At 69.9% G+C, this 56,272-nt stretch carries 49 protein-coding genes and 3 pseudogenes (1 of these 52 cut by a window edge); 24 read left to right on the top strand and 28 right to left on the bottom strand.

Annotation, left to right across the window (positions count from 1 at the left end):
• A pseudogene (locus H590_RS0109615) lies at positions 1-220 on the bottom strand (ISL3 family transposase); the annotation flags it as partial.
• A 98-nt stretch (positions 221-318) separates the two neighbouring features.
• Positions 319-867 (bottom strand): RHS repeat-associated core domain-containing protein, encoded by a 549-nt coding sequence (locus H590_RS15995; RefSeq protein ID WP_161626018.1) that lies wholly within the window; start codon positions 865-867, stop codon positions 319-321.
• Positions 868-1,077: 210 nt separating this feature from the next.
• Here H590_RS15995 and H590_RS19155 point away from each other — a divergent pair, with 210 nt between their 5' ends.
• Together H590_RS19155 and H590_RS16005 are read left to right on the top strand one after the other, a co-directional pair.
• The gene (locus H590_RS19155; RefSeq protein ID WP_197720488.1) at positions 1,078-1,203 is read left to right on the top strand and encodes a ribbon-helix-helix protein, CopG family; all 126 of its coding nucleotides are present in this window, start codon (positions 1,078-1,080) and stop codon (positions 1,201-1,203) included.
• A 10-nt stretch (positions 1,204-1,213) separates the two neighbouring features.
• Entirely contained in the window at positions 1,214-1,402 is a 189-nt protein-coding gene (locus H590_RS16005) for a hypothetical protein (protein WP_051238446.1), read from the top strand.
• Between the two features lie 153 nt (positions 1,403-1,555).
• Here H590_RS16005 and recO read toward each other — a convergent pair whose 3' ends face one another.
• Positions 1,556-2,302 carry a DNA repair protein RecO gene (recO, locus tag H590_RS0109635; RefSeq protein WP_028703384.1) on the bottom strand — a complete coding sequence of 249 codons (747 nt, stop codon included), beginning with the start codon at positions 2,300-2,302 and terminating at the stop codon, positions 1,556-1,558.
• 238 nt (positions 2,303-2,540) lie between these two features.
• Here recO and H590_RS0109640 point away from each other — a divergent pair, with 238 nt between their 5' ends.
• The 3 genes from H590_RS0109640 (at position 2,541) to H590_RS0109650 (ending at position 7,392) form a co-directional block, all read left to right on the top strand.
• Complete coding sequence (locus tag H590_RS0109640; RefSeq protein WP_051238448.1) at positions 2,541-5,315, top strand: S8 family peptidase; 2,775 nt, start codon at positions 2,541-2,543, stop codon at positions 5,313-5,315.
• Between the two features lie 27 nt (positions 5,316-5,342).
• On the top strand, positions 5,343-6,557 hold the full coding sequence (locus H590_RS0109645; protein ID WP_028703386.1) for a cation:proton antiporter: 1,215 nt from the start codon (positions 5,343-5,345) through the stop codon (positions 6,555-6,557).
• A gap of 127 nt (positions 6,558-6,684) precedes the next feature.
• The gene (locus H590_RS0109650) at positions 6,685-7,392 is read left to right on the top strand and encodes an isoprenyl transferase (protein WP_028703387.1); all 708 of its coding nucleotides are present in this window, start codon (positions 6,685-6,687) and stop codon (positions 7,390-7,392) included.
• Positions 7,393-7,420: 28 nt separating this feature from the next.
• Here the strand turns inward: H590_RS0109650 and H590_RS17365 are convergent, their stop codons facing one another.
• Complete coding sequence (locus H590_RS17365) at positions 7,421-8,236, bottom strand: class II glutamine amidotransferase (protein WP_051238450.1); 816 nt, start codon at positions 8,234-8,236, stop codon at positions 7,421-7,423.
• 123 nt (positions 8,237-8,359) lie between these two features.
• On the bottom strand, positions 8,360-10,123 hold the full coding sequence (gene leuA / locus H590_RS0109660) for a 2-isopropylmalate synthase (protein ID WP_028703388.1): 1,764 nt from the start codon (positions 10,121-10,123) through the stop codon (positions 8,360-8,362).
• Between the two features lie 189 nt (positions 10,124-10,312).
• Here leuA and H590_RS0109665 point away from each other — a divergent pair, with 189 nt between their 5' ends.
• The gene (locus tag H590_RS0109665; RefSeq protein WP_036981933.1) at positions 10,313-11,812 is read left to right on the top strand and encodes an amidohydrolase; all 1,500 of its coding nucleotides are present in this window, start codon (positions 10,313-10,315) and stop codon (positions 11,810-11,812) included.
• A 100-nt stretch (positions 11,813-11,912) separates the two neighbouring features.
• On the opposite strand, the gene era is transcribed toward H590_RS0109665, so the two are convergent.
• The 4 genes from era to H590_RS0109685 all read right to left on the bottom strand — a co-directional run bounded on the left by era (position 11,913) and on the right by H590_RS0109685 (position 15,769).
• Entirely contained in the window at positions 11,913-12,896 is a 984-nt protein-coding gene (gene era, locus H590_RS0109670) for a GTPase Era (protein ID WP_051238472.1), read from the bottom strand.
• A gap of 139 nt (positions 12,897-13,035) precedes the next feature.
• Positions 13,036-14,334 carry a hemolysin family protein gene (locus H590_RS0109675; RefSeq protein WP_028703391.1) on the bottom strand — a complete coding sequence of 433 codons (1,299 nt, stop codon included), beginning with the start codon at positions 14,332-14,334 and terminating at the stop codon, positions 13,036-13,038.
• Positions 14,331-14,798 (bottom strand): rRNA maturation RNase YbeY, encoded by a 468-nt coding sequence (gene ybeY, locus H590_RS0109680; protein WP_028703392.1) that lies wholly within the window; start codon positions 14,796-14,798, stop codon positions 14,331-14,333. Before ybeY ends, H590_RS0109675 begins: the two co-directional genes overlap by 4 nt.
• Complete coding sequence (locus tag H590_RS0109685) at positions 14,798-15,769, bottom strand: PhoH family protein (RefSeq protein ID WP_028703393.1); 972 nt, start codon at positions 15,767-15,769, stop codon at positions 14,798-14,800. Before H590_RS0109685 ends, ybeY begins: the two co-directional genes overlap by 1 nt.
• A gap of 169 nt (positions 15,770-15,938) precedes the next feature.
• Between H590_RS0109685 and H590_RS16015 the strand changes: the two genes are divergently transcribed.
• Positions 15,939-17,084 carry a hypothetical protein gene (locus H590_RS16015; protein ID WP_051238453.1) on the top strand — a complete coding sequence of 382 codons (1,146 nt, stop codon included), beginning with the start codon at positions 15,939-15,941 and terminating at the stop codon, positions 17,082-17,084.
• On the opposite strand, the gene pip is transcribed toward H590_RS16015, so the two are convergent.
• On the bottom strand, positions 17,068-18,081 hold the full coding sequence (gene pip, locus H590_RS0109695; protein ID WP_028703394.1) for a prolyl aminopeptidase: 1,014 nt from the start codon (positions 18,079-18,081) through the stop codon (positions 17,068-17,070). The genes H590_RS16015 and pip overlap by 17 nt on opposite strands.
• Before the next feature lie 35 nt (positions 18,082-18,116).
• Between pip and H590_RS0109700 the strand changes: the two genes are divergently transcribed.
• Positions 18,117-18,839 carry a queuosine precursor transporter gene (locus H590_RS0109700; RefSeq protein WP_028703395.1) on the top strand — a complete coding sequence of 241 codons (723 nt, stop codon included), beginning with the start codon at positions 18,117-18,119 and terminating at the stop codon, positions 18,837-18,839.
• A 4-nt stretch (positions 18,840-18,843) separates the two neighbouring features.
• Here H590_RS0109700 and H590_RS0109705 read toward each other — a convergent pair whose 3' ends face one another.
• From H590_RS0109705 to tgt, 5 genes and pseudogenes are all read right to left on the bottom strand, one after another.
• Positions 18,844-20,067, bottom strand: a complete 1,224-nt coding sequence (locus tag H590_RS0109705) for an ABC transporter permease (RefSeq protein WP_028703396.1) — start codon at positions 20,065-20,067, stop codon at positions 18,844-18,846.
• Positions 20,064-20,981, bottom strand: coding sequence for an ABC transporter ATP-binding protein (locus H590_RS0109710; RefSeq protein WP_028703397.1), 918 nt, complete (start codon positions 20,979-20,981; stop codon positions 20,064-20,066). Before H590_RS0109710 ends, H590_RS0109705 begins: the two co-directional genes overlap by 4 nt.
• Before the next feature lie 52 nt (positions 20,982-21,033).
• Complete coding sequence (locus tag H590_RS0109715) at positions 21,034-21,729, bottom strand: response regulator transcription factor (protein WP_028703398.1); 696 nt, start codon at positions 21,727-21,729, stop codon at positions 21,034-21,036.
• Entirely contained in the window at positions 21,726-23,117 is a 1,392-nt protein-coding gene (locus H590_RS0109720) for a sensor histidine kinase (protein ID WP_028703399.1), read from the bottom strand. The genes H590_RS0109715 and H590_RS0109720 overlap by 4 nt, the downstream gene beginning before the upstream one ends.
• A 108-nt stretch (positions 23,118-23,225) precedes the next feature.
• Positions 23,226-24,452 (bottom strand): annotated as a pseudogene (gene tgt, locus H590_RS16020) (tRNA guanosine(34) transglycosylase Tgt); the annotation flags it as partial.
• A 36-nt stretch (positions 24,453-24,488) separates the two neighbouring features.
• Here tgt and H590_RS0109730 point away from each other — a divergent pair.
• The 4 genes from H590_RS0109730 (at position 24,489) to H590_RS0109745 (ending at position 29,333) form a co-directional block, all read left to right on the top strand.
• Entirely contained in the window at positions 24,489-25,346 is an 858-nt protein-coding gene (locus tag H590_RS0109730; protein WP_036981904.1) for an EamA family transporter, read from the top strand.
• Between the two features lie 32 nt (positions 25,347-25,378).
• Entirely contained in the window at positions 25,379-26,581 is a 1,203-nt protein-coding gene (locus H590_RS0109735; protein WP_028703401.1) for a UDP-N-acetylglucosamine pyrophosphorylase, read from the top strand.
• A gap of 66 nt (positions 26,582-26,647) precedes the next feature.
• Complete coding sequence (locus tag H590_RS0109740) at positions 26,648-28,783, top strand: RecQ family ATP-dependent DNA helicase (RefSeq protein WP_028703402.1); 2,136 nt, start codon at positions 26,648-26,650, stop codon at positions 28,781-28,783.
• A gap of 145 nt (positions 28,784-28,928) precedes the next feature.
• Positions 28,929-29,333 carry a DoxX family membrane protein gene (locus H590_RS0109745; protein ID WP_028703403.1) on the top strand — a complete coding sequence of 135 codons (405 nt, stop codon included), beginning with the start codon at positions 28,929-28,931 and terminating at the stop codon, positions 29,331-29,333.
• Positions 29,334-29,351: 18 nt separating this feature from the next.
• Here H590_RS0109745 and H590_RS0109750 read toward each other — a convergent pair whose 3' ends face one another.
• Genes H590_RS0109750 through hrcA form a run of 3 tightly spaced genes read right to left on the bottom strand, consistent with a single transcriptional unit; the run spans position 29,352 to position 32,293 of the window.
• Positions 29,352-30,080, bottom strand: coding sequence for a 16S rRNA (uracil(1498)-N(3))-methyltransferase (locus tag H590_RS0109750; protein ID WP_028703404.1), 729 nt, complete (start codon positions 30,078-30,080; stop codon positions 29,352-29,354).
• Positions 30,077-31,264 (bottom strand): molecular chaperone DnaJ, encoded by a 1,188-nt coding sequence (gene dnaJ, locus H590_RS0109755; protein WP_028703405.1) that lies wholly within the window; start codon positions 31,262-31,264, stop codon positions 30,077-30,079. Before dnaJ ends, H590_RS0109750 begins: the two co-directional genes overlap by 4 nt.
• A gap of 9 nt (positions 31,265-31,273) precedes the next feature.
• On the bottom strand, positions 31,274-32,293 hold the full coding sequence (hrcA, locus tag H590_RS0109760) for a heat-inducible transcriptional repressor HrcA (protein ID WP_028703406.1): 1,020 nt from the start codon (positions 32,291-32,293) through the stop codon (positions 31,274-31,276).
• Positions 32,294-32,407: 114 nt separating this feature from the next.
• On the opposite strand from hrcA, the pseudogene H590_RS0109765 reads away from it, so the two are divergent.
• Together H590_RS0109765 and H590_RS18930 are read left to right on the top strand one after the other, a co-directional pair.
• Positions 32,408-33,025, top strand: a pseudogene (locus H590_RS0109765) (MBL fold metallo-hydrolase); the annotation flags it as partial.
• A gap of 442 nt (positions 33,026-33,467) precedes the next feature.
• A complete protein-coding gene (locus H590_RS18930) occupies positions 33,468-33,674 on the top strand; it encodes a hypothetical protein (protein WP_154655319.1) in 207 nt (68 codons plus the stop codon).
• Positions 33,675-33,684: 10 nt separating this feature from the next.
• Here H590_RS18930 and H590_RS0109775 read toward each other — a convergent pair whose 3' ends face one another.
• From H590_RS0109775 to hemW, 4 genes are all read right to left on the bottom strand, one after another.
• Positions 33,685-34,920 (bottom strand): chymotrypsin family serine protease, encoded by a 1,236-nt coding sequence (locus tag H590_RS0109775; protein ID WP_028703409.1) that lies wholly within the window; start codon positions 34,918-34,920, stop codon positions 33,685-33,687.
• Between the two features lie 78 nt (positions 34,921-34,998).
• Positions 34,999-35,808, bottom strand: a complete 810-nt coding sequence (locus H590_RS0109780) for an inositol monophosphatase family protein (protein WP_015070130.1) — start codon at positions 35,806-35,808, stop codon at positions 34,999-35,001.
• On the bottom strand, positions 35,805-36,662 hold the full coding sequence (locus H590_RS0109785) for a DUF3097 domain-containing protein (protein ID WP_028703410.1): 858 nt from the start codon (positions 36,660-36,662) through the stop codon (positions 35,805-35,807). Before H590_RS0109785 ends, H590_RS0109780 begins: the two co-directional genes overlap by 4 nt.
• A gap of 70 nt (positions 36,663-36,732) precedes the next feature.
• Positions 36,733-37,932: a radical SAM family heme chaperone HemW gene (hemW, locus tag H590_RS0109790; protein ID WP_051238455.1), complete on the bottom strand. Its 1,200-nt coding sequence runs from the start codon at positions 37,930-37,932 to the stop codon at positions 36,733-36,735.
• Between the two features lie 24 nt (positions 37,933-37,956).
• Here hemW and H590_RS0109795 point away from each other — a divergent pair, with 24 nt between their 5' ends.
• From H590_RS0109795 to H590_RS0109805, 3 genes are read left to right on the top strand one after another with little or no spacing between them, the layout of a single operon-like run.
• The gene (locus H590_RS0109795; protein WP_028703412.1) at positions 37,957-39,252 is read left to right on the top strand and encodes an ABC transporter substrate-binding protein; all 1,296 of its coding nucleotides are present in this window, start codon (positions 37,957-37,959) and stop codon (positions 39,250-39,252) included.
• Positions 39,249-40,214 carry a carbohydrate ABC transporter permease gene (locus H590_RS0109800; protein WP_232020971.1) on the top strand — a complete coding sequence of 322 codons (966 nt, stop codon included), beginning with the start codon at positions 39,249-39,251 and terminating at the stop codon, positions 40,212-40,214. The genes H590_RS0109795 and H590_RS0109800 overlap by 4 nt, the downstream gene beginning before the upstream one ends.
• Complete coding sequence (locus H590_RS0109805; RefSeq protein ID WP_084149427.1) at positions 40,211-41,071, top strand: carbohydrate ABC transporter permease; 861 nt, start codon at positions 40,211-40,213, stop codon at positions 41,069-41,071. The genes H590_RS0109800 and H590_RS0109805 overlap by 4 nt, the downstream gene beginning before the upstream one ends.
• A gap of 50 nt (positions 41,072-41,121) precedes the next feature.
• Here the strand turns inward: H590_RS0109805 and H590_RS0109810 are convergent, their stop codons facing one another.
• Positions 41,122-41,694: a dihydrofolate reductase family protein gene (locus H590_RS0109810; protein WP_028703415.1), complete on the bottom strand. Its 573-nt coding sequence runs from the start codon at positions 41,692-41,694 to the stop codon at positions 41,122-41,124.
• Between the two features lie 131 nt (positions 41,695-41,825).
• Between H590_RS0109810 and H590_RS17370 the strand changes: the two genes are divergently transcribed.
• From H590_RS17370 to H590_RS16030, 3 genes are read left to right on the top strand one after another with little or no spacing between them, the layout of a single operon-like run.
• A complete protein-coding gene (locus tag H590_RS17370) occupies positions 41,826-42,476 on the top strand; it encodes a TetR/AcrR family transcriptional regulator (protein WP_051238457.1) in 651 nt (216 codons plus the stop codon).
• Complete coding sequence (locus tag H590_RS0109820; RefSeq protein ID WP_028703416.1) at positions 42,473-43,378, top strand: ABC transporter ATP-binding protein; 906 nt, start codon at positions 42,473-42,475, stop codon at positions 43,376-43,378. The genes H590_RS17370 and H590_RS0109820 overlap by 4 nt, the downstream gene beginning before the upstream one ends.
• Positions 43,375-44,982: an ABC transporter permease gene (locus H590_RS16030; RefSeq protein WP_051238460.1), complete on the top strand. Its 1,608-nt coding sequence runs from the start codon at positions 43,375-43,377 to the stop codon at positions 44,980-44,982. The genes H590_RS0109820 and H590_RS16030 overlap by 4 nt, the downstream gene beginning before the upstream one ends.
• 7 nt (positions 44,983-44,989) lie before the next feature.
• On the opposite strand, the gene acs (H590_RS0109830) is transcribed toward H590_RS16030, so the two are convergent.
• Positions 44,990-46,879: an acetate--CoA ligase gene (gene acs / locus H590_RS0109830; protein ID WP_028703417.1), complete on the bottom strand. Its 1,890-nt coding sequence runs from the start codon at positions 46,877-46,879 to the stop codon at positions 44,990-44,992.
• Between the two features lie 119 nt (positions 46,880-46,998).
• A complete protein-coding gene (acs, locus tag H590_RS0109835; protein WP_028703418.1) occupies positions 46,999-48,891 on the bottom strand; it encodes an acetate--CoA ligase in 1,893 nt (630 codons plus the stop codon).
• A 229-nt stretch (positions 48,892-49,120) separates the two neighbouring features.
• Between acs (H590_RS0109835) and H590_RS16035 the strand changes: the two genes are divergently transcribed.
• Positions 49,121-49,675: a rhomboid family intramembrane serine protease gene (locus H590_RS16035; RefSeq protein WP_051238461.1), complete on the top strand. Its 555-nt coding sequence runs from the start codon at positions 49,121-49,123 to the stop codon at positions 49,673-49,675.
• A complete protein-coding gene (locus H590_RS0109845; RefSeq protein ID WP_036981908.1) occupies positions 49,672-50,661 on the top strand; it encodes a 1,4-dihydroxy-2-naphthoyl-CoA synthase in 990 nt (329 codons plus the stop codon). The genes H590_RS16035 and H590_RS0109845 overlap by 4 nt, the downstream gene beginning before the upstream one ends.
• Positions 50,662-50,707: 46 nt before the next feature.
• On the opposite strand, the gene H590_RS16040 is transcribed toward H590_RS0109845, so the two are convergent.
• On the bottom strand, positions 50,708-51,010 hold the full coding sequence (locus tag H590_RS16040) for a hypothetical protein (RefSeq protein WP_051238463.1): 303 nt from the start codon (positions 51,008-51,010) through the stop codon (positions 50,708-50,710).
• A 31-nt stretch (positions 51,011-51,041) separates the two neighbouring features.
• On the opposite strand from H590_RS16040, the gene H590_RS0109855 reads away from it, so the two are divergent.
• Positions 51,042-52,247, top strand: a complete 1,206-nt coding sequence (locus H590_RS0109855; protein ID WP_036981911.1) for an AMP-binding protein — start codon at positions 51,042-51,044, stop codon at positions 52,245-52,247.
• Between the two features lie 40 nt (positions 52,248-52,287).
• On the top strand, positions 52,288-53,496 hold the full coding sequence (locus tag H590_RS0109860; RefSeq protein ID WP_028703421.1) for an isochorismate synthase: 1,209 nt from the start codon (positions 52,288-52,290) through the stop codon (positions 53,494-53,496).
• 81 nt (positions 53,497-53,577) lie between these two features.
• Here the strand turns inward: H590_RS0109860 and H590_RS0109865 are convergent, their stop codons facing one another.
• Together H590_RS0109865 and menD are read right to left on the bottom strand one after the other, a co-directional pair.
• Positions 53,578-55,224: an ABC-F family ATP-binding cassette domain-containing protein gene (locus tag H590_RS0109865; protein WP_028703422.1), complete on the bottom strand. Its 1,647-nt coding sequence runs from the start codon at positions 55,222-55,224 to the stop codon at positions 53,578-53,580.
• A gap of 162 nt (positions 55,225-55,386) precedes the next feature.
• Positions 55,387-56,272, bottom strand: the 3' portion of a protein-coding gene (gene menD, locus H590_RS0109870; protein ID WP_084149429.1) for a 2-succinyl-5-enolpyruvyl-6-hydroxy-3-cyclohexene-1-carboxylic-acid synthase. Its footprint extends 806 nt past the window's final position; only the last 886 of its 1,692 coding nucleotides appear in the window; its start codon lies off the right edge, out of view; its stop codon occupies positions 55,387-55,389.

The raw sequence follows: 56,272 nt of genomic DNA on the forward strand, positions 1-56,272 counted from the left end.
CGTGGGCAAGCCGTCGGACCACGGTGTCACGTGGTCTCCCTTCGCAGCCGCAGCGCCGGCACCACTGGTCGGGCTCGACCACCTGGCAGGCCAATACGGCACGATCCGGCTCGAGTCGCTGCCCGGTGACAACGAGGCCGAGTTCGTCGAGGCGGCAGAAGGCAGTCAGGTCGGGGCTGGCGAACGCATCAGCGCGCCCGCCGACGGTAGCGTCGTGCACGTCGAGGTCTTTCGGGCTGAGTGTGTAGGAGCTCTCATCCTCGGGAGACCTCGACCTCTATCCGGCCACCGACGCGCCGGCCCGCCGCGCGACGTGCGCTACACCCTCATCTGGGAAGAGCCCAGAAGACTGGCCGCGTAGCCGGCTGCCGCACTGACCATGCCCACGGCAACCAGACAGGCCGGGCAGGCAGCAGTCAGAATCACGTCGACGGCCAGCTCGACCGCTGTTCCCACCGCCCCTGAGACGACCGCTTTGGGGATGTTGACTTTCTTTTTCGCGGGGCTGGCACTGGAGTGTTTGCCCGAGTGGGCTGGCGTGCGGTAGAGACTTCGGGCCGGGGTCCAGTACTGGGTCTTGTAGTGGGCGTCGTTGTCCTTTTTGTGGGCTGCCTTGTTGTAGGGGATCCGCGAGTTGGACTCGTGAATCTGGTAGGCGGCGTCCTTGCCCTGGCACGTGTCGGCACAGTAGATGGGGCTACCCGGCATCAGACCATCGGGGTCGGGGCGGTCCACCGGGTTGTTGGCCCCGTAGGCATGCGCATTCCACTGGGTCGGATCGGACGGATCAAGAATCGGGTCGGGCTGGGTGAACCTCCCCGTCACCGGGTCGTAATCCCGGGCCCCCAACCGCAGGGTTCCGGTCACGGTGTCGACGATGCCGTTGGCCGTCCCCCGGTCCCCGGCCCATCCCAACGGACTGGCTCACCGTCGAGGACCCGGGCAGACGAGGTGAGATAGCCGGTCTTGACGGTGTCCCAGACCCATTCGGCGCGCAGGTTCCCCCAGCTGTCTGATCGCGCATGGAGGTCCGACGCCCCGACGCGGCCGTCCCCCGTCGGGGACGGCCCGGGCTCGGTGGTTCCGGTACGCCTGGACGCGGCCACCATCGCCGCCCTGGACGCGAAGGCCGCAGCCGGGGGAATAACCACCCGTTCCGAGGCGATCCGCGCCGCGATCCGAGAGTGGACGAGCATTGCCTGAACTGCATCACTTGGACCGCAAACACTATGCCCGAGACAGCCTGGACGACTCCTCGGTGCTGTACGCCGCCGCTCAGGTCCTGACCTGCTGGGCCCTCGATGACGAGGACGACCCTCGTCGGTGGCTCATGATCAGGACCGACCCCGCAGGACTGACACTTCTCGGGCCCCTCGTGGCGCCCCGGTGGGGGCAGCTGTGATGATCACGTCGAGTTGATCTCGAAGGTCCCGTCGGGCGGCCAAGGAGGCTCCCCTTGACTGGGTGAAGACGTTCCCGCGGGAACGCTTCAGCGGGCCGAGGACGTGCTCGCAGGACCGCGACGGCGTCACCGAAGCGCGTCGCCACGCACGCCTCAGTCCTGGCGATCCATCAGGGGAAGGGATCGCAGCCCGCGCTCCATGTGCCAGGAGACGAAGGCCGAGACGAGACCGGCCGCCTCCCGGACCCGCACCGGTGCCACGGTCCGGGTGGCCGTCCAGTCGCCGGACAGCAGGGCTCCCATGTACTCGATGGTCTCCGGATTGGGGTGCGGGGTGCCCGGCGGCTGGCAGTCGGCGCAGACCACACCGCCCAGGCTCGGGGAGAAGCCCGCGCGGGCCCCGGGCTTCCCGCACTTGACGCAGTCGTCCAGATCCGGGGCGTAGCCGGCCATCGACAGGGACCGCAGGAGGTAGGAGTCCAGCACCATGGTCGCCGGTCGCGGCCCGTCGGGAGTGCCCTCCCCCAGGGTGCGCAGCGCACCCGCCAGCAGCCGGTACTGAGTCGGGGCGGGCTCCTTCTCGATGGGGACGAGGTGGTCGGCGGTCTCGACCATCACCTCGGCCGCGGTGAACAGAGAGTAGTTCGTCCGCAACGGGGCGGAGTAGGAGCGCAGCGTCTCCACCTGGGCGACGACGTCCAGACTGCGTCCGACCACCAGCTGGATGTCGACCCGGTTGAAGGGGTCCAGACGACCGCCGAACTTGCTGGAGGTGCGCCGGATGCCGCGCGCCACCGCCCGCACCTTCCCATGGTCGCGGGTGAGCATGCTGATGATCCGGTCGGCCTCACCGAGCTTGTAGGTCCGCAGCACCACGGCGCGGTCTCGGTAGGTCGGCATGGGTCCCATTGTTCCTCGCGAGTACGACACACCTCGCACGGGAGACGTCGACCACTCCGCGGAGTGAGACCTCCCCCCAGGCCAGCCGCCAGCAGGCACGACGCTGCCCCCTCTTCGGAGCGACACCACCCCCCGGCAGCACCGTATCCACTAGTCAGGGGATCGAGCCGAGGACCGACGCCAGCCATGCCCATGAGAGGGCTTAAGGTCATCCCAGAAACCACTGAGAGGCAGATGCATGTTCTTCAGGATGATGCCGCGTCCGGGCACCCGCACCACGCGCCTGTGTCTGGCGACGCTGGTCGCGGCGACGGCCTCGGCGGTGGCCCTTCCGTCGGCCGTCGCAGCCCCCGGCACCGATTCCTCGGGCACCACCTCCTCCGGCTTCCACCGGGCCCCCTCGAAGGGCCGGATCGACACCGACGCCACGGCCCGGATGAGCGACCCGGACGCCAGGGTGAGCGTCATCGTCCAGCTGAGCGGCGACCCTGTCGCGGTGGCTCAGGCGAAGGCCGGCGGTGATCTGTCGAGCACGAAGGTGAACCAGATCCAGTCCGCCCTGTCGACCGAGCAGAGCCCCGTCGCCGGCTTCGTCCGCTCCCACGGCGGCCACGTCGTCTCCCAGATGCGTTCGGCCTACAACGGCCTCCACGTCCAGATCGCCAGCAAGGACATCGACCGGCTCGCCGACCTGCCCGGCGTGGAGGCCGTCCACCCGGTGCCCTCCCGCACCGCCGCCAACTCCTCCACCTCCTCCAGGTCCGCGGCCGCCTCGGGTTCCTCCCTGGGGATCCCCCAGCTGTGGCAGCGCACCGGACTCACCGGCAGGCGGATTCGGGTCGCGGTGATCGACACCGGCCTGGACTACACCCACGCCGACTTCGCCGGCCCGGGAACCCCGGCCGCCTATGACGCCGCGCGGGCGCGCTCCGCCGCCACCCCGAGTGCCTCCCTGGTCGGCCCCCGGGCCCCGCGGGTGAAGGGCGGTCGCGACTTCGCCGGTGACTCCTACGACTCCTCGGGCACCGGCTCGGCGCTGGTCCCGCGCCCCGACTCCAACCCGCTGGACTGCAACGGCCACGGCACCCACGTCGCCGGCACCCTGGCCGGCTCGGGGGTCACCACGGCGGGACGCACCTACACCGGCCCCTACAACGCGTCCGCCAGGTCGTTCCTGGTGAGCCCCGGGATCGCCCCCCAGGTCGACCTCTACCCGCTGAAGGTCTTCGGCTGCTCCGGCACCAGCGACCTCACCACCGAAGCCATCGACTGGGCGGTCGCCCACCGCATGAATGTCATCAACATCTCCCTCGGCAGCGTCCACGGCCGCCCCGGGGATCCCGACGCCGTCGCCGCCAGCAATGCGGTGGCCGCCGGCGCGGTCGTCGTCTCGGCCGCCGGCAACCAGGGGCAGAACCCCTACCTCACCGGGGCGCCGGCCGCCGGCCGCGGCGTCATCTCGGTGGCGGCCGTCAACAACCAGGCCTCCCTGCCCGGGTACCGCAGCTATGCGCCGTTCAGCTCCTCGGGACCGGCCAGCGGCGACTCCAGCCTGCCCACCGGCGTCGCCGCCCCGGGCATCGCCATCTCCTCGGCGGCCCTCGGCACCGGACGTGCTGCGGTGGCGATGTCGGGCACCTCCTCGGCCTCTCCCCAGGTCGCCGGGGTGGCGGCCCTGGCCGTCCAGGCCCATCGCGGCTGGAGCGCCAGCCAGATCGGCGCGGCGCTGTCCAGCACCGCCTCCTCCTCGCGGGTGGTGGGCTACGACCCCGTTCTGGGCGGCGGGCTGGTCGACCCCGCCCGGGCACTGGCCACCTCCTCCTTCGCCGAGGGCGACCACTACCGGGTGGCCTCCGGGACGCTGACCACCGGCACCCTGAGCTTCGGTCTGGTCGAGTCCCGCTCGACCATCCAGCGGACCCGCCCCCTGGTCCTGGTCAACAAGGGCTCCCGCCCGATCACCTACACGGTGGCCGCTCGGGCCTCGGCCGGTTCGCGACCGGCCACCGTCTCCCTCAGCACCCGGCGGGTGACCCTGAGGCCGCACTCCAGCGCGAGGATCATGGTGACGCTGAGGGCCCCGGCCTCCCGGGTCGGCAGCTCCCTGGACAACCGCACCGGCTTCCACCAGATCTCGGGGGACGTGGTGCTCAGCGCCGGGCGCAGCACCCAGATCCTGCGGGTGCCCTACCTGATGGTTCCGCGAGCCCAGACCAACGCGTCGGCGGTGCTGCGCACCACCCGTCCCGGGGTCCGGACCGCCCACACCGCGGCGATCGCGCGGGGCGTCCGGCCCGGCACGACGAACCTCACCGTGACCAACTCCCGCGGCGCGATGGCCGCCCGCTCGGCGGTGTTCACCTGGGGGCTGTCCGACCGGCGTCGCGACCCCACCATCACCGGGGGCTCCGGCTACGACCTGCGGGCGGCCGGGGTCCAGACGCGCACGGTCGGCGGCCAGAAGCTGCTGGTCTTCGCCATCAACACCTGGGACCGCTGGTCGAGCGCCTCGGCCAACGAGTACGACGTCGCCGTCGACGCCAACGGGGACGGGGTCCCCGACCGCATCGTCTTCGCCACCGACTCCGGGGTGATCCGCCGCGGCGAGCCGGACGGCGTCACCGAGGTGTTCATCCAGGACATCCGGACCGGCGCCGTCACGTCGTCGGGATACCTGGCGCTGGCCCCCACCGACTCCAGCACGATCGAACTGCCGGTGACCGCCTCCGCCCTGGGGCTCCGCTCCTCCTCGGGATCCTTCTCATACACGGTCGCCGGCTACGGCGTCGACTCCGGTGAGGACACCTTCGGATCCCAGTGGGCGCGCTACAACCCGTGGCAACGCGCCATCGGCGACGGCGCCGGCCTCACCGTGGCCGTCAACCGCTCGGCGAGGGCGTCTCTGGCCACCACGGCTGCGGAGATCAGCCGCCAGAAGCCCCGCGGGGTGATGGTCGTCACCCCCGACAACCCGTCGGGCAGCGGCCAGGCCGCTCTGCTGTCGATCCACTGAGGAGACGACGGGTCCTAGGCTGAGCCCATGACCCCGTCGCTCGCCGGCGTGCTGCTGGTGCCCCTGGCCGCCATGGTCGCGCCGCTGCTGGGGGCCGCGCTGAAACCCGTGCTGCGCGTCCCGCTGATCGTCTTCGAGATCCTGCTCGGAGTGCTGCTGGGCCCCAGCATCCTGGGATGGGTGCACCCCGACGCCGTCACCGGGGTGCTGTCCAGCTTCGGCGTCGCGATGCTGTTCTTCCTCGCCGGCAACGAGATCGACTTCCAGGGGATCCGGGGCCGCCCGATGCGCCGGGCGATCGGCGGCTGGCTGATCTCCCTGGCCCTCGGGGTGTGCATCGGGATCGTGCTGGCCCCCTCCCTCACCACCGCCGTCTTCATCGGTGTCGCACTGACCTCCACGGCGCTGGGCACCCTGATGCCGGTGCTGCGCGACGAGGGGGACCTGCACTCGGAGTTCGGGAGGGCCGCCACCGCGACCGGGGCGGCCGGGGAGTTCGGCCCGCTGCTGGCCATCTCGATCTTCCTGGGCGGCCGCAGCCCGGTGTCCGGGGCGCTGGTCCTGGCCGCCTTCGCGGTCATCACCGGGGTGGCGATCTTGCTGGCCTCCCGCGGCCCCTACCCGGCCTTCAACCGCCTGGTGGCGGCCACCCTGCGCACCAGCGGCCAGTTCGGCGTGCGCACCGTCATCCTCGTGCTGGCGGCGCTGTCGGTGCTCAGCCAGCTGCTGGGACTGGACATGCTGCTCGGCGCCTTCGCCGCCGGGGTGCTGTCGAAGGTGCTGCTGGCCAGCGCCCGTCCGCCCGACCGCGAGATGGTCGAGGCGAAGCTGGAGGCGGTGGGCTTCGGGTTCCTGGTTCCGGTGTTCTTCGTCATGACCGGCGTCACCTTCGACCTGTCCGCGCTCGTCTCCTCGCCGCGACTGCTCCTCCTGATGGCGGGGGCCCTGGTGCTGCTCCTGGTGATCCGCGGCATCCCCTGCCTGCTGGCGGCCCCGAAAGGTTCGACGAGGACGGACCGCGCCTCCCTGCTGCTGCTCGGCGCCACCGGGCTGCCGATCATCGTGGCGGTGACCGGCATCGGGGTCGAGCGCCACGAGCTGGGGTCGGGGATCGCGTCGGCCCTGGTGGGGGCCGGAATGCTGTCGGTGCTGGTGTTCCCCGCCCTCGCGCTGTCGCTGAGATGCCGTTCGGCGGGCGGGCGGCTCACCCCCGATCCCGAGGACGTCCCCATCCAGGGCTAGTAGCGTGTCGGCCATGGTCTCCAGCACCCGTCCGCGTCCCGCCAAGCGCGGCCCACTCCCCCACCCCTCGGGCGCCCGTCCGCCCCAGCTGCCCGCAGAGCTGCTGCCCCGTCACGTCGCGATCGTGATGGACGGCAACGGACGCTGGGCCAAGGAGCGCGGCCTGCGGCGCACCGAGGGCCACGCCCGCGGCGAGGACGCCCTCTTCGATGTCATCGAGGGGGCCATCGAGATGGGCATCCCCTACCTGTCTGCCTACGCCTTCTCCACCGAGAACTGGCGCCGGTCCCCCGACGAGGTGCACTGGCTGATGGGGTTCAACCGCGATGTCATCCACCGACGCCGCGACCAGCTCGACGCCCTCGGGGTGCGCGTCCGATGGGCGGGACGCCGTCCCAAGCTCTGGCGCTCGGTGATCCGCGAGCTCGAGGAGGCTGAGGCCCAGAGCGATGACAACACCGTCCTCACCCTGCAGTTCTGCGTCAACTACGGGGGGCGGGCCGAGATCGTCGACGCCGTCCGCGACATCGCCCGTCTGGCCGCCGAGGGGCGGCTGGACCCCGACCACATCACCGAGAAGACCTTCCGCACCCACCTCGACGAGCCGGAGATCCCCGATGTGGACCTGTTCTGGCGCTCCTCCGGGGAGCAGCGGACCTCCAACTTCCTGCTGTGGCAGTCGGCCTACGCCGAGATGGTCTTCTCCGACGTGCTGTGGCCCGATGTGGACCGGCGCAACCTGTGGGACGCCGTGATGGAGTACGCCCGCCGCGACCGGCGGTTCGGCGGTGCGGTGCCCAACGAGACCCCCACCACCGACGCCGGGGCCCGCTGAGGCCCCGACCGGAGGGTTCGGGCGCCGATCACGGGTAGGAGCGCTGGGCGGCGAACTCCTGGTGGCTGCGGGCCCTGTGCGCCGAACGGCGCCACGGGGTGGTCGACAGGGCGAGGCTGCCCCGCTCGATCCGCAGCACGGTGCGCTGGGTGAGCAGGGTCCAGCGCGGCGACTCCGGGCCCTGTGAGGAGATCCGCAGGGAGCGGCCCTCGGCGTCGGTGCTGGCCAGGAAGTGCAGGTCGTAGTACCCCTCGGGTCGGTCGGGAACCAGCTCGGGGAAGGCCAGGCTGAAGGCGTAGAGCGCCTCCTCGGTGCCCAGCATGCAGTCCAGGGCCCACACCTGACCGGCCGGCACCAGCGCGAGGATGGTGCGGGCGGCGTCCAGGATCGCCTCGGGCCAGGCCAGCCCGCGGGAGTGGTTGCGCAGGATCAGCGCGAAGTAGAGCTCCGAGTCGGTCGTCCCGCGCGGCTTGTAGTCGCAGCTGTCGACGACCTCGGCGAGGATCTCGGGAGTCTTGGAGAACTGCCCGTTGTGGGCGAAGCAGACATTGCCGTCGATGAAGGGGTGGCAGTTCTCCTCCCGGACCGCCAGCCCCTCGGTGGCCAGCCGCAGATGGAAGATCGACTGATCGGTGGTCAGTGCGTCGACCAACGGCCAGAACGACGCCGACTCCATCACGGGCTCGGGGTCGTGATGGACCCGGGCCCGCTGACCGTCCCAGGAGGCGATCCCCCAGCCGTCGTGATGGATCCGCCCCAGGTCGTGAAAGGTCTGCAGGTCATGGCCCGCCGCCTCGGCGACCGACCTGGGGCGATCGGTGAGGAATCCGAACATCCGGCACATCTGTCAGGTGATCCTCTCGCCGATTTCAGTGGTCCAGATCTCGTCGAGGCGGCTGACCACCCGCGACTGACTCATCCCGATAATGGCACAGATCTGCCCGAGGACGGTCCGGGAACACCGCTGTCAGGCCTGTCGGGAACCGACCCGCTCCCCGACCTGCACCCTTGCGCCGGACCGGTTGACGGCCCCGATGACCGCCTTGAGGGAGGCCTCGGTGATGTCGGAGTCGATGCCGACACCCCACAGGATCTGGCTGGACTCCCCGTCGCCGACCTCGCACTCCACATAGGCGGCGGCCTTCGCGGTGCCGCCTGCGGTCATCGCGTGCTCGGAGTAGTCCAGCACGTGGACGACCACGCCGAGCGAGTCCAGGGCGTCGACGAAGGCCGAGACAGCGCCGTTGCCCTCACCGGAGATGGTGCGCTGGGCGCCGTCGACCCCGATCGTCGCGGTGATCTCGTGACTGCCCCCGCGGGTGGCGGACTCGCGGGAGACCAGCTGGATCCCGTCGGTGTGCAGGTACTCCCGGGAGAACAGGTCCCAGATCTCGTCGTGGCTGATCTCGCGGGCCTCCTGGTCGGTGAGGAACTGCACCGACTTGGAGAACTCGATCTGCAGACGCCGGGGCAGGTCCACCTGGTGCTCGGTCTTCATCAGGTAGGCCATTCCGCCCTTGCCGGACTGGCTGTTGACGCGGATGACGGCCTCGTAGGTGCGACCGATGTCGTGCGGGTCGACGGCCAGGTAGGGGGCCTGCCAGGTCACCTTCCGCTCGTCGACGCCCTGCTCGTCGGCGACCCTCTGCAGGTCCTCCAGGCCCTTCTTGATGGCGTCCTGGTGGGAGCCGGAGAAGGCGGTGAAGACCAGGTCTCCGGAGTAGGGCTGGCGGGCCGGCACCGGCAGCCCGGTGCAGTACTCGACGGTGCGGCGGATCTGGGGCATGTCGGAGAAGTCGATCTTCGGGTCGACGCCCTGGCTGAACAGGTTCATCCCCAGGGTGACCAGGTCGACATTGCCGGTTCTCTCGCCGTGGCCGAAGAGGCATCCCTCGACCCGGTCGGCGCCGGCCATCTGGGCGAACTCGGCGGCCGCGACGCCGGTACCCCGGTCGTTGTGGGGGTGCACCGAGACGCACACGTGCTGGCGGTCGCGGATGTTGCGGCAGAAGTACTCGATCTGGTCGCCGAAGGTGTTCGGGGTGCTCATCTCCACGGTGGCGGGCAGGTTGAGGATGATCTCGCGGCCCTCGGCGGGCTGCCAGACGTCCATCACCGACTCGCACACCTCCAGGGCGAAGTCGGTCGGGGTCTGGGTGAAGATCTCCGGGGAGTACTCGTAACCGAACTCGACGTCGTCCAGGTACTCCTCGGCGTACTTGACGACCCATTCGGTGCCCTGGTGGGCCAGGTCGATGCACTGCTGCTCGTTGACGTGGAAGACCACCCGGCGGAACAGCTCGGCGGTCGCGTTGTACATGTGGATGGTGGCGCGGTGGGCGCCGACCAGGCTCTGCGCGGTGCGGCGGATGAGGTCCTCGCGGGCCTGGGTCAGCACCGAGATCGTGACGTCGTCGGGAACGACGTCCTCCTCGATCAGCTTGCGCACGAAGTCGTACTCGGTCTGGGAGGCCGAGGGGAAGCCGATCTCGATCTCCTTGTAGCCCATCTCGATGAGCAGGTTGAACATCCGCATCTTGCGCGAGACGGTCATCGGGTCGATCAGGGCCTGGTTGCCGTCGCGCAGATCGGTCGACAGCCATCGGGGTGCCTTGTCGAGGGTCTTGTCGGGCCAGGTGCGATCGGGCAGCGACTGCGGGATGAAGGGCTTGTAGCGGTCGACCGGCATCGGTGAGGTCAACTGGCAGGGTGAGGACTGTGGGCGGGTCATTGCGATCTCCTGGGGGGTGGCTGAGCTTCAATGGGCAGCCGAAGTACCCGCAGCGGAGGGGCTACCCGTCAGCGGGCCCCGCTGCGGCACATAAGCAGGAGAACGCGTGCCACAAGCGGCATGGTAGCACCCGCAGTGTGAGCCGTGCTCCACGGTGGGTTCGGACGTGACAGGATCGGGGCCGTGACGATGCTCCTTCACCGCGCCCGCCTGCTCGATCTGCGCACCGGACGCCCCGGCGATCCGTGCGACATTCTGCTGAGTGGGGGCCGGATCGACTCGATCCGCCCCTCCCTGCCCCGGCCCTCGACCGTCCAGGCCCCGGTGATCGATCTCGACGGCCGTCTGGTGATCCCCGGCCTGTGGGACGAGCACGTCCACACCGAGCAGTGGGCGCTGGCATCGCGCCGGGTGGAGGTCTCCCAGACGGCCTCCCCCGCCGAGATCCTGAGAACCATCGCCGACCACCTGGCGACCCTCACCGGTCCCGCCGACGGGGAGATCATCCAGGGGTTCGGGCTGCGCGCCTCCCGCTGGCCCGCCAATCCCAGCGCCGCCGACCTGGACGCCGTCTCGGGCCGCTGGCCGGTGGCGATCGTCTCGGCCGACCTGCACTCCACCTGGTGCAACACCGCGGCCCTCCAGCGACTCGGGATCCCCGACCGTCCCGGATTCCTCACCGAGGCCGACTCCTTTGCCGCCCAGATCAAGCTCGCCCAGGTGCCGACCCGGTCCCTGGACATGTGGCTCGACGAGTGCTGCCGCCGGGTCGCCGCCCGCGGGGTGGTGGGAATCGGCGACATGGAGTTCTCCAGCGATGTGGATGTCTGGCTGGCCCGCGAGCAGGCCGGCCGCTGCCCGATGAGGGTCCAGGTGGCGGTCTACCCGGACCGGCTCGACGAGGCGATCGGCCGCGGACTGGCCACCGGGCAGTGCGCCGCCGAGGAGCCCGGGTCGGGGCCGGAGTCTCTGGTGGCGATAGGCCCGCTCAAGATCATCTCCGACGGCTCGGTCTCGACCCGTTCGGCCTGGTGCCGCCAGCCCTACCCGGGGGCCTCCGGGCCCGAGGGGTCCGGGGTGGACGCGGTTCCGCTGGCGGAGCTGGAGTCGCTCATCGCCCGGGCCACTCGGGCGGGGATTCAACCGGCCGTCCACGCGATCGGCGACCTGGCGGTGAGCACCGTGCTGGACGCCTACCAGCACTGCGGGGTGGGCGGACGGCTGGAGCACGCCCAACTGGTCGAGGACGCCGATCTGCCGCGGTTCGCGGCCCTGGGGGTGACGGTCAGCATCCAGCCGGCCCATCTCATCGACGACCGGGACGTCATGGACCAGGTGTGGGGGGATCTCAACGTCGGCAGCTTCCGGTTCCGCGACATGCTGGACGCCGGCGCCCGGCTCATCATGGGGTCGGACGCCCCGGTCTCCCCGGTGGACCCGTGGCTGGCGATCCGGGTGGCCGTCGAGCGCACCGGCGACCAGCGGCCCGGCTGGTACCCCGGCCAGGAGATCACCGTCTCGGAGGCGCTGAGAGCCTCCACCCACGGGGTCGAGGCCGTGGCACCGGGGGGCCGGGCCGATCTGGTCGCCCTGGAGGACGATCCCTTCGGGTCCCACGGCGAGGAACTCGCGTCGATCTCCTCGGCCCTCACCGTGGTCGGCGGTCAAGTGAGCCACACCACCTTGTGACGCCGCCCAGGCTGTGACGCCCCCGGGTGGTGACGTCCCCAGGCCCGTGACGTCCCCCGGGCTGTGTACCGCCCGGGGACCGCGGCAGGTCTCAGAACCCTCAGAACCCCAGGCGGTTGAGGTACTTGGGGTCGGACTGCCAGTCCTTGAGCACCTTGACCTGCAGATCCAGGTGCACCGGGGTGCCCAGCAGGGCCGAGATCTGGAGCCTAGCCCGGGTCCCGACGTCCTTGATGTGGGCCCCCTTGTGGCCGATCATGATCCCCTTCTGGGAATCCCGCTCCACGATCAGGGAGGCCACCACGTCGAGCAGCGGACGGTCCTCGGGCCGGTCCGGGCGCTGGCCCATCTCGACGATCTCCACCGCGATCGAGTGCGGCAGCTCCTCGCGCACCCCCTCCAGGGCGGCGGCGCGGATGAGTTCGGCGACCAGGGTCTCGGTCGGCTCGTCGGTGATCTCCCCGTCGGGATAGTAGGCGGGCCCCTCGGGCAGCAGCGAGATGATGGTCTGACGGACCTCCTCGACCTGGCTTCCCAGGACCGCCGAGCAGGGCACGATGTGCTCGAAGCGCACCCCCAGCTCCGTCTCCAGGGCGGCGATCGACGCCAGGTGGGCGGCCAGCCGAGAGTCGCCGACCAGGTCGGACTTGGTGGCCAGGGCCACCAGCAGGGGGCGATGGGTCAACTGGGCGATCTGGCCCACCAGATAGCTGTCCCCGGGTCCGATCCGCTGGTCGCAGGGCAGGCAGACGCCGATCACGTCGACCTGGGACCAGGTGTCGCGCACCAGGTCGTTGAGCCGCTGGCCCAACAGGGTCCGGGGCTTGTGGAGGCCGGGGGTGTCGATGACGACCAGCTGCGAGTCATCGGTGGTGACCACACCGCGGATGACGTGCCGGGTGGTCTGCGGCTTGTCGGTGGCGATCGCGATCTGGGCCCCCACCAGGGCGTTGGTGAGGGTCGACTTGCCGGCATTGGGCCGGCCGACGAAGCAGGCGAAGCCGGAGTGGAATCCGGGACGGGTCGCCTCGGCGACCCGGGTGGCGACGTAGTCGACGTCGGAGACCTCGTCCTCGCCGTCCATCAGCTCGGCCAGCGAGGGCTGGGCGTCACTCTCCTCGGCGTCCTCGACGCGCTCGGCGTCCTCCACCTCCTCGACAGTCGGCTCGGCGTCGTCGGGGCGTGCCGCGTCGTCGCTGCCGGTGCTCTGCGGGGTCTCGGTGTCAGTCATCCTCGTCCTTCTCGTCTGCGGGTTCGGCGGGTACCTGGCGGACCAGGTAGGTGTCCACCTGGTGGCGTCGTCCGGTGGCCTTCTCGGCGGTGATCTCGATGCCCTCCCAGACCACCGAGGCGCCGGGTACCGGAACCACCGACAACTCCTTGGCCATCAGCCCGCCGACGGTGTCGACGTCCTCCTCGGCGGCCTTGATGTCGAACAGCTCGGCCAGGTCATCGACCGGCATCCGGGAGGAGACCCGGTAAACACCGGGATCGATCTCCTCGGTCTCGGTGGGCTCGGGGTCGTACTCGTCGACGATCTCGCCGACGATCTCCTCGACGATGTCCTCGATGGTGGCCAGCCCGGCGGTGCCGCCGAACTCGTCGACCACGATGACGATGTGATTGCGGTCGCGCTGCATCTCGCGCAGCACGTCGTCGATCGGCTTGGAGTCGGGGACGTAGACGGCCTCCCGCATCACCTGGGAGACCTTCTCCTGACGCTGGCCGTCGGGATTGTCCTGGACCCGGCGGGCCAGGTCCTTGAGGTAGATGATTCCCAGGATGTCGTCCAGGCTCTTGCCGACCACCGGCATCCGGGAAAAACCGGAGCGCAGCGCCAGGGACATCGCCTGACGCAGGGTCTTGTCCTGCCGGATGAACACGACATCGGTGCGCGGCACCATCACCTCGCGCAGGTAGGTGTCGCCGAGCTCGAAGACCGAGTGGATCATCTCCCGCTCGTCGGGCTCGATGAGGTCGGAGGCCTCGGCGTAGTCGACCATGTCGCGCAGCTCGGCCTCGGTGGTGAACGGCCCCTCGGCGAACCCGCGACCCGGGGTCACCGCGTTGCCGACCGCGATGAAGACCGCCACCAGCGGCCTCAGCAGGGTGGCGGTGACCATCCAGATCCGCCCGGACAGCCGGCACACCGCGACGTCGTGCTGCTTGCCGAGGGTGCGCGGAGCGACCCCCCACAGGATGTAGCTGACCACCAGCATGGTGGCCGAGACCACGAGGATCCGCTCCCAGTCCGACCCCAGGTGCGGGAACAGCGCCTGGCAGACCAGCACGATGGTGGCGACCTCGCTGCCGATCCGCACCACCATCGCGGAGTTGACGAACCGGGCCGGCTCCAGGGCCATCGCGTGCACCCGCACCGAACTGCGCCGGCCGTCCTCGACCAGCTCCTCGGCGCGACTGCGCGACAAGTGCTGCAGAGCGGCCTCGCAGGCGGCCACCAGGGAGGCCACCAGGGCCAGCACCAGGGCGACGACGATCTCGACCCACTGGGACTGGGTCATCGGGCCTGATTCCCGTTGCGGGCCATCTCCCAGGCGTTGATGATCTCGTCGTTGAGGCCGAACATCACCTTCTTCTCCTCCGGCTCGGCGTGATCGTGGCCGAGCAGGTGGAGCAGTCCGTGGATGAGCAGGTACTCGGCCTCGCCGTCGGGAGTGCGGCCGTTCTCGCCGGCCTGCCGGGCGGTGACCGTGGGGCACAGCACGATGTCGCCGAGGATCCCGTTCGGCTCGGCCTCCCCGTCGGAGGGGGAGCGCAGCTCGTCCATCGGGAAGCTCAGCACATCGGTGGGCCCGGGCAGGCCCATGAACTTCTCGTGGTAGCCCTCCATGGTCGCCTCGTCGACCAGCAGGATCGACAGCTCGGCCTCCGGGTGGATGCGCAGCCGGGCCATCGCGAACCCCGCCAGGGCGACCAGGCCCCGCTCGTCGGCGTCCTGCCCCGACTCGTTGTTGATATCGATCATCATCGTCTCCTCAGCTGGCGTCCGGACCGTCCGCCGGCCGCCCGGCGCTGCTGGGCGTCTCGGTCGAGGACGGCGTCGTACTGGTCGTAGGCCGCCACGATCCTGCCGACCAGCCGGTGCCGGACGACGTCCCGGCTGGTGAGGTTGCAGAAGGCGATGTCGTCGATGCCGTCGAGGATGTCCTGGACCAGCCGCAGGCCGCTGGTCACCCCGCCGGGCAGATCGACCTGGGTGATGTCGCCGGTGACGACCACCTTGGAGTCGAAGCCGAGCCGGGTGAGGAACATCTTCATCTGCTCGGGAGAGGTGTTCTGGGCCTCGTCGAGAATGATGAAGGCGTCATTGAGGGTCCGCCCGCGCATGTACGCCAAGGGGGCCACCTCCACGGTCCCGGCGGCCATCAGCCGGGGCACCGAGGCGGCGTCGACCATGTCGTGCAGGGCGTCGTAGAGGGGCCTCAGGTAGGGGTCGATCTTCTCCGAGAGGGTGCCGGGCAGGAAGCCGATCCGCTCGCCGGCCTCCACCGCCGGGCGGGTGAGGATGATCCGGCTCACCTGCTTGTTCTGCAGGGCCTGGACGGCCTTGGCCATCGCCAGGTAGGTCTTGCCGGTGCCGGCCGGTCCGATCCCGAAGACGACGGTGTGGCTGTCAATGGCGTCGACGTAGCGCTTCTGGTTGAGGGTCTTGGGACGGATCGTCCTGCCCCGGTTCGACAGGATGTCGGCGGTCATGATCTGGGCCGGCTCCTGGCCCTCCCGGGTCATCGTCACCACCCGGTCGACGTCGTCGGCCGACAGTCCGTGACCGGTGCGGATGATGGTGACCAGTTCGGTGAGCACCTCGGTCGCGTCGGCGATCTGGGCGGCGGTGCCCGACAGGCTCACCTCGTTGCCGCGCACCATGATCTCGGCCGCCAGGGCCCCCTCGAGCCGGCGCAGATACTCGTCCCCCGGTCCGACCAGGGAGACCATCGGCACCGATGCGGGCACGGTGAAGGTCCGGGTGCCGCGACTGTCGGGAAGGGTCGATGCCGACCCGTCGGACTGTCGAAGGCGTGGCTGGTGGGCTGTGGTACTCAGGGTTCTCTCCTGGTGGAGCGCGAATGTACCCCACCAACTCTAGCCGTGGTGGAATGTCGTCATGGGTCTTGGCTGGGTCGATGACGCCGCGTTCGCGCTGGGCACTGAGCTGTCGGTCAAACAGGTGCTGCGCGAGGGAATCCGCACAACGGTCGCCCGCTGCTGGGTCGACGGGCCCACCACCGCCACCGGGGGCGCCCGGACCGTGGTGGCCAAGTGCTTCCGGTCGCGTGCGATGTCCCACAACTCGGGAGGGTACGGGGCGGTCCGGGAGTGGGCCGGTCTGGCCGCTGTTCCCGGTGCCCCGCGCCTGCTGGCCGCCGACCTGGACCACGGTGTGGTGGTGATGGAGGACCTGGGGTCGGTGCCGACCCTGGCCGATCTGCTGGCCGGCGACGACGGGGACGCCGCTCTGGAGGCGGCCTGGGTGTGGGGACGCAGCAGCGCCCACCAGCTCACGGCCTCCCGTGAGGCGGTGTCCCGGTTCTCCGATCTGGTCCGGCAGGCCGATCCGGGCACCCTCACCGCGGGCGGTCCGGCCTCCCCCCGGCTGCCCGAGCGCGGCGCCGCCCGGTTGTCCGCGACGCTGCGGCTGCCGGGGCCGGCCTGCCAGAGGTTGGACGAGGAGGTCGCGCTGCTGGCAGGGCTGGACGGCGTCGAGGGGTCCAGGGTGTGCAGCCAGGCCGACCCCGCCCCCGACAATCTGCTGGTCACCGGTGACGGGTGGGTCAAGGCGATCGACTACGAGGCGGCCTCCTACCACCACATCGCGGTGGATCTGGTGAGCCTGTTGACGCCGTGGCCCGCCAGCGGGCTGCTGGCCGGGACCCCCGGGGAGTTCCAGGCGGCCGTGATGTCGGGGTTCGGGACCGCCCACGGCGGCCTGGCCGACCTGCTGGACGACCCGGACCTCGACCCGATGACGGGACTGGCGGCGATGAGCACCGCCCTCCAGATGACCGAGCTCACCCTGGAGCCGTTGACCCGGCGCGAGGACGTCGGCCGGTTCTCCGGGGGCCGGTCCCGGCTCATCACGTTATGGCGGTCGGCCGCTGAGCACGCCGCGGCGGTGACCCCGACCCTGGCCCGGGCCTGCGAGCAGGCCGCCGACACCGCCGCTGGAACCTGGGGGTGGCCCGAGGAGCTACCCCTCTACCCCTGCTTCGACGGCCGCCGGGACGCTGACTCGACTACCGGGTCGCGGTGATGCCGGCGAACTCGTCGCAGACCTTGACCAGCTCGGAGGTGAGCAGGGGCTCGAAGGCCGAGTGACCTCCCATCACGATCCGCAGGTCGGCGCTCGGCAGAGCCTTCTTGAGATCCCACGCGGTGGTCGCGGGGCAGCACATGTCGTAGCGGCCCTGGACGATGGCGGTGGGGATCGCGGCCAGCCTCCCGGCGTCACGGATCAGCTGGCCCTCGGCCATGAACCCGTGATGAATGAAATAGTGATTCTCGATCCGGGCGAAGGCCAGGTCGAACTCCGGGTCCTCCTCCTCGGGCTCGGCGTCGACGGCCAGCCTGGTGGTGGCCGACTCCCAGTTCGTCCAGGCGGTGGCGGCCGGCCCGTGGACCTGCGGGTCCGGATCCCACAGCAGGTCGAAGTAGCCGGAGATGTTGTCGCGGGAGAAGTCGTGGCCGGCGCGCCGCAGGGGTTCGCAGTAGCCCTCCCACAGGTCCGGGTAGACCGCTGAGGCGCCGCCGTTGTAGAACCAGTCGAGCTCGGACTGGCGCAGCGTGAAGATCCCGCGCAGGACGAGTTCGGTGACCCGCTGGGGATAGGTCTCGGCGTAGGCCAGGGCCAGGCACGAGCCCCACGACCCGCCGAAGACCTGCCAGCGGTCGACGCCCAGCTCGAGTCGGACCTTCTCCAGGTCCTCCACGAGGTTCCAGGTGGTGTTGGAGGCCATCTCCTCGGGGGTACGGGCGTTCGCCACGTGCGGGGTCGACAGCCCGCAACCGCGCTGGTCCAGAACGATGATGCGGTAGCTGTCCGGGTTGAAGAACTGCCGGCGCTCGGTGCCGCCGCCTCCCCCCGGTCCGCCGTGCAGGAAGACCACCGGGCGGCCCTGCGGGTTGCCGCACTGCTCGACGTGGAGGAGCTGGCCGTCGCCGACATCGACCATCCGGGTGTCGAAGGGTTCGATCGGCGGGTAGAGGTCCCGTTCCGGGCCGATCCGGAGCTCCGGCGTCGCAACTGTCATGGCGGGAGTCTACGGGAGGGTTACGATGTCGCCCCGTGACAGATCAACCCTCCGAAGCCCCCCGCGCCGTCTACGCCGATCGCGGCTCCAGCCACTACGACATCATTCTCACCGCGATGTGCGTGGTGGTGATCATCTCCAACATCGGAGGGTCGAAGGGGGTCCAGCTGGGCCCCATCACCACCGATGGCGGATTCTTCCTGTTCCCGCTGGCCTATGTGCTCGGTGACATCACCACCGAGGTCTACGGGCTGCGGGCGGCCCGTCGCGGCATCGTGATGGGATTCCTGATGGCCATCCTCGCGGTGCTGTGCTTCTGGGTGATCATCGCCCTGCCCGGCCTGGGGGACTCCTACTCCACCGAGCACGACGCCGCGATCGCCGCGGCCCTGGGGCCCGTCTGGCAGATCGTGGTCGCCGGACTGTGCGGCTTCCTGGCCGGCCAGATGACCAACTCCCTCATCATGGTCCGGTTGAAGGCCCACTACCGGGAGCGCGGCCTGGTGGGGCGGCTGATGGGCTCGACCGGCGTCGGGGAGCTCGTCGACACCGTCATCTTCTGCACCATCGCCGCCCCGGTGGTCGGCATCACCAGCTTCGGCCAGTGGGTCAACTACGCCTTCTTCGGGTTTCTGTGGAAGACCCTGGTGGAGTACGCCCTGATCCCGGTCACCACCCGGGTGATCGGCTGGATCAAGAAGCGCGAGCCGAGCTACCAGGAGGGCCTGGCGGCCGCCGAGCGGGTGAGCGTGGCCTGACCCCTCAGCGCACCACGTCGACGTTGCGCCAGGCCTTCCGCAGCGAGGTCTTCCCGCCGGTCTGGAGGATGGCCCGCCGGTAGATCCGCTCCCCGGCCCAGATCGTGAGGACCGAGAAGACCAGCGAGATGGCGATCGAGACGATCGGCTCCCACCAGTCGGCCGATCCGCTCACCAGCCGGGTGGGCATCGCGATGGCCGAGGCCACCGGGATGTAGGAGGCGATCACCTGGGAGGAGCCGTTGGCCAGCATCCCGTAGAAGTAGACGGCCATCACGACCATCAGCAGCGGCATCGAGGTGGAGCTGACGTCCTCCGAACGGCCGGCCAGTGCCCCGGAGGCGGCCCACAGGCAGGCCAGGGCCACGAACCCGACCACGAAGTAGACCAGGAACCACAGCGCCGGGGCGGTCACCATCGACAGGTACTCGCTCCACGGGGAGAAGGACAGCCCGGCCAGCGCCACCCCGACGATGAGCACCATCTGGCCCATCGCCAGCACGGTGTTGCCGAGGATCTTGCCGAGCAGCAGCTGTCGCGAGGGGATCGCGGTGAGCAGGATCTCGGCGATCCGCGACTGCTTCTCCTCGACCACCGAGTTCGCGATGGCGTACCCGAAGATGATCATCGACAGGTAGAACAGCACGGCGAAGACGATCCCCAGGACGGTGGCGGCCGCCTGCTTCTCGGCGTCGTGCTCGCTGCCGAGACTGCCCAGGGCCAGCTGGGTGCCCGCGGTGAGACGCTGCGGGGAGACTCCCAGAGCGCGGGCGTTCTCGGCCGTCGCCTCCCCGGCGACGGCCTGGGAGATCGCCCGGGTGGACCAGGTGGTGGCGGTCGGGGAGGTCTTCAACCCCGACAGCCGCCACTGGTCGCCGGTGCGCTGGAGCAGCGCCTTGGCGTTGCCGTCGCGCATCTGCTGGGCGGCCTGGGCCGCCGAGGAGACCGGCAGGGCGCGGATCGTGTTGTCGGAGCCGGTGGCCCGGTTGAGCTGCTGGGCGGTGGCGACCAGCTGGGCGCCGCGGTCGTCCAGGACGGCCACCGTGGTGGTCTGGGAGCGCCCGTTGAACAGGAAGGACAGCCCGAAGACCACCACCATCAGCAGCAGGGTGGTGACGGTGGAGGTGATGAAGGTCTTGTCGTGGAGTTTCGCGGAGATCTCGCGGCCGGTGACGATCTGCCACAGGCTGCCGGTCCGCTGGTCCGGGGTGGTGTCCGGTCGACTCATGATGCCGCCGCCTCTCGGTAGATCTCGGACAGGGTGGGGACGATGCGGGAGAACTCGGTGACCTCGCCGCGTCTGAGCGCCTCGGCGAGGACGGCCTGGTCGGCGCCGGGCTCGGTGAACTCGAGGACGGCGGTGGTGCCGCCCAGGTCGACGACGTCGACCCCGCGGGCCGAGCGCAACCATCCCAGGTCGGTGTCGGCGCAGAGCCGGTGACGTCGAGGACCCGATCCGCGCAGCTCGTCGGTGGATCCCTGGGCGACCACCCGGCCACCGCTGAGGATCACCAGCCGGTCGCACAGCCTCTCGACCAGGTCGAGCTGATGGGAGCTGAACAGCACCGGGACCCCCGACGAGCTGGCCTCCCGCAGGACCTCGGCCATCGCGTCGACGGCCATCGGGTCCAGCCCGGAGAAAGGCTCGTCGAGGATGAGGGCCACCGGGCTGCCCAGCAGCGCCGCGGTCACCTGGACACGCTGCTGATTGCCCAGGGACAGCGTCTCGACCTTGTCCTTGGCCCGGTCGGCCAGCCCGAACCGCTCCAGGTAGGACATCGTCTGCTGCTGGGCGGCCTGGGCCGAGACCCCGCGGATCCGGGCCAGGTAGACCAGCTGGTCGACGATCGGCTGCTTGGGGTACAGGCCGCGCTCCTCGGGCATGTAGCCGATGCCGCGGCGGTCGGCGGCGGTGATCGGGTGGCCGTTGAAGCTCACCGATCCGGAGGTGATCGCCAGCACCCCGACGATCATCCGCATGGTGGTGGTCTTCCCGGCGCCGTTGGCCCCGACGAACCCGGTCATGGTGCCCGGGGGGACGGTGAAGCTCACCCGGTCGGCGGCCAGAACTTCGCCGTAGCGGCGGGTGAGCTCGCTCACCTCGATGCCGCCGGCCGTACTCGTCCTCTGGTGATCGGTCATGACTCCATTCCACCGCGGACGGCCCGCCGGCACATCGGCCGCAGGAGGGAGATCAGCCCTCCCCCGCGCGGATGAGACCCGACTCGTAGGCGAGTGCCACGAGTTGGACCCGGTCGCGCAGGTCCAGCTTGGACAGGCAGTTGGAGACGTGGGTCTTGACGGTGGCCTCCGAGACGAACAGCTCGGCGGCGATCTCGGCGTTGGACAGCCCCCGGGCCACCTGCACGGCCACCTCCCGCTCCCTGGCGGTGAGCACCTCCAGGCGGGGGTCGGGGTCCCCCTCGGGATCCCCGGATCCACCGCCGGGGGCACTGCGGTCAGCACCGCCGGTGGCACTGCCGAGTCGCGACTCGATGACCCTCCTGGTCACCTCGGGGGCCAGCAGCGAGTACCCCTCGTGGACCTGTCTCAGCCCGGCCACCAGGGCCTCGGCGTCGGCGTTCTTGAGCATGAACCCGCTGGCCCCGGCGTCCAGGGCGTCGAAGAGGTAGTCGTCGCGGTCGAAGGTGGTGAGGATCACGACCTTCGTCCGGCCGGCCGCGGTGATCTCGCGGGTCGCGGCGATGCCGTCCAGGACCGGCATCTGGACATCCATCAGCACCAGGTCGGGCTGGAGCCGGGCGGCCTGTTCGACCGCCTGCCGGCCGTCGGCGGCCTCCCCCACCACCTCGATGTCCGGCTCCACCGACAGGATGAGCCGGAACCCGGTGCGCACCAGTTTCTGGTCGTCGGCCAGCAGCACCCTCATGAGCTCTCCCCCGGGACGAGCGGCAGTCGTGCCAGCACCCGCCAGCCTCCGGTGACCCGGGGGCCGGTCTCCAGGGTCCCCCGGTGGGCGGCGACCCGCTCGGCCATACCGATCAGCCCCACTCCGGCGCCGCCGTCGAGCCCGGAGTCCTCACGGCCCGTTGAGTCGCCCTTGGTGCCGACGGGTCGTGTGCCGCCCGGTCGTGTGCTGCCCGGTCGTGTGCCGCCCGGTGGAGACGTCCGCGCGCCGCGCCCGTCGTCGGTCACCTCGACCTCCACCTGGTCGGGGCCGATCCGCACCGCCACGTGGGCGTGGGCGGCCCTGGCGTGCTTCTCGACATTGGTGATCGCCTCCTGGACCACCCGGTAGACGGTCAGTCCCAGTGCCGGTCCGACCGCCTCGGTGTCCCCCACGATGTCCAGGTCGAGCCGGTGGCGGTGCGGCCCCGAGCACAGCTCCGCGAGGTCCGACAGTCCGGGATCGACCCCGGTGCCCTGCCGCAGCGAACCGAGCAGGGAGTGCATCTCGGTGACAGCCAGACGCGACTCCTCCTCGATCGCCGACAGGGCCTGGCGGGCCTGGTCAGGGGCCACCTCCATCGCCCGCCGGGCGCCAGCGGCCTGGATGCCGATCACCGAGACGTGGTGGCTCACCGAGTCGTGGATCTCACGGGAGATCCGCAGCCTCTCGGCGACCACCGCCTGGTCGGCCAGCCGGGATCTCTGGGCGGCGATCGTGGCGGCCTGCTCGCGGGCCCGGTGCAGGGCCCTGGCCTCCCGCCAGGACACCTGTCCCAGGGCGGCGGCGCCCACCACGAAGGCGGTGTTGATGAGGGCGTAGAGCACCACCAGACGCACCAGGCCGTTGACACCGCGGGCCTGGGGGGCCAGGTCCTTCATGATCTGGGCCAGCGAGTTCGTCCGGGCGAAGATCACCGCCACCCAGCCCAGCAGGGCGAGCTCGACGGCCGCGATGAGGCCCCAGGCGGCCCGGCGACTGGCTCCCCAGGCCACCGCGGCGTGCAGCGAGACGAAGTAGAGCACCTGGGTGAAGAAGCTGGCGCTCACCAGCGGGGTGAGGAAGCTGCCGATCAGCAGGTGGGCGGCCGAGGCGCCCCCCTGGGTCAGCGGGAAGCGGCGTCTCAGGCACAGGATCAGGCCAAGCACCAGGACCGAGACGACCTGGCGCCAGACCGACCCGGTGTCGACGCGGACCTGCACCTGCTGGAGCCAGACGGTCAGCCCGATGACCAGGACCCCCGTCGCGGCCACCAGCAGGTCGACCGCCGACAGCCATCCCACCACCGGGACCCGGATGATCCGGGAGCGCGGCGCGGGGCGCTCCCACAGGTCATCGAGGCTGAGGAAGTCCACCAGGGCGGTGCGCATGTCCCGAGGGTAGCGAACTCACTCCTTCGCGCCGCCCGCACCGGCCGCGGCGGCCGCAGCCGAGCCGACTGATCCGGCCGCGCCGACCGAGGCGGATCTGGGGGCCGGCAGCCGACCGCCGTGGGCGTTCCAGCGGCCCATGAACTCGGTCTCCAGGTCGTCGAGCTGCCCGGAGGCCATCGCCGAGCGGATCGAGTCGACCAGCCGCACCGTCCATCTCTCGTTGTGGATGGTGGCCAGGGTGTTGGCCAGCATCTCGCGGGCCTTGAAGAGGTGGTGCAGGTAGGCCCTGGAGTAGTGGGTGCAGGTGTAGCAGTCGCAGCCGGGCTCCAGGGGACCCAGGTCGCGGCGGAACCGTGCGGTGTTGACGTTGTAGCGGCCGTCGACGGTGTAGATCGCGGCATTGCGCGCCACCCGGGAGGGATTGACGCAGTCGAAGGTGTCGGCCCCGGCCCGGCAGGCCGCGAACAGGTCGTCGGGCTCAGAGATCCCCAGCAGGTGGCGGGGCCGGTTCTCGGGCAGCTCCTGCGCGCACCAGCCGACGATCCGGCCGAGGTTCTGCTTCTCGATCGCCCCGCCGATCCCGAACCCGTCGAACCGCTGACCGTCGACCTCCATGGCGGCCAGGTCGCGGCAGGCGGTGCGCCGCAGATCCTCGTACTGGGCGCCCTGGATCACCCCGAAGAGGGCCTGGTAGGGCTTTCCGGTGCGCTCCTCGGTGAGGCGGCGGTGCTCGGCCAGGCACCTCAGCGCCCACCGCCTGGTCCGCTCCAAGGCCTCCTGCTGATAGCCGCGGGTGTTCATCAGGGTGGTCAGCTCGTCGAAGGCGAACATGATGTCGGCCCCCAGGTGGTGCTGGATTCCCATCGACACCTCCGGGGTGAACCGGTGCAGGTCGCCGTTGAGGGGGCTGCGGAAGGTCACCCCGTCGTCGTCGACCATCGCCTTGCGGTCGGCGTCGGCGGCGATCACATCGGCCTCGGTGAGATCGGCGACGTCCATCGCGAGGGTCTTCTTGAACCCGGCTCCCAGGCTGAGCACCTGGAACCCGCCGGAGTCGGTGAAGGTGGGTCCGGTCCAGTTCATGAACCGGCCCAGCCCGCCGGCCTCGTCAATCAGTTCGGGGCCGGGCTGGAGGAACAGGTGGTAGGCGTTGGCCAGCACCGCCTGGGCTCCCAGCTGGGCGACCGTCTCGGGCAGCATCGCCTTGACGGTGGCCTTGGTGCCCACCACCACGAAGGCCGGGGTCTGGATGTCGCCGTGCGGGGTGTGGATGGTTCCGGTCCTCCCCAGTCCGTTGTCGAGGCGGGAGGTCATGTCGAAACCGAGGGGCATGGGGCATATTGTCGCACCGTGCCAGGAGTCGTCTACATGCTCGCCTCGATCCTGTCGGTGCAGTTCGGCGGCGCCTTCGCGGCCACCCTCATCCCGCAGATCGGGCCGTTGGGCACCGTCGCGCTGAGGCTGACGATCGCCTCCCTGATCCTCATCCCGGTGGCCCGTCCCAGTCTGCGCGACCACCGCACCGGACGGCCTCACAGCGCCTCGGACTGGTGGCGGGTGGTGGCTCTGGCGGCGGCCCTGGGGGCGATGAACACCGCCTTCTACTTCAGTCTGAGGTATCTGCCGATCGGGGTGGCGGTCACCATCGAGTTCGTCGGCCCGATGACGATGGCGGCCCTCGGCTCGCGCACCCGCCGCGACTACCTGGCCGTGCTGCTGGCCGCCCTGGGGGTGGTCGGGGTCTCGGGGGCGGTGGGTGCCGACTGGGCTCACGTCAGCATCCCGGGGGTGCTCCTGGCGCTGCTGGCCGGGGCCTGCTGGGCGCTCTACGCGAAGGCCTCCCAGGCGGTCGGCGCCCGGTGGGAGACGCTGCGCGGGCTCACCTGGGCGATGCTGATCTGCGCCGTCGTGATGCTGCCCCTGGGGATCGCCAGCGCCGGCGTCGAACTCATCCGGCCGCGCCACCTGCTGATCGGCGCGGCGGTGGCCCTGATGTCCTCGGCGCTGCCCTACAGCCTGGAGATGTACGCCCTGCGCAAGCTGTCCACCAAGGCCTACGGGATCCTGTCGGGAGGGGATCCGGCGGTCGCCGCGCTGGCCGGTCTGGTGGTCCTCGGCCAGACCATGGGGCTGCCCCAGATCCTCGGGATGGCGTGCGTCATCACCGCCTCCGTCCTCGTGCTGGGTCGCGGCAGATCGGCTGCGACTGCCACCGGCGAGCACTAGGCTGGCAGCCCAGAACCGAGGAAGGACCAGCTGTGGAACTGCGACCGCGCGGCCTCGACAAGGTGGAGGCCCTCACCGCCAAGGGGGTGCGCATCCCCAACCCCTGGACCGTCGACATCGACGACGACGTCAACATCGACCGGATCAGCGGGACCAATGTCGTCATTCATCCCGGGTGCCGGATCCGCGGCTCCCGCACCGTGGTCTCCGCCGGCTGCGTGCTCGGCGCCGAGGCCCCGATGACCATCCAGGACTGCCAGCTCGGGGAGGGCGTCGCGCTGGCCGGCGGGTACGCCGAGGGGGCGGTCCTGCTGGCCGGCGCCTCGATGGCCTCGGGGGCCCATGTCAGGCCCGGCACGATTCTGGAGGAGCAGGCCAGCGCCGCCCACACCGTCGGGCTCAAGCAGACCGTGCTGTTCCCCTTCGTCACCCTGGGCAGTCTCATCAACTTCTGCGACCTCCTGATGGCGGGCGGCACCTCCCGCCGCCAGCACTCCGAGGTCGGCTCCTCCTACATCCACTTCAACTTCACCCCCGACGGGGACAAGACCACCGCGTCCCTGTTCGGCGACGTCCCGCGCGGGGTGCTGCTGAACCAGCCGCCGATCTTCCTGGGCGGCCAGGGCGGGACGGTCGGTCCGGTCTCAACCGGCTTCGGCACCGTGGTCGGCGCCGGGTCGGTGCTGCGCGACGACGTCGAGGAGGACGGCCAGCTGGTGCTGCCGCCGCGTCCCGCCGAGGTCCGTCGGCCGGTCACCCCGGCCTCCTACCGGCAGCTGTCGCGGATCATCTCCAGGAATGTCTCCTATGTCGCGAACCTGTCGGCCCTGGAGTCCTGGTACCGCCAGATCCGCCGGCTCTTCCTCTCCCAGCTGGAGTTCGGCCCGCTGCTGCTGGCGGCGGCCCTGGTGAACCTCACCGACATCCGCGCCGAACGGATCAAGAGGGTGCGCAATCTGGTCGGTCGGCTGCACCCCGACGACGAGGGCCGCAGCCAGCTGCTGGAGCGTCTGGACGACGTTGTGGCCGCGCTGGCGGTGGTCGACGGCCCGGCCCCGGCCGAGCTCGTGCGACTGTGCGGGGCAGCGGCCGGCGAGGGCCAGGAGTACCTGACGGTGGTCCAGGGCCTGGACGAGGAGCAGCGGATCGGCGTCACGGAGTGGCTGGGCGGGATCGTGGAGACCCAGCAGCAGAATGTCGCCGAGGTGGTGCCGGCCCTGGAGCTGCGGTTCTGACCCCGGGACCGTGGTCGGGTCGGTGATCCTCCAGAACCTGTCGGTGCCCTCTGGCACGGTGGGTCCATGACCGAACTCAGGGACCAGGGCCTCGACATCCTGCGCAGGCTCACCGGGAACCCGCACGCCGACTTCCACGCCGGCCAGTGGGAGGCCATCGAGGCCCTGGTGGCCGACCACCGGCGCGCCCTGGTGGTGGAGCGGACCGGCTGGGGCAAGTCGGCGGTCTACTTCGTGGCCGCCCTGCTGCAGCGCCGCGCCGGCAGCGGACCGGCCCTCATCGTCTCTCCCCTGCTGGCCCTGATGCGCGACCAGGTGGGGGCCGCCGAACGGGCCGGGGTGCGCGCCGCCTCGATTTCCAGCGCCAATGTCACCGAGTGGGACCAGATCCGCTCCCTCCTCGACCAGGACAGCCTGGATGTCCTGCTGGTCTCCCCCGAACGCCTGGTCAACCCGCGGTTCGCCGCCGAGCAGCTGCCCGAGCTCACCGCGAGGATGGGCATGCTGGTCATCGACGAGGCCCACTGCATCTCCGACTGGGGCCACGACTTCCGCCCCGACTACCGGCGGATCCGCGACCTGGTGGCCGCCCTGCCGGCCGGGGTGCCGGTGCTGGCCACCACGGCCACCGCCAACTCGCGGGTGGTCACCGATGTCGTCGAGCAGATCGCCCCGGCCGACCAGCCCGGCGAGGACCGCGGGGTCTTCGTGCTGCGCGGCCCGCTGGCCCGCGACTCCCTGCGACTGGGGGTGCTGGATCTCCCCCGCCCCGAGCTGCGACTGGCCTGGTTGTGCTCCCATCTCGGCGAGTGCACCGGCTCGGGGATCATCTACTGCCTCACCGTCTCGGCCGCCGAGGACACCGCCCGGGCACTCGTCGAGGCCGGCCACCACGTCAAGGCCTACACCGGGCGCACCGACGCCGAGGAGCGCGCCGATCTGGAGACCGAGCTCACCGGGAACCGGGTGAAGGCGCTGGTGGCCACCAGCGCCCTGGGAATGGGATTCGACAAGCCGGACCTGGGCTTCGTCATCCACCTGGGGGCACCGAGCTCACCGGTGGCCTACTACCAGCAGGTCGGCCGCGCCGGCCGCGCCACCGCCTCGGCCGACGTCCTGCTGCTGCCCGGGCCGGAGGACCGCGACATCTGGCACTACTTCGCCACCAGCGGGATGCCCACCGAGCAGCGCGCCGACGCCGTGCTGTCGGCGCTGTCCACCGAGCAGACGCTGTCCACCCCGGCCCTGGAGGCCCGGGTCGACATCCGCCGCAGTCCCCTGGAGCTGCTGCTCAAGGTGCTGGCCGTCGACGGCGCGGTGGAGCGGGTCCAGGGAGGCTGGCGGTCCACCGGCCGGGGCTGGGTCTACGACGCCCAGCGGTACGCCCGGATCGCCGCCGCCCGGGCCGCCGAGCAGGACGCCATGGAGCGCTACGAGCACCTGGACAGCTGCCGGATGAGGTTCCTCACCGGACAGCTGGACGATCCCGACACCACCCCGTGCGGGCGCTGCGATGTCTGCGCCGGAGCGTGGTACCCCACCGACGTCGACCCGGACCAGCAGGACCGGGCGCGCCAGGCGCTGGACCGGGTCGGGGTGCCGGTTGAGCCCCGGCGCAGCTGGCCGACCGGCCTGGACCGGCTCGGGGTCGATCTGAGGGGTCGCATCCCTGTCGACCAGCAGGCCCGCGAGGGCCGGGTGATCGCCAGGCTCTCCGACCTGGGCTGGGGAGGACCGCTGCGCGAGCTGCTCACCACCGACGAGCAGGGCCGCCCGGTCGACGCCGAGGTGCCCGCCGGCCTGGCGGGGGCCTGCCTGCGGGTGCTCGCCGAGTGGGACTGGTCGCTGCGACCGGCGGCGGTGGTCCGGGTGCCCTCTGTGAGCCGGCCGCGACTGGTGGACTCGCTGGCCGCCGGGGTCGCCCGGGCCGGGCGGCTCGACGACCTGGGATCCCTGGACCTGGCACCCGGCGCCGAACCGCTGGACCCGCACGTCAACTCCGCCTTCCGGATCCGAGACCTGCAGGGCCGGTTCCGGGTCGGTGAAGGGCTGGCCGAGCGGATCGGCGCCCTGGCCGGGGCCCCGGTGCTGCTGGTCGACGATGTCATCATCAGCCGCTGGACCATGACGGTGGCGGCCCGGCAGCTCCGGCTGGCCGGTGCCGGCGAGATCCTGCCGCTGGCCCTGGCGCTGGGCTCCTGAGCGCGACTCCACCGGAAGACCGCGGGGACTCCACCGGAAGACCGCGGGGAGGAGGCGTATGGAGGAAGCGTGTGGAGGGATTGCAGGGAATCGTGGCGCGATGAGTAGCGTTCGTGGTGAGGAAACACCGATACGAGGAGGAAGTATGTCTTTCAGCAGGTTCATCGGCCGGTCGCTCCTGTCGACCACCTTCATCAGTGGCGGCATCGGAGAGCTGCAGAACGCCGACAAGCTCGCCCCTGCACTGGACGCCGCCAGGGAGAAGCTGCCCGCCGGGCTGCGCGAGGCCGCCGGTCAGGTGGACTCCGAGACCCTGGTGAAGCTCGACGGCATCGTGATGGCCGCCGCCGGAGCCGGTGTGGCGCTGGGTATCCTGCCGCGGCTGTCGGCCGCCGTGCTGGCCGCCCAGATGGTCCCGGTGACCGTCGTCGGCCACCGGTTCTGGGAGAAGGAGGGCGAGGAGCGTCAGGGCAACAAGATCCACTTCTTCAAGAACGCCAGCCTGGCCGGCGGGCTGCTGCTGATCGCCCTGGGCGGACGCTCGAAGTGAGTCGGGCCGCCGGGCGGCTCACAGCTGGCTGAGAGCCTGCAGCTGGGCCAGTCCGACTACCGGTGCGGTGGAGGCGCGCAGGACGGCGTCGGCCACCAGCACCGGGACCGCACCGGCCTCGGTAAAAGCTGACAGCTCCTCGGGGGTGATGCCGCCCTCCGGGCCGACCACCATTATCACCTCTCCGGAGGCGGGCAGGTCGGACGGGCGGATCGGGTCGGTGGCGCTCTCGTGGAGGACGAAGGCCCCCTGGGCCGTCGAGATCCGGGAGCGCAGCTGGGCGGTGCTGGCCATCGTCACCGTCGGCACCCGGAACCGGCGCGACTGCTTGGTGGCCTCGCGGGCGGTGCTGCGCCAGCGGTCCAAGGCCTTCTCGCGCTTCTCGGCCCCCCACCGGACGATCGACCGGGATGCCTGCCAGGCGATGATCTCGTCGACGCCGAGCTCGGTGAGGGTCTCGACGACCAGGTCGGCGCGCGGCCCCTTGATGAGGGCCTGGACGGCCACCCAGCGAATCGGGTGGTCGGGGCTGGAGAGTCTGTCGACCACCTCCACCCGCACCGCACTGCGGCTCACCTCGACCGCCGGTCCCCGCACGGCGGTGCCGTGGCCGTCGGTCACCAGCACCGACTCGCCCACCTCGATCCGCCGCACGGTTGCGGCGTGATGGCCCTCGGACCCGGTGATCTCGACGATGTCGCCCGGACCGGCGTCACCGATCTCAGCGATGAAGCAGGGATTGCTCATCCTCCGAAGGCCTCCTTGAGGCGGGAGAAGACCCCCTTCGAACCGGAGGTGTGCACCGAGGCGCGACCCTCGTGCTCACCCCGCGACTCGGCGAACTCTCGCAGCAGGTCCTTCTGGTGCCCGTCGAGCTTCGTGGGCGTCCTCACCAGCAGGGAGACCCCCAGGTCACCCCGGCCGCCGCCGCGCAGCCGCGGGATGCCGCGGCCCTCCACGACGATCCGGGCCCCGGACTGGGTTCCGGCGGGAATCTCCACCTCGACGCTGGACTGGTCCTCGTCCATGTCCTCGCGGTCGGCCTCCAGAGTGCGCACCGAGACCGTGGTGCCAAGCGCCGCAGCGGTCATCGGCACCTCGATGGCCATCTCCAGGTTCGCGCCGTCGCGGCGGAAGACCTCGTGAGGGGCCACCGACAGTTCGACGTAGAGGTCGCCGGCCGGACCGCCGCCGGGGCCGACCTCTCCCTGGGAGTCCAGATGGATCCGGTTGCCGTCGTCGACGCCGGCCGGGATCTTGACGTTGATGGTGCGCGAGGTGCGCACCCTGCCCTCCCCCGAGCACTCGGAGCAGGGGTTCGGGATGACGCTGCCGTAGCCCCGGCAGGTGGGGCAGGGCTGGGTGGTACGGATGTCGCCGAGGAAGGACCGCTGCACGGTGATCACCTCGCCGGCTCCCTCGCAGGTGGTGCAGGTGACCGGCTCGGAGTCCCCGTCGGACCCCTTGCCGTGGCACTTCGGGCAGACCACCGCGGTGTCGACGTCCAGAGGCTTGGTGACCCCGAAGACCGCCTCGGCCAGAGTCAGACGCAACCGGACCAGGGCGTCCTGGCCACGACGCACCCGGGAGCGCGGACCGCGCCGCGACCCGCCCTGCCCGCCGAACGGCGAGCCGCCGCCGAACATCGCGTCGACCAGGTTGGTGAAGTCGAACCCGCCGCCGCCGAATCCGGCGTCGCCGAAACCGCCCGCGCCCTGGTGGGCCGGGTCGCCGCCGCGGTCGAAGACCGCCCTCTTCTGGGGGTCCTGGAGCACCTCGTAGGCCTCCTGGGCCTCCTTGAAGGCCTCCTCGGAACCGGGTCCGGCGACATCGGGGTGGAGCTTCATCGCCTTCTTGCGGTAGGCGCGCTTGATGTCATCGGCACTCGCGTCGCGGGCGACGCCGAGGACCTCGTAGTAGTCACTGCTCATGGGGTGGGGTCATCCTTCTGCCAGGAATCTGCCGACATACCGGGCGATCGCCCGGACCCCGGCCATCGTCGAGGGGTAGTCCATCAGGGTGGGGCCGACGACGCCCAGTCCCGACCGGCCACCGTCGTCACCATAGGTGCTCACGACGACCGAGGTCGACTGGAAGTTCTCGTCGGAGTTCTCGGAGCCGATCCGCACGGTCAGACCTGCCGAACCGTCGGAGGTGGCGTCGCCGAGCAGGCGCAGCAGCACGACCTGCTCCTCCAGCGCCTCCAGAACGGGCTGGATGGAGGTGTGCAGGGTCGGTCCGAAGCGGGTGAGATTGGGCACCCCGGAGACCAGCACCCGTGCCGACGGGTCGGCGGACAGGATCTCCAGGACGCCGGCGGTCACGCTGGCGGCCATCGGCCGGGTGGTCGGGTCGAACTCCTCGAGGAATCCGGACAGCAGGTCGGCAGACTCGGCCGGGGTGCGTCCGACCAGCAGCTGGTTGAGACGGTTGCGCAGCCTGGCCAGCAGGTCCTCGGTGTGGCCGGGAAGCTCCAGGGTGCGCTGCTCGACGGCGCCGGTGGAGGTGATCAGGACGATGAGCACCCGGTCGGCCGACAGTCCGACCAGCTCCAGGTGTCGGATCGACGAGGAGGAGGCCACCGGGTACTGCATGATCGCCACCTGATGGGTGATCTGGGCCAGCAGCCTCACCGTGCGGGTGACGATGTCGTCGATGTCGACCGCGCCGTTCATGAAGCTCGCGATCGCGCGTCGTTCGGGACCCGAGAGGGGTTTGACGGTGGCGATCCGGTCGACGAAGAGCCGGTAGCCCTTGTCGGTCGGGATCCGACCGGCGCTGGTGTGCGGATGGCTGATGTAGCCCTCCTCCTCCAGCGCGGCCATGTCATTGCGCACGGTGGCCGGCGAGACGTGCAGGCCGTGGCGCTCCACCAAGGCCTTGGATCCCACCGGCTCCCTGCTCGAGACGTAGTCGGTGACGATGGCCTTGAGCACGTCGAGTTTGCGATCGTCGAGCACTGCCCCTCCTCACCTCGGATCCCGTGAATTCTGGCACTCTTACAGAGCGAGTGCCAGTCTATCGCGGCGGGCCGTGGTGTTCGCGCCCCGCATCTTCCGTGCCATGCTGGCGGCATGGACATCACAGCCGAGGTCGAGTGGTCGCCGCTGACGGCGAGAGTGTGGACGACCCGCCTGGAGCCCTGCGCGGTGACCTGCGGGCTGGTGATCGGGGACGAGCACATCCTGCTGGTGGACACGGGTTCGACGCCGGAGCAGGGCCGCGCGCTGGCCTGGGGAGCGGCGCGCGCGATCGGCCGTCCGGTGGACCGGGTGGTGGTGACCCATTCCCACGAGGACCATTGCGGCGGGCTGGCCGGGGTGGCCGACGCCGAGGCGTGGATGCACCGAGCGGCGCTGGCGCATCTGGCCGATCCCCCAGCAGTCGCCCACCCCATCTCGCTTCTGGCGTATGTGGATCTGGGCGGGCTGGGGGCCGAGGTGCTCCATCCCGGTGCCGGCCACACCGACGGGGATCTCGTGGTGCGGGTGGCCGGGGAGGATGTCACCTTCACCGGGGATCTGGTGGAGACCTCCGGAGACCCGCAGGCCGACGACTCCACTGACTTCTGGAACTGGCCCTCGGCGGTCGGGTCGATGATCACCGCGACCGACGGCAAGGGGCGCTATGTGCCCGGCCACGGGGATCCGGTGGACGCCGACGCGGTGATGGCCCAGAACGCCGACATCGCGCGGTGCGTCGACCAGGTGAAGGCATCGATGGAGGCCGGGACGCCGGTCGATAAGATCCAGGCCGCCCACGAGTGGCCGTTCTCGAAGGACACGATCAGCGAGTGGATCCCCCGGATCGCCGATCAGCTGGCGGCCCGGGGAATCACCCGGAAGAACCTGCTTCCGTTGAGCAGACGCTGATATTCAGGAGCTGCTGGACGATGGGGAAACCTGGGCAGGGGCATCCTGGCCCGGCCCGCCCGCGTAGCGCACGCGGTACCAGCTTCCATTGATGTCCACATACGATTCCACCGATGGGTCAACCTGGAAGCCCTTGGGCAACGCGACGTCCGTGCTGAGCGCCCTCATCCACACTTCAGTCGTCGTTGACGTGTCGTGAGGCCTGCCGACATCGATCCTCCCCGACTCAGTGTCAATATCGCAGTACCACGGCAGAGTCCCGATGAGTGTCTTCGCCTTGTCAAAGGTCAGTTTCGGCGCATCTTTCACCGCCTCCTTCGTGCAGGCCGGTGACGGGGCCGAGGCACTCGCAGAAGAAGAGCGTGATGCCGAGGACGGACGAGCAGGAGTCCCTTTGTCGCCGGTCCCGGCACAACCCGACGTCACAGTCAAGATAGCAACGGCTCCCAATATTATTTTCCGGCCATGAGACATGCCGGTCACCCCAGCGCCGCCGAAGAATTCCAGGCACGTAGACCCATGAGGTCCGTGCAGTAATAACTCATTCCCTTTGGCCAAGGCTTCGTCCCCTTGACGATCCCCGCCACAGTCATACCGTTGGAGTTCGCGTAGTAGCAGGTCCCTCCTGAATCCCCGCCTCTGAACCCACCCTTATCACGGGTACCGTGATACAACTCAATGAGATGGTTGCTCGTCACCCCATCCACGGTCAGGGACCGACCAGTGCTATTGACCTTGTACCTGCAGATCTGGCCGGACGTGCTCCCTGACGTGCACATCCCATTGCCGAGCGGAAGGGTCGCCCACCGCGCGGCCGTGATGGGATGGCTGTCTCCACTTGACAGCCCACCGCTGAAGACCCGCTTGGCGTAGCTCGATCCCTTGATGAGCTTCCAATCGCCATAGCGGTTGGCATTGCCGGGATAGGCCGTCGTGTACTGCGTGCCCACCACGGAACCGTTGTTGGTGAAGCTGCTCCCCGTGCAATGACCGGCCGTCATCAGCGTATGGACGCCCTTGACCGTGATCGGAATCCCCGATGAGCAGTAGGAATTGCTCCAGCTGAGCCGCCCGCCCATATACCACGGCGACGAATCCGCGAGCCGCGTCGCAGCATCCTGACCTTCGGCACTCGGACGATATGACACAGCGACCGGACTCGACGTCCCCTTCGAGGAGGACGGCACCGACGTCTTGGCTTGAACCCTCTGTGTCAGAGCCGCTTCCTTCACGTCCACCTCAAGTGAGCCGTCATAGATCACCGGTCCCCAACCGACCATGTTGTCGCCCAACCCGAGGCTGACCGCAAGTGTCCGACCCGTGGCTTCGAGATCAGCCAGGGAGTGCGGAACGATATGGGTCTCGATGACAGCCTTCGGATGTTGGGCGCCAATCGCCTTGATGCTCGCCGTCAGCTCCGGCGTGGGATCCGACAGGTAGACCGCGAGGCCCTCATAGTGAGAACAGAACGCCGTACCGGTCGCGTTCCCCGGATGGTCGGCAATCAGGGCCGCGAGATCCTCGCCCATCTCGGTCATGTCCATGGTCGCATCGCCCGTCCAGGTGACCTGCCCGTCGGCATCTCTCGCAATACATGTCTTGTCCGAGGGGGACGGGGACGGGCCAGCCTGGGCCGGCACAGACCCGGCGCCGAGCCCCGCAGCGACCAGTCCGAGAATGGCGAACGGTAGGACGATCCGCTTGTGAAACCTCATGACTCTCCTCTCTGAGAACTGAGTTGTCAGAACAGTAGAGCTGGTCCCCAGCGGCAGGAAGTCGCACAATGGCAACCGTTACCGAACCGTGACGCCGAGCCCTATCAGGGCGTCGGCGACCGCCCGGTACGCCGGCTCGTCGGAGGCCACGATCAACGGGTCGCGATGGAATTCCTTTACTCCGAAATCGTGGCCCGACAAGGTCCGCACGACCCCGCCGAGTTCCCGCAGCATCAATGCCCCGGACAGGTGGTCCCACGGATGGGAATGCAGATACACGGTGGCGTCCACGTCCCCGGTGAGCACTCGCGGGTAATCCACCCCGCAGCACCAGCGCGACCATCCCCAATCCAACCGCGGTCCCGAAACAGATTGCGGGGCCTGCTGAAAGGCCTCGTGGGTCGTCACCGCGATCACAGGATCCCCGGACGACGGCCGAGTGACCTTCTCACCGTCGCGCCAGGTACCGGCTCCCGCCTCGGCGATGTACATGTGCTCGTGCCGCGGCTGATAGATCCAGCCTCGCACCGTCACCCCGGCCCGCACCTCGGCCACCATGACGGCGTGGTCGTCGGACCCGTTGACGAAGTTGCGGGTGCCGTCGATAGGGTCGATAACCCAGGCCAAGGGCGCGTCGGGAAGGCCCGAGAGAACATCAGGGTCGGCGAAGACGGCCTCCTCCCCCACCGCGAGCCCGCCGCCGCGGCCCACCAGCTCGGCGCTCAGCGCCAGCTCGGCCTGCCGGTCGAAGTCGGTGACGAGGTCGCCGGGGTGGGTCTTCTCATGGACCTGGTCCGGATCCAGGTGGCGGAAGTGCGGCTCGACGATGCGCTCAGCCACTCCGCGGATGATCTGCGCCACCTCGTCTGTATCGAGTTCTGCGGTCATCCGGCGTCCTCCATGTGGTCGCAGGTGACGAAGTCGATGAGCCGCTCCATCTCGGTGTTGAAGCGCGGGTCCAGGTCGTGCCAGTCGCGCACCCGGGCCAGCATGGCCTGCCAGGCCTTGCCGACGTCGGACTGGCCCTCGTGGGGAAGCCCGAGCCTTTTCAGGGTGCCGAGCTTGAAGTCCTCGTCCATCGGCACCTCGGGCCAGGCCTTCCGCCCGATCCGCTCGGGCTTGATGGCCTGCCACACGTCGATGAATCGGTGGCCGGTGATCATGACGTAGTCGCCGTAGCCGCCCTTGGCGACCTGGGCGGCGACCCGCGACTCCTTGGTTCCGGCCACCAGGTGGTCGACGAGCACGCCGAGGCGGTGCCCGGGGCCGGGCCGGAACTCGGCGACGATACCCACCAGATCGTCCATGCCGCCCATGAACTCCACGACGACGCCGACGTGGCGAAGGTCATCCCCCCAGATCTTCTCGACCAGTTCGGCGTCGTGGCGTCCCTCGACGTAGATGCGGCTGGGCAGCGCCACCCTCGCGGCCTCGTGCTCGGGGCTGCTGAGGGAGCCCGACGCGGTGTGGGTGCGCCGGGCGGTGCCCTGGCGAGGGGGGATGCACAGGTTGACCGGTTCGCCGTCGATCCAGAATCCCGGGCCGCCCGGGAAGGCCCGCCGGGCGCCACGGCGGTCCTCCAGGATCACCAGACCGTTCTCCCAGCCGACCACGGCACCGACATATCCGGTGGAGGGGTCCTCGACGACCAGGTCCAGCTGGAGGGGCACGTCGGTGCTCCTGGGGCGTCCCTGCTGCTGCCAGCCCGGTTGCAGGACATCGGAACTGTATCGATCAGCCATGCACGCAACCTTAACGGCGCCCCCTGACATCACGAGCCGGGCCATGCGCGCCAGGCGGGCTCCTCGCCGCTCACACCAGCAGGTCGGTGATGATCCGGTCGGCCAGCAGGCGTCCCCTCAGGTTGAGTCGCAGCACCCCGTCGGACTCCTCCCCCAGCCCCTCGGCGGTCACCCGCCGGGCCCGGCCGAGCTCGTCGGCCCGCAGCTCGGCCAGCGGCAGCCCGTCGGCCAGCCGCAGCCTCAGCAGCACGGTCTCCTCGTGGTGCTCCTCGGGGCCCAGCACCTCCCCGTCGTCGACGGGCAGCTCCCCGTCGGCGCACAGTGCCGCGTAGCGCGCCGGATGCTTGACGTTCCACCAGCGGGCCCGGCCGAGGTGGGAGTGGGCCCCCGGACCGATCCCCCACCAGTCATGGCCCAGCCAGTAGGCCATGTTGTGCTCGGCCCGGTGCCGGTCGACCAGGCCGTCGGGGCCGGTGCTGGGCCTCGCCCAGTTGGACACCTCGTAGTTGACGAAGCCGGCCCCGGTGAGGATCTCCTCGCTGGCCAGGTACTTGTCGGCCAGGTCGTCCTCGTCTGTCATCGGCACCTCCCCGCGTCTGATCCGGGCCGCCAGCCGGGTGCCCTCCTCCACGATGAGGGAGTAGGCCGAGATGTGGTCGGGATCGGCCGACAGGGCGGTCCGCAGGCTGGTCCGCCACGACTCGAGGGTCTCCCCCGGGGTGCCGAAGATGAGGTCCAGGGAGATGTCGTCGAAGCCGCAGCGCCGCGCCAGCCGGGCCATCTCCACCGCCCGACCCGGGGTGTGGACGCGGTCCAGCAGCTTCAGGACCGCCCGGTCGGCCGACTGCATCCCCATCGAGAGCCGGTTGATCCCCGCCTCCAGCAGGCCGTCGAGGACCTCCTCGGAGAGGGTCTCGGGGTTGGCCTCGGTGGTCACCTCCGCGCCCGGAGCCAGCCCCCACACCTGTTGCACGTGGCGGACCAGACCGCCCAGCTGGTCGGGGGTGAGCATGGTCGGGGTTCCGCCCCCGAAGAACACCGTGGACGCCGGGCGGGCGTCGTGGCCGGCCAGCGCGGACGCAGCGGCCTCGATCTCGCCGTGCGCGGCGCGCAGATAACGCTGGCCGGCATCGGGCCCCTGACTGGCCAGAACATAGGTGTTGAAGTCGCAGTAGCCGCACCGGGAGGCGCAGAAGGGGACATGGATGTAGACGCTGAAGGGACGGTCGCCGGACCACTGGCCGGCCTCGTCCAGTGGGTGAAATGTCACCGTTGCGGTCCTAAGCTTCGAGTCATGAACTTCTCCCGACGTCACTTCATCACGGGCGCGACCGGTCTCGCCGCAGCTGCTGTCCTGTCCGCCTGCGGCTCGAACTCCGGTGGTGTGAGCACCGGATCGAATGCCAGTGCCTCCGGGGGTTCCGGCTCCGCAAAGCTCATCCAGTGGTACCACGAGTACGGCGAGAAGGGCGTCCAGGACGCCGTCAACCGCTACGCCAAGGCCTACAAGAATGCCGACGTGACGGTGAAGTGGAACCCCGGCACCGACTACATGACCCTGCTGGCCACCACCCTGCTGTCGGGCAACGGCGTCCCCGACGTCTTCGAGTCGGAGAACGGCGCCACCCTGGACATGATCCAGAAGGGCCAGGTCGTCGACCTCACCGACACCATCGGCGACTCCGCGAGCAAGTTCTCCAAGCCCGTCCTGGAGCGGATGACCTACCAGGGCAAGATCTACGCGGCCCCCCAGGTCGTCGACATGCAGATGCTCTACTACCGCAAGTCGGTGCTGGAGAAGGCCAAGGTGGAGCCGCCGAAGACCTTCGCCGATCTGTTGAAGGCCGCCAAGGCCGTGCGGACCAACACCATGGGCGGGTTCTTCGCCGGCAACGACGGCGGCCTGGGAGTGCTGGCCAACATGCTGGTCTGGAGCGCCGGCTTCGACCAGCTCAACAGCGACGACTCCGACCTGGGATTCATGGAGTCCAACTTCCTGGACGGCGTCAACGCCTACCGGGACTTCTACGCCTCCGGCGCCCTGCTCACCAGCGCCTCCAAGGACTGGTTCGACGGCTCCCCCTTCGTCAATGGGGAGACCGCGATGCAGTGGACCGGACTGTGGGCGCTGAACGACATCAAGAAGAAGTGGGGCGACGACTTCGGCGTCCTGCCCTTCCCGGCGATCGGCTCCACCGGCCGCCAGTCGGTGCCCTTCGGTGCCTACGGCTCCTGCGCCGCGGCCAAGGGTGCCAGTAACAATGTCAGCGGCGCCAAGGCCTTCATCAAGTGGCTGTGGGTCGACCAGACCGACAAGCAGATCGACTTCGCGAACTCCTACGGCACCCACATCCCGGCCCGCACCGACCTGGTGAGCCAAGCCTCCCAGATCGCCAGCGGGGCCGGCCGCGACGCGGCCGAGTTCGTCGACAAGCTGGGGCACGCCTCCGGTCTGCTGTGGACCAGCACCATCTCCGACGCCTTCAACGCCGCCCTCACCAATGTCGTCAAGAAGAAGGCCAACGCCAAGACGGAGTTCGCGGCCGTGCAGAAGACCGCCCAGAGCGAGCTGAAGCGCATCAAGAAGTGAGTATCGCACCAGCGGTCCCCACCGGGCAGACCGCCCGCCACAGGTCTTTGTGGGACCGGATCCGCGGACGGCAGGGGCGCAACCTGTGGTTCGCCGTCTTCGTCACCCCCTTCCTGGTGGGGCTGCTGGTGTTCGTCTACGTTCCGATCGTCTGGAGCGCCTATCTGTCCTTCTTCGACGCCCGGGCGACCATCCGGCCGACCCACTTCGTCGGACTGGCCAACTACCGGTACCTGCTGGCAGACCCGTTGTTCCGCGACTCGATGCTCACCTTCATCATCTTCGCGGTGGTCATCGTCCCGGTCACCTATGCCTGTTCGCTGGCCCTGGCGCTGGCCCTGGACAATGTGGGCCGACTGCGCGCCTTCTTCCGGTCGGTGTTCTTCATCCCCACCGCCTGCTCCTACGTGGTGGCCGCCATGGTCTGGCGGCTGTCCTTCTTCAACGGGGCGCGGTTCGGCCTCATCAACTCGGTGCTGGCGAGCCTGGGCCTGGGAACCGTCGACTGGCTCGGCGGCGCGAACTCCTGGTACTGGCTGGCGCTGGTCTCGCTGCGGTTGTGGCTGCAGGTCGGCTACTACATGATCCTGCTCATCGCCGGGCTCAACCAGATCCCGGTCGACACCTATGAGGCGGCCGCCATCGACGGGGCCTCCGGCTGGCGCAGGCTGCGCTACATCACCCTGCCGCAGCTGCGCTCGACGAGCAACGCGGTGCTCATGCTGCTGCTCATCGGGGCCTTCCAGGCCTTCGACGAGTTCTACAACATGCTGTCCACCGCCGGCTCCTACCCGCCGTACGCGCGGCCGCCGCTGCTGCACCTGTACATGATCAGCGTCGGCGGATCCCAGCAGGACCTGGGACTCGGCGGCGCCGGAACGATGATCCTCACCGCCGTCATCGTGGTCTTCGGACTCCTCCAGAACTGGTGGGTCACCCGCGCCGACAGGAGACAGTCATGAGCGAGTCGTCATCGGCCTCCCGGATGGTCCAGGGGAGAGTGGGCCGGATCACCCACGCCGTCAAGGTCGTCCTCCTGCTGGGGCTGTCGGTGGTCTTCCTGCTGCCCTTCTACGTCATCTTCCGCAACGCCTTCACCTCCGACGCCGGGTTCGTCTCCCCGCAGTGGCGCTGGATCCCCGACAATCTCAACCCGTCGGTGATCACCGGCCTGTTCTCCGACTCGGACCTGGGCCTGGCCAGCGCGATGATGCACTCCGCCGTGCAGTCGGTGGGCCAGACGGTGCTCACCGTCATCGTGAGCTTCATGGCCGGCTACGGGCTGGCCAGGTTCACCAACCGGGCCGCCGGGGTGATCCTCAAGCTCACCATCCTCACCCTGATGGTGCCGGCCGCGGTGACCTTCGTGCCGAGCTTCATCATGACCAGCGAGTTCGGCTGGATCGACTCCTACCGGGGCCTCATCATCCCGGTGATGTTCTCGGCCTTCGCCACCTACCTGTTCCGCCAGTCCCTGCTCGGCTTCCCCAAGGAGCTCGAGGAGGCCGCCGAGCTGGACGGCGCCAACCCGTGGACGGTGATGTGGCGAGTGGTGCTTCCCAACTCGATGGGGATCGTCGCCGCCGTGTTCACCATCACCTTCATCGGCGCATGGAACGCCTTCCTGTGGCCGCTGCTGGTGGCCCGCGACAACACCCGGACCATCCAGCTCACGCTGAGCCGGTTCATGACCAGCCAGGGGGTCGACTACGCCCAGCTGTTCGCCGGGGCCCTGGTGGCCATCATCCCGGTGGTGATCGTCTTCCTCTTCCTGCAGCGCTACCTCGCTCAGGCGGTGACCACCTCGGGGCTGGACTGACCGGCACTGGACCTGACCCGGCTCGGGTCCGACTGACCCGGCCGCGGGGCTCAGTCGGCCGACCGGACGTACTCCTCGATCGCCACACCGGACCCGAAGGTCCGGCAGCCGACCAGATCGAAGCGGATCATCGTCGGGTCGGCGGGGCCGAACAGCCGGATCCCGTCCCCGAGCACGATCGGGTTGCGCTTGAGGATGAGCCGGTCGATCTCGGGCAGCAGGGAGCCGGCGAGGGTCCCTCCCCCGCACAGATAGATCCCCAGTCCCGGTTGCTCCTTGAGCTGGCGGACGGTGGCCAGCGGGTCGGCAGTGAAGGTCACCCCCTCGGGTGCCGGTTTGCCGGACCGGGTGGCGACGTACTCCGCCAGGTGGGAGTAGGGCCGGGTGATCCCCTCGCGCAGTGCGATGTCGTAGCTGGCGCGGCCCTGGATCACCGTGTCGAAGCGGTCTCCCGCGGCGCTGAGCCCCAGGGCCGACAGGACGTGGGCCGGTATCGCGTCGGAGAACTCCGAGACCATGGTGGCCACGTGGTCCCCCTCCAGCGGAAAGGCGTCGTAGCTGCCGTCGGGTGCGGCGATGTAGCCGTCGATCGAGACCGCGACGTAGTAGACGAGTTCGCGCATGACACTCCCATCGTCGGTGATGTGTGCTGCTGGATCGTCCAGGGTACTTGACAGACCTTGAACGCGCGTTCAGCATATTGAACGTGAGTTCAACACCAGCGGAGCACGTGAGTTCAACATCGGGAGAGCACGTGAGTTCCACACCTGAGGACCTGCTGCCCAGTGCGCGCATCCGCCTGGCGGCTCTGGAACTGTTCGGCAGCCAGGGCTTCGACAGGACGACGGTGCGTCAGATCGCCGCCCTCGCCGGCGTCTCCCCCGGCCTCGTGATCCACCACTTCGGCAGCAAGCACGACCTGCGGCTGGCCTGCGACGCCTACGCCTGCCAGCTGTTCGACGACGAACGGGTCTTCCTCAAGGACTCCGGCCCGATGCCCAGCCTGGAGAGCTGGGTGCACGACCACCCTGACCTGCAGCCGGTGATGACCTATCTCGTGCAGTGCCTGCGCGGCGGTGGGGAGATGGCCGACCGGGCCTACCAGCTGCTCTGCTCGGTCAGCGAGGACCTGCTCACCGAGGCGGAGAGTCAGGGTCTGGTCCGGCTGCCCGCCGACCGGGAGGCGGCGATCGCCCTGCTGGCCACCTGGAGCGCCGGCCTGCAGATCCTCAGCGACCTGTTCGCCCGCCGTCTGGGCGGCCGGCACCTCACCGATCCCGAGGTGATGCGCCGCTACGCCGTCGCCGCCACTGAACTGCTCAGCAACGGCGTGCTCTCGCCCTCCTACACCGAGACCCTCCGACGGGTCATCGAACCCTCCGACGATCAGGAGTCACGATCATGACTGAACCAGCGATCCGTACCGAGGGGCTGGTCAAGACCTTCGGGCCGGTGCGGGCCCTCGACGGCCTCGACCTCACCGTCCCCACCGGATCGGTCCGGGGATTCCTCGGACCCAACGGGGCCGGGAAGTCCACCACCATCCGCGTCCTGCTGGGCCTGCTGCGCGCCGACTCGGGGACCGTGCGACTGCTGGGCGGGGACCCCTGGTCCCAGGCCCCCGCGCTGCACCGCCGGCTGGCCTATGTGCCCGGCGAGGTGAACCTGTGGCCCAATCTCACCGGCGGGGAGGCCATCGACCTGCTGGGCAGGGCCCGCGGGGGGATCGACGCCGCCCGGCGCGACGCGCTCATCGAGCAGTTCGCCCTGGATCCGCGACGTCGCACCCGCGCCTATTCCAAGGGCAACCGGCAGAAGGTCGCACTCATCGCAGCCCTGGCCAGCGACGCCGAACTGCTCCTCCTCGACGAGCCGACATCGGGCCTCGACCCGCTGATGGAGCGGGTCTTCACCGACCTGATCCGCCAGGAGTCCGGCCAGGGACGCACCGTCCTGCTGTCCAGCCACATCCTCTCGGAGGTCGAGAAGCTGTGCGACTCGGTCTCGATCATCCGCGCCGGGCGCATCGTCGAGACCGGCACCCTGGCCCAGTTGCGCCACCTCCACAGCCTCGAGGTGGTCGCCGAGCTGGCCACCCCGCCCGCCGGTCTGGACCGGCTGTCCGGACTGCACGACCTGTCGGTGGAGGGCACCACCGTGCGCGCCCATGTGGACGCCGACGGCCTGGACGACCTGCTGACCGCGCTGACCCGGTGCGGGGTGCGGTCCCTCACCTCGACTCCCCCGAGTCTGGAGGAGCTCTTCCTCAGCCACTACTCCGATCCCACCGAGGAGGTCTCGCGATGACCACTCTCACCGGGACCGGCCTGTGCCTGCGGGCCGCACTGAGACGGGACCGCCTGTTCTGGTTGTGCTGGATCGTGGTGCTGGCATTGATGCCGGCCTTCACCGCGATGAAGTACGACGAGCTCATCCCGGCCGGCAGCGACCCGCGCCTCACGCTGGCTCCGCTGGCCGCCAACCCGGCGATGCAGGCCCTTCTCGGGCCGGCCTTCGACATCTACACCAAGGGCGGGTTCACCTTCTGGCGGGCCGGCGGGTTCACCGCCATCTTCGCCGGGATGATGACCGGTTTCGCGATCATCCGGTCGACCCGCGCCGAGGAGGAGGCCGGCCGCCTCGAGCTCGTCCGGGCCGGGGCGATCGGACGCCACGCGCCCCTGGTGGCGGCCCTCCTGGAGTCCCTGCTGGGTGCGGTGGCCGCCGGAGTGGTCACCGCCGCGGCCTGCATGGCCGCCGGACTGGGGACCCGCGGGTCGCTGGCCGGCGGGCTGGCCCTGACCTGCTGCGGCCTGGTGATGGCCGGCGCGGGCGCCGTGATCGGCCAGGTCTTCGAGAGTGCCAGGACCGCCAGGGCCTGGACCGTCGGCATCGTGTTCGGCGGGATGTTCCTGATCCGGATGATGATCGACGGGGCCGGGACGGACTCGGGCCGGGCCTGGCTGCGCTGGGCCGTTCCCCTGGAGTGGGGACTGTTGATCCGTCCCTGGGCCGGGGAACGGTGGTGGGTGGCGGCACTGCCTCTCGCCCTCTTCCTGGCCCTGTCCCTGCTGGCCCTGAGGCTGGAGTCTGTCCGCGACCACGGCGCCGGGCTGAGGGCGTCGCGGCCGGGCCGGGCGCGGGCCTCCGTGCTGCTCTCGGGCCCCTTCGGGCTGGCCTGGAGGTTGCAGCGCAACGGCCTGATCGGCTGGGCCATCGGCCTGCTGGTGGGTGCCGCCGGCACCGGCTCGATCGTCAGCCAGACCGGGGCCTCCCTGGCGAGGAACCCGCAGTTGGCCGAGTATCTCGACCGGATGGGCGGATCCCACGACTTCGAGGTGTCCTCCTACGTCGCGATGCTCACCATTCTTGCCGGTATCGCCGGGGTGATGGCCGCCGTCCTCATCGGCAGCCTGCACCGGGAGGAGGCCAACGGCCACCTGGAGTCGCTGCTGGCGACCTCGGTGAGCCGCTGGCGGGCGGCCGCCTCCCATCTGGTGTGGGCGCTGGCGGCACCGGTGGTCCTGATGGTCGGCGTCGGGGCGCTGCTCCCGCTGTCCCAGGCCCGCTCCGACGGCGACTACTCGCTGATCGGCCAGTACGCCCGCTCGGCGGCCGCCCTGGCACCCGGGATGCTGCTGATCTGCGGGATCGCGATGGCCCTGCTGGGGTGGCTCCCCCGGCTGTTCAACCTGGTGTGGGTGGTGATCGGCTGGACCCTGTTCACCACCTGGTTCGCCGCACTCATCAACCTGCCGGCGAGCGTGGCGAGGGTCCAGCCCTGGGGATACCTGTCCTTCCTGCCCCGCGACACGATGGACTGGACCCCCTTCCTGGTGGAGACGGGGATCGCTGTGGTGCTCGTCGGCGTCGGCCTGATCGGCTACCGCCGACGAGACATCACGGCGTGATCGCGTCTCAGCCGTTCTCCAGGGTGGACAGGTCCCCCTCGTCCTCGCCCAGGGCCCGGGCCCTCAGGACCCGGCGCATGATCTTGCCCGACCGGGTCTTGGGCAGCTTGTCGACGAACTCGACGACATCGGGCTTGGCGATCGGCGAGAGGGTCTGGGAGACGTGCTGGCGGATGTCGCCGACCAGCTCGTTGGACCCCTCGTAGCCGGTGTTGAGCACCGCCAGGACGTGGATGGCGTTGCCCTTGACCTCGTGCGGCAGGCCGATCGCCGCGCACTCGGCGACCGCCGGGTGGGAGTTGACCGCCGCCTCCACCTCGGCGGTGCCGATCCGGTGTCCCGAGACCTTGATGACGTCGTCGGTGCGTCCGATGATCCAGACGTAGCCGTCCTCGTCGATCCGCGCCGAGTCGCCGGTGAGATAGACCCCGGGATACTTCGTCCAGTAGGTCTCGACGTACCGATCGGGCTCCTTGAACAGGGTGCGCAGCATCGAGGGCCAGGGGTTCTTGAGGACCAGGAAGCCGTCGGTGCCGGCGGGCACCTCGTGTCCGGCCTCGTCGAGGACCGCCACCGCCTGGCCGGGGATCGGCCGACCCGCCGAACCGGGCTTCTTCGGCATCGCCGGCAGGCTTGTGATCTGCATCGCCCCGGTCTCGGTCTGCCACCAGTTGTCGATGACGGCGCAGCGCTTCTGGCCCACCACCTCGTGGAACCAGCGCCAGGCCTCCGGGTTGAGGGGTTCGCCGGCGCTCACCAGGATCCGCAGGGTCGACAGGTCGTGCTTGGTGACCCAGGCGTCGCCGAACCTCATGAGGGTGCGGATCGCGGTGGGGGCGGTGAACATCCCGTTGATCCCGTAGTGCTCGACCAGCTGCCACCACACGTCGGGGTAGGGGTAGACCGGGCTCCCCTCGGCCATGAAGGTCGTGGCGCCGCGGATCAGCGGGGCGTAGATGACGTAGGAGGTGCCGGTGATCCAGCCCGGGTCGGCGGTGCACCACCAGCGGTCGGCCTCGTGGATGTCCAGGCAGTTCTTCATCGTGGAGGACAGGTGCACCTGGTAGCCGCCGTGGGTGTGCACCGCGGCCTTGGGCTTTCCGGTCGACCCGGAGGTGTAGAGGATGAACAGCGGGTCCTCGGCGTCCACCTGGACGGTCGGGCAGTGGCCCTGGGCGATCGGCAGCCGGGCCAGCTCGTGGTACCAGTGGTCCCGGGTGGGATCCATCGTCACCTCGGAGGCGGTGTTGCGCACCACGATGACGTTCTCGACGGTGGGCGAGAAGCGCACGGCGTCGTCGACGATCTTCTTCATCGGGAAGACCGATCCGTTGATCCAGGAGCCGTCGACGGTGATGACGACCCGGGACTCCGAGTCGTCGATCCGGGCGTTGAGGGCCTCCGAGGAGTAGCCGGCGAAGACCACCGAGTGGATCGCGCCGATCTTGGCGCAGGCCAGCATGGCGAAGTAGATCTCGGGGATCCGCGGCAGGTAGATCGTCACGACGTCGCCCTTGGTGACGCCCATCGACAGCAGGATGTTGGCCATCTGCTCGACCTCGCGGTTGAGCGAGAAGTAGGAGAAGGTCCGCACCTTCGAGGTGTCCTCCCCCACCCAGATCAGGGCCAGCTTGTTGCGCCGGGCGGTGGACAGGTGCCGGTCGATCGCATTGGTGACGATATTGGTGCGCGCCCCGGTGAACCACTTGTAGAACGGCGCCCCGGAGTCGTCGAGCACCTTGTCCCAGGGCTGGGACCACTCAAGCTCCCCGGCCTCCTTCTCCCAGAAGGCGATCGGGTCGGCCGCGGCACTGGCCAGCAGACCCTCCCAGTCCTGGACATTGGCCTGGTCGAGCACCTCCTGGGGTGCCGGAACCAGGGCATTCTCGTCGGGCATTGATCCTCCTTGATCGAAACTGCGGTGAGAGTGATGACGGGATGAGGACCGGCCGGGCGAGACGCCGCCCCGCCGGACATCGCTGCGATCGGGATCGCGGCGAGGAACTGCGCGGCCGGTCAGCTGTTCTCGAGGGTGGACAGGTCCCCCTCATCCTGGCCGAGCGCCCGGGCACGCAGGATGCGGCGCATGATCTTGCCCGAGCGGGTCTTGGGGAGCTTCTCCGGGAAGTCGAAGGAGTCCGGCTTGGCGATCGGCGAGAGGGTCTCGGCGACGTGGTTGCGCAGGTCCTCCTCCAGCTCCCTGCTGGGCTGGACGCCGTTGGCCAGGATCACCGAGCAGTGGATCGCGTTGCCCTTGACCTCGTGGGGAAGGCCGATCGCGGCGGCCTCCACGACGGCCGGGTGGGAGACCAGGGCGGACTCCACCTCCGCGGTGCCCAGCCGGTGTCCCGAGACCTTGATGACGTCGTCGGTGCGCCCGATCACCCAGATGTAGCCGTCCTCGTCGATCCTGGCCGAGTCGCCGGTGAGATAGACCCCGGGGTACTTCTCCCAGTAGGCCTGCCGGTAGCGGTCCGGATCCTTGAACAGGGTGCGCATCATCGCGGGCCAGGGATTCTTGAGGACCAGGAATCCCTCGGTGCCGACCGGCACCTCGTGGCCCGCCTCGTCGAGGATGGCGGCCTGCTGGCCGAACACCGGGCGGCCCGCCGAACCGGGCTTCTGGGGCATCGAGGGGACGGTGGTGATCTGGAACATCCCGGTCTCGGTCTGCCACCAGGTGTCGATGATCGGGCAGCGGCCGCCGCCGACGACGCGGTGGAACCAGCGCCAGGCCTCGGGTTTGATGGGTTCGCCCACCGAGCCGAGCAGCCGCAGGGTCGACAGGTCGTGCTTGGTGACCCAGGCGTCGCCGAACCGCATGAGGGTGCGGATCGCCGTCGGGGCGGTGTAGAAGCTGGTGATCCCGTAGTGCTCGACCAGCTGCCACCAGATGTCGGGATAGGGGTAGGTGGGGTTGCCCTCGAACATGAAGGCGGTGGCCCCGTTGAGCAGCGGCCCGTACACCAGGTAGGAGTGACCGGTGATCCAGCCCGGGTCGGCGGTGCACCACCAGCGGTCCTCCGGCTTCATGTCGAAGGAGTCCTTCAGAGTGGTGTAGGTGCCCACCTGGTAGCCGCCGTGGGTGTGCAGGATGGCCTTGGGCTTTCCGGTCGAGCCGGAGGTGTAGAGGATGAACAGCGGGTCCTCGGCGTCCAGCTGGACGGTCGGGCAGTGTCCCTTGGCGATCGGCAGCCGGGCCAGCTCGTGGTACCAGTGGTCGCGGACGGTGTCCATCGTCACCTCGGTGCCGGTGTTGCGCACCACGACGACGTTCTCGACGCTGGGCGAGTACCGCACCGCGTCGTCGACGATCTTCTTGAGCGGGAAGACCTTCCCGTTGACCCAGGAGCCGTCGGCGGTGATGACCAGTTTCGACTCGGAGTCGTCGATCCTGGTGCTCAGCGCATCGGCGGAGTAGCCGGCGAAGATCACCGAGTGGACGGCCCCGATCTTGGCGCAGGCCAGCATCGCGAAGAAGATCTCGGGGATCCGCGGCAGGTAGATCGTCACCACATCGCCCTTGCCGACACCCATCGACAACAGGATGTTGGCCATCTGCTCGACCTCTCGGTTGAGCGAGAAGTAGGAGAAGGTCCGCACCTTCGAGGTGTCCTCACCGACCCAGATCAGCGCCAGCTTGTTGCGGGTCGCCGAGCTGAGGTGCCGGTCGACCGCATTGGTGACGATGTTGGTGCGCGCCCCGGTGAACCACTTGTAGAACGGTGCCGCCGAGTCGTCGAGCACCTTGTCCCAGGGTTTCGACCACTCGAGCTCGGAGGCCTGGTCGGCCCAGTAGGCCTGCGGATCGGCGGCCGCACGGGCCTCGACGGCCCTCCAGTCCTTCACCCTTGCCCGGTCGACGATCTCGGCGGGGGGCTCGAAGACATCCTGGTGATCTGTCGTCATGTGGTCCTCCTCGACCGGGCATCGTCTGCCTGTGAATGACAGCTCTGAGGTAACCACAGTTCGGGCCGGGTGCTGCCCGAATTGACCAAAGACGTTCGCCATCGGCGTGACGGTGCGCGACGCCCGCCCGACTTGGTCGGGCACGGACACTGGAGACATGAGTCAACTGCAGCCGCGAGCGCCCAGACTGCCCACCACGAGCAACCCCGCGGGACGATCCGCGGCGGTGATGGCGGGGGTGGTCGCGGTGATGTGGCTGCTGGAGATCATCGACGCCGCCACCGGCGGGGCGCTGGACACCCTGGGGATCCACGCCCGGACGGTGGACGGGCTGTGGCAGATCTTCACCGCTCCCTGGCTGCACCACGGCTGGGCCCACCTGGCCGGCAACACGATTCCGCTGCTGGTGCTGGGGTGGCTGGTCCTGATGGACTCCACCCGCACCTGGCTGGTGTCGGCCCTCATCGTCACGGTGAGCTCCGGGCTGTTCGCCTGGGTCGCCTCGCCGAGCGGCAGCGTCACCCTGGGGGCCTCCGGGGTGGTCTTCGGATGGCTGACCTTCCTGCTGGTCAAGGGCATCTTCACCCGCGACATCGGCGACATCGTGCTGGCCGTCATCGTGCTGTTCGTCTACGGCGGGGTGCTGTGGGGGATCCTGCCGACCGCCTCGGGGGTGTCCTGGCAGGCCCATCTGGGTGGGGCGGCCGGCGGCGTCCTGGCGGCCTGGTTGCTGACCCTCACCGAACGCGAGCAGCGCAGCCGGATGATAGCTTCGCGGCCGTGAGCAGCCTGCCCTTCGTCTCCGACACCTTCGACCCCCAGCGGTGGCGCGAGATCGCCCTTCCCGGCGATCCGCTGACCGACATGACCTATCACCGGTTGATCTCGCGGGGGCCCGACGACGGCGCCCCCCGCGGCGAGGACCTGCCGGTGGTGAGGATCGCCCTGGACCGGCCGGGGATCCGCAACGCCTTCCGCCCGCACACCGTCGACGAGCTGTACCGCACCCTGGACGACGCCCGGTGCTCGGCCGACGTCGCCGCGGTGATCCTCACCGGCAACGGCCCCTCGGCGGCCGACGGCGGATACTCCTTCTGCTCGGGCGGGGACCAGCGGATCCGCGGCGCGGCCGGCTACCAGTACGAGACCGATGAGGCGGCCGGGGACGAGGCCCTGTCCACCGATGCCCGGCACCAGAGGCTCGCCAAGGGGCGTCTGGGCCGGCTCCACATCCTGGAGGTGCAGCGGTTGATGCGCGCCACCCCCAAGCCGATCATCGCCGCGATCCCGGGCTGGACCACCGGTGGCGGCCACTCCCTGATGGTGGTCGCCGACCTGGCCGTCGCCAGTCTGGAGCACGCCCGCTTCAAGCAGGTCGACGCCAACGTCGGGTCCTTCGACGCCGGCTACGGGTCGGCCCTGCTGGCCCGTCAGATCGGCGACAAGAGGGCTCGCGAGATCTTCTTCCTGGCCGACACCTACGACGCCGCCCAGGCCGAGCGGTGGGGGGTCGTCAACCGCGCGGTGCCGCACGCCGAGCTGGAGACCACCGCCATCGAGATGGGACTGAGCGTCTCCCGGCGCTCCCCCCAGGCGATCCGGATGCTCAAGTACGCCTTCAACATGGTCGACGACGGGATCGCCGGCCAGCAGGCCTTCGCCGGGGAGGCGACCCGGCTGGCGTACATGACCGAGGAGGCCCAGGAGGGTCGCGACGCCTTCCTGGAGCATCGCGCCCCCGACTGGTCGTCCTACCCCTACTACTACTGAGCTGGCGGGGACTCCGTCCCGATCGAACCAGCGGTCCGCAGAGCGACTACTCGCACCGGCAGACGGAGGTGTCGAGGCCGCCATGCCACAGCGCCCAGATCTGATCGGCGATGGAGGTGTATCTGTCCTCGGGTCCCGCGATCTGGTCATCGAACCACGTCACGAAGACCTGGTGGACCAGTGATCGAGTGTCTGCGGCGTCCTGGGCATCGGGCAGGCGATCGATGATCTCGTCGGCCTCACTGTCGTACTCGTCGACGTGCGGTTCGACGACGATGCCGATGGGATCGGCGTCGAAGAGAATCCGCGACACCCGCGCTGCCAGCTCCCGGCGACAAGGCCCGTCCATGGGCCCAGCCTGCCATCTGTGCGAGGATCTCATGGTGAATCTGCTGTCGAATGCCCGGGTGGTGCGGGTCGAGCGCACCGTCGAAGACGTCTCCTGGCTGATGGGCCGCCTGACGGCTGTCCTGGACGGCACGACCCGGTCGGTCCTGGTGCCGGTCGGCGGCGATGAGATGCCGCCGGCGGTCGTCACCGATCTGGAGACGCGCGCGGCCCGTGACCTGGACGACGTCCGGCTCATCGTGCGCACCTCGGGGTCGACCACCGGACACGGGCGTCTCGTCGGGTTGTCGGCGGCCCAACTCACCGCCTCGATCGGTGCCACCGACGACCGGATCGGCGGACCGGGCACCTGGGTGCTGGCCCTGCCTCCCCACCACATCGCCGGCCTCCAGGTGGTGGCCCGCTCGGTACTGGCGGGCACCACTCCGCAGGTGCTCACCGGCTCCTTCGACCCCGAGTCCCTGGCAGCAGGGGTCGATCACGCACTGTCCCGCGACCCGCACGGCCGGGTCCACGTCTCCCTGGTGCCCACCCAGCTGGTCGACGCGCTGGCCTCGCCGCGGTGCCTTGAGGCACTCGCGCAGTGCACCTCGGTGCTGGTCGGTGGCGCCGCCGCCGGCCCCGAGCTCCTCTCCCGGGCCCGGCAGGCCGGAATCGGTGTGCGGGTGACCTACGGCATGAGCGAGACCTGCGGCGGATGCGTCTATGACGGTCTTCCGCTGGAGGGGGTCCGGGTGGAGATCGACCAGGAGCACCGGGTGCGGCTCGGCGGCCCGATGGTGATGAGCGGCTACCTGGACGCTGATCTGGGGATCGGGGAGCGGGACGGGACCCGCTGGTTGACCACCAGCGACCTCGGCCACCTGGATGCCGGCGCACTGGTCATCGACGGCCGGGCCGATGACGTCATCGTCACCGGTGGCCTCAAGGTCAACGCCTCCGAGGTGGCCCAGGCCGTCCGCGACACCGGGATGGTGAGCCGGGCGGCGGTGCTCGGTCTGGACGACGAGCGCTGGGGGCAGCTGGTGACCGCTGTGGTGGTCCCCTCCCCCAGCTGGACCTCGGCCCCCCAGCTGCGCGAGGCGGTCGCCTCCCGACTGCCCAGAAGCCATGCACCGCGGATGGTGGTGACCGCCGAGGATGTGCCCATGCTGGCCTCCGGGAAGGTCGACCGGATCGGGCTGCGGGAACTGGCCGAGAGGGCCCGCGACGAGGGCCGGGCGTGGAGCCGGGACTGAGAACCTAGAATCTGCACACGTGCCCGCCACCCAGACATCAGTGCTTCTCAGCACGGAGCTGCCCGACTCCCGGTTCCTCGCCGAGGTGCCCGGCGCGGACTGGCTGTCGGCCGTCGCGCCGCTGCTGCCCGCCTCCGTCGAGCGGCCCTGGGTGTGGGTCTCCCCCCAGGCCGATGCGGCCCCGGCGGTGCTCGGCTGGGGTGAGGCGGCACGATTCAGTGCGAGCGGACACCAGGGGGTCCAGCACGCCTGGCAGGAGTTCAGCCGATGGGCCCGACAGGTCGGCGCCGATCCCCTGGCCCTGGGATCCTTCCCCTTCTCCCGTCGCCAGCAGGGCGACCTGGTGGTGCCCGCCGTCACCGTTCTGAGGAGGGCCCCCGGCCGGCCGACCGAGGTGATCGCGGCACCCGGGACAGCGATGCCGATCCCCTCGCCGATCGCCCCGGCGGCCTCCCTCACCCTCACCGAGACGCCCCGGCCGGGAGCTGAGCAGGCCTGGCTGCGGGCCGTGCAGGCCGCCATCGGCAGTCTCACCCTGGACTCGCGGATCCAGAAGGTGGTGCTGGCCCGCGCCGTGGAGCTGTCAGCCTCCCGGCCGGTGCGTCAGCTTGCGGTGGCCGCCGCCCTGGCCGCGCGGTTCCCCGGCTGCTGGACCTACGCCCATGACGGGCTGGTGGGCGCCACCCCGGAGCTGCTGGTCGACCTGCGCGGCGGCCGGTTCCGGTGCCGGGTGCTGGCCGGAACCCGCAAGCCGGCCTGGTCCGAGGAGTTGCTGAGCGATCCCAAGGAGCAGCGCGAGCACGCTCTGGCGGTGGCCTCGGTCACCTCGGCGCTGGCGGGCGACGGTATCGAGCCGCTGGTCGACGGGCCCTTCCTGCTGAAGCTGCCCAATGTCACCCATCTGGCCACCGACATCACCGCCGAGGTGGGTGGTCGGGCCAGCGCCGCCCGGATCGTCGACGACCTGCACCCCACCGCCGCGGTGTGCGGCACCCCCCGCGAGGAGGCCTACCGGATCATCGGGCGGGTCGAGGACCTGGACCGCGGCCGGTTCTCCGGCCCGGTCGGATGGATGTCGGCCGACGGCTCGGGACAGTGGGGCATCGGTCTGCGCTGCGGACAGTTCGCCCCCGGCTCCCGGCAGGTCCGGGTGTTCGCCGGGGCCGGCATCATGCCCTCCTCCGATCCGGCCAAGGAGTGGCTGGAGACCGGAGCCAAGATGGAGGCCTTCCTCTCGGTCCTGAACTGAACCGAGCTGACTGACCGACCTGGCTGAACCGAGCTGGCTGTACCGAGTTGACTGACGGGACCTCTGCCGACGGAGGCCCTCTCAGGGCCCATCTCCGGCGCCCGGCGGCGACGGTGAGGTCTCGTGCAGGCCCGACTCGTCCATCGTGACCCAGGTGTCGATGCCGAGGCGGTCCAGGACGTGGCTGTCGTGGCTGACGACGATGAGTCCGCCACGGTAGCCGGCCAACGCATCGACGAGTTCGTCGACGCTGTGGAGGTCCAGATTGTTGGTCGGCTCGTCGAGGACCAGCAGCTGGTTCGGCGGATCGGCCAGCAGCAGGGCGGCCAGGGCGACCCGGAAGCGCTCCCCTCCCGACAGGTCCCCGACCCTCCGGTCGACGGCCTCGCCACGGAACAGGAACCTGGCCAGTCCCGCCCGCAGATCCCCTTCCGGCGCACCGGGGGCGGCAGCGCGCACCGTCTCCAGAGCCGTCGCCCCGTCGTCGAGATGGTCGAGACGCTGAGGCAGGTATCCGATGCGATCGGTGAGACCCTCGGCCCGCATCCCCTGCCATGGGGCACCCTCGGGGCTCATGAGGGTGTTCAGGAGTCGGGTCTTTCCGACGCCGTTGCGCCCGGTGAGGGCCAGGTGCTCCGGCCCCTGGAGAATGATCCGGTGGCCGTGACGGTCCCTCAGTTCGGCGAGCCGACGACCCGAGGGCACGTCGGGGTCCGGAAGGGCGATGGTGATGGTGGGGTCGCGGCGAATGCGCTCCTCCTGCTGCGCGACGGCCCGTCTCGCGGCCTCCACCGAGGCATCCAGCCTTCCGCGCAGCTTCCCGGCCGAGACCTGGGCCTCCTGCCTGCGGTTGTTCATGATCATCTTGGGCCTGCGCTTGTTCTGGTAGTCGGTGCGGGCGTAGCACCGGCGCCGGGCCAGTGTCGTCTGGGCCTCGACGCGTTGGCGCTGCTCGGTGCGCAGCTGCTGCTCGGCCGAGCGCAGGGCCTGCTGGGCGGCGGCCTGTTGGTCCGCCAGGTGGTCCTGGTAGTCGTCGTAGGGTCCGCCGAACAGGGCGAGAGTGCCGTCGCGCAGCTCCGCGGTGGTGTCCATCAGGTTGAGCAGCTCGACGTCGTGGCTCACCACGATCAGCGTCCCCCGCCACGAGGCGATCGCCTCGTACATCAGACGCCGCGAGTCCCGGTCGAGATTGTTGGTCGGTTCGTCGAGCAGCACCACCTCATGGCCGGCCAGCTGGAGGCCGGTCAGCGCCGCCAGCACCGTCTCCCCGCCCGACAGGGTGCCCACTCGCCGGTCCAGGCCGATTCCGGGCAGGCCTATTCCGGGAAGACCGATCCGGTCCAGCGCGGCCAGGCTGCGGGCCTCGACGTCCCAGTCCTCGGCCAGGGTCTCGAAGTGGGCGGGGTCGGCGTCCCCCGACTCGATGGCGCGCATCGCCGCCAGGCGGGCTGCGACCCCGAGTAGATCGGCGACCGTCGATCCGGTCTCCAGGATCAGGTGCTGGGGCAGGCGTCCGACCTCTCCGGTGACCGTCACGCTCCCCGAGGTCGGGGCGAGATTGCCCGCGATGAGGCGCAGCAGGGTGGTCTTGCCGGTGCCGTTGGAGCCGATCAGTCCGGTTCTTCCGGCGGTGAAGCTGGCCGACAGCTCATGCAGGACGGTGCTGCCGTCGGGCCAGTGGAATGAGAGGTGCGCCAGCGTCACGGCCGGCGTGCGGGTGGAGGACATGGGACTCCCGGGTTGTCAGTGGAGACGCTGACAACGGAGCCCCCGGATCCGGGGCGATCGACGACGTCAGCGCGCGATGGACGCGGTCAGACGGTCGCGGATCAGCATGACTGGAGTCCTCCCCGGGGAGATCAGAACACCGTCGAGGCTACCAGGGGTTCCTCAGGAGAGTCCGGTGAGCAGGGTCACCTCGACGATGCCTCGCCCGGTCACCGGACGCTCCAGAACGGCGGGCAGGCCGTCGACGTCGACCCGCTGGAAGTCGGCCCCCAGCGCCGCGGCCAGGTGGGCGAGGTCGATCCTCTGCGGGGTGAGGAAGAACCTCTCCAGGACGTCGTGGGGGGCCCGGGCATGCTCCAGGCCGGCAAAGATCGCCCCGCCCGAGTCGTTGAGAACGATCACCTGGACGTCGGCCTGACACTCGCGCCGCCCGGTCAGCAGACCGGTGGCGTCGTGGACGGCGGTGAGGTCGCCCACCACCGCGCGGACCGGACGGCCCAACCCCGTCGACAAGCCCACCGCCGTCGAGACGGTGCCGTCAATACCGGCCAGCCCACGGTTGGCCACCGCTGTCGGAGCCACCGCTCCGGGCACGGCGTGCCGGTCGAAGGAGCGGATCACCGCCGAGGCGCCGATCATCAGAGCCGGTCCTCCGGGAGTGCAGGAGGCCTGCCAGATCATCGCGGCGGCGCGGTTCTTCTCAGCGGCCGCCCCGGAGGCGCCGTCGACAGAGCCGTCTGGAGAGCCGCCATCCGGGTGGTCCGTGCGGTGGTCGGCACTGTGCCAGCGGTCCAGCCAGGACTCGTCCTCCCCCCTCGCGCGGATCTTCCCGGGGGCGGCGACCGGCCGTCCCACCCCGGCGACATCGGTCCACCGCGGGGAGTCGGTGATGACGGTGATCGGGATGTCGGTGCGGGCCAGTAGTCGCGAGACCGGCCGCGACAGGGTCGGATGGCCCAGCACCAGGACCCCCTCGATGTCGTCGGCCAGTGAGGTGGAGAGCAACCCTTGGTAGTCGACAAGGGCGGTGCGACCCGACCGGGCACCC

It is taken from the genome of Acidipropionibacterium jensenii DSM 20535 (assembly GCF_000425285.1).
GTDB lineage: Bacteria > Actinomycetota > Actinomycetes > Propionibacteriales > Propionibacteriaceae > Acidipropionibacterium > Acidipropionibacterium jensenii.

Excerpts from the sequence above, each read along its gene's own strand:
- recO (WP_028703384.1), bottom strand. The coding sequence starts at position 2,302 with ATGCCGACCTACCGAGACCGCGCCGTGGTGCTGCGGACCTACAAGCTC.
- H590_RS0109640 (WP_051238448.1), top strand. The coding sequence starts at position 2,541 with ATGTTCTTCAGGATGATGCCGCGTCCGGGCACCCGCACCACGCGCCTG.
- H590_RS0109645 (WP_028703386.1), top strand. The coding sequence starts at position 5,343 with ATGACCCCGTCGCTCGCCGGCGTGCTGCTGGTGCCCCTGGCCGCCATG.
- H590_RS0109650 (WP_028703387.1), top strand. The coding sequence starts at position 6,685 with ATGGACGGCAACGGACGCTGGGCCAAGGAGCGCGGCCTGCGGCGCACC.
- H590_RS17365 (WP_051238450.1), bottom strand. The coding sequence starts at position 8,236 with ATGTGCCGGATGTTCGGATTCCTCACCGATCGCCCCAGGTCGGTCGCC.
- leuA (WP_028703388.1), bottom strand. The coding sequence starts at position 10,123 with ATGACCCGCCCACAGTCCTCACCCTGCCAGTTGACCTCACCGATGCCG.
- H590_RS0109665 (WP_036981933.1), top strand. The coding sequence starts at position 10,313 with ATGCTCCTTCACCGCGCCCGCCTGCTCGATCTGCGCACCGGACGCCCC.
- era (WP_051238472.1), bottom strand. The coding sequence starts at position 12,896 with ATGGACGGCGAGGACGAGGTCTCCGACGTCGACTACGTCGCCACCCGG.
- H590_RS0109675 (WP_028703391.1), bottom strand. The coding sequence starts at position 14,334 with ATGACCCAGTCCCAGTGGGTCGAGATCGTCGTCGCCCTGGTGCTGGCC.
- ybeY (WP_028703392.1), bottom strand. The coding sequence starts at position 14,798 with ATGATCGATATCAACAACGAGTCGGGGCAGGACGCCGACGAGCGGGGC.
- H590_RS0109685 (WP_028703393.1), bottom strand. The coding sequence starts at position 15,769 with ATGGTCTCCCTGGTCGGACCGGGGGACGAGTATCTGCGCCGGCTCGAG.
- H590_RS16015 (WP_051238453.1), top strand. The coding sequence starts at position 15,939 with ATGGGTCTTGGCTGGGTCGATGACGCCGCGTTCGCGCTGGGCACTGAG.
- pip (WP_028703394.1), bottom strand. The coding sequence starts at position 18,081 with ATGACAGTTGCGACGCCGGAGCTCCGGATCGGCCCGGAACGGGACCTC.
- H590_RS0109705 (WP_028703396.1), bottom strand. The coding sequence starts at position 20,067 with ATGAGTCGACCGGACACCACCCCGGACCAGCGGACCGGCAGCCTGTGG.
- H590_RS0109710 (WP_028703397.1), bottom strand. The coding sequence starts at position 20,981 with ATGACCGATCACCAGAGGACGAGTACGGCCGGCGGCATCGAGGTGAGC.
- H590_RS0109715 (WP_028703398.1), bottom strand. The coding sequence starts at position 21,729 with ATGAGGGTGCTGCTGGCCGACGACCAGAAACTGGTGCGCACCGGGTTC.
- H590_RS0109720 (WP_028703399.1), bottom strand. The coding sequence starts at position 23,117 with ATGCGCACCGCCCTGGTGGACTTCCTCAGCCTCGATGACCTGTGGGAG.
- H590_RS0109730 (WP_036981904.1), top strand. The coding sequence starts at position 24,489 with ATGCTCGCCTCGATCCTGTCGGTGCAGTTCGGCGGCGCCTTCGCGGCC.
- H590_RS0109740 (WP_028703402.1), top strand. The coding sequence starts at position 26,648 with ATGACCGAACTCAGGGACCAGGGCCTCGACATCCTGCGCAGGCTCACC.
- H590_RS0109745 (WP_028703403.1), top strand. The coding sequence starts at position 28,929 with ATGTCTTTCAGCAGGTTCATCGGCCGGTCGCTCCTGTCGACCACCTTC.
- H590_RS0109750 (WP_028703404.1), bottom strand. The coding sequence starts at position 30,080 with ATGAGCAATCCCTGCTTCATCGCTGAGATCGGTGACGCCGGTCCGGGC.
- dnaJ (WP_028703405.1), bottom strand. The coding sequence starts at position 31,264 with ATGAGCAGTGACTACTACGAGGTCCTCGGCGTCGCCCGCGACGCGAGT.
- H590_RS18930 (WP_154655319.1), top strand. The coding sequence starts at position 33,468 with ATGAGTGTCTTCGCCTTGTCAAAGGTCAGTTTCGGCGCATCTTTCACC.
- H590_RS0109775 (WP_028703409.1), bottom strand. The coding sequence starts at position 34,920 with ATGAGGTTTCACAAGCGGATCGTCCTACCGTTCGCCATTCTCGGACTG.
- H590_RS0109780 (WP_015070130.1), bottom strand. The coding sequence starts at position 35,808 with ATGACCGCAGAACTCGATACAGACGAGGTGGCGCAGATCATCCGCGGA.
- H590_RS0109785 (WP_028703410.1), bottom strand. The coding sequence starts at position 36,662 with ATGGCTGATCGATACAGTTCCGATGTCCTGCAACCGGGCTGGCAGCAG.
- H590_RS0109795 (WP_028703412.1), top strand. The coding sequence starts at position 37,957 with ATGAACTTCTCCCGACGTCACTTCATCACGGGCGCGACCGGTCTCGCC.
- H590_RS0109805 (WP_084149427.1), top strand. The coding sequence starts at position 40,211 with ATGAGCGAGTCGTCATCGGCCTCCCGGATGGTCCAGGGGAGAGTGGGC.
- H590_RS0109810 (WP_028703415.1), bottom strand. The coding sequence starts at position 41,694 with ATGCGCGAACTCGTCTACTACGTCGCGGTCTCGATCGACGGCTACATC.
- H590_RS0109820 (WP_028703416.1), top strand. The coding sequence starts at position 42,473 with ATGACTGAACCAGCGATCCGTACCGAGGGGCTGGTCAAGACCTTCGGG.
- H590_RS16030 (WP_051238460.1), top strand. The coding sequence starts at position 43,375 with ATGACCACTCTCACCGGGACCGGCCTGTGCCTGCGGGCCGCACTGAGA.
- acs (WP_028703417.1), bottom strand. The coding sequence starts at position 46,879 with ATGCCCGACGAGAATGCCCTGGTTCCGGCACCCCAGGAGGTGCTCGAC.
- acs (WP_028703418.1), bottom strand. The coding sequence starts at position 48,891 with ATGACGACAGATCACCAGGATGTCTTCGAGCCCCCCGCCGAGATCGTC.
- H590_RS16035 (WP_051238461.1), top strand. The coding sequence starts at position 49,121 with ATGGCGGGGGTGGTCGCGGTGATGTGGCTGCTGGAGATCATCGACGCC.
- H590_RS16040 (WP_051238463.1), bottom strand. The coding sequence starts at position 51,010 with ATGGACGGGCCTTGTCGCCGGGAGCTGGCAGCGCGGGTGTCGCGGATT.
- H590_RS0109855 (WP_036981911.1), top strand. The coding sequence starts at position 51,042 with ATGGTGAATCTGCTGTCGAATGCCCGGGTGGTGCGGGTCGAGCGCACC.
- H590_RS0109865 (WP_028703422.1), bottom strand. The coding sequence starts at position 55,224 with ATGTCCTCCACCCGCACGCCGGCCGTGACGCTGGCGCACCTCTCATTC.